The sequence below is a fragment of the uncultured Chitinophaga sp. genome, assembly GCF_937898475.1.
Taxonomy (GTDB): Bacteria; Bacteroidota; Bacteroidia; order Chitinophagales; family Chitinophagaceae; genus Chitinophaga.
In genome coordinates this window covers 1-57182 of sequence record NZ_CALEJS010000002.1, presented here as the reverse complement: position 1 = coordinate 57182, position 57182 = coordinate 1, and the positions used below count along the sequence as shown (strand labels likewise).

Here is a 57182-nt window from a genome sequence, read left to right as displayed (position 1 = left end):
ACAAAAGTAACACCTACCTCAACAAAATCATAGGTGCTGTCTACCGCGACCTTACTTTGTCCTTTCCTCAGGGCGCCGCAGGATCAGCCGCCCATTCCTTTATCAGCTCAAAAGCAACATCATGCGCTTTCATTTCTTCATACTCTCTCAATTCGTGGTTACCCGTAGTTTTATCAAAAATCAGCAACAACCCGGTTTCGCTATAAGTTAATGTATTGCCTTCGAGCTTTAACAGCCAGGGGCCAGGTAAATTTCGTTTATTTTGTTGTTCCGGCAAAGCCATGCAGGATCTCAGTCAATAACCGCTGGAATGTTATCAGCTAATCTTCTACTTCACTTCCAACACTATTTGTGCCTGTTCCATTCCTTGTACCAGCGCTTTCAACATCACCCTCCCCTTCTCACCCGTAGTCCTCACCACTACCATACAACGGCCCTGCCAGGTTTTGCGCCGGGGTAATGTATAGCTCTCCACACTCCTGGGGTTTGCATTGCCTGCTGCTTCGATCACTGCGGGGCCGCTTATTTCGAACTGTACCAGCTGCTCTGCAAGCGGATGACGGACACCATTGGCATCCTGCAACTCCACTGTTACATAACTTAAGTCCTGTGTGCTGGCTTGTAAAACCGTACGGTCAGCACTCAGGTTAAGTTTTGCTACTGTTCCGGCAGTGCGTAAAATTGCAGTATTCACCACTTTGTTCTTTCTATATCCTATTGCCTTTAATGTTCCTTCCTGGTAGGGCACCTGCCATACTGCTGTAAACCTGTTGGCACGGCTGACAGGCTTTCTGCCCAGGGAACGGCCTTCCAGGAAAAGTTCTACTTCTTCGCAGGATGAATACACATTTACTTCCAGCCGCTTGCCTTCATTTCCCTGCCAGTTCCAGTGTGCTGCCACATCATGCCATTCCCAATGGCTCCAGTCTACTTTATGAGGATTGAGCGCAAAAGACGGTTGCGGGGGTTTTACAAAAACAGACAGCTGGTCTTTCTTCCACAGCACATCGCGGTAATAAGACTGAGGCCGTTTCCATCCGCAGATATCGATATCGCCGCAATAAGCCAGGTTCCAGGGATAGAAGCTCTGCTGCTGCCAGAAACCTAACCAACCGATACTGGCTTCTCCTATATAGTCAAATGCAGTCCAGACAAAATCACCTAATACCCATGGATGATCCTCCACCTCCATCCAATAGTCAAATGCTTCCAATGGAAAAGATTCTGTAGCAATGATCGTTCTTTGCGGCACACGCTGATGATCCGGCACATATTTATCCCTGGCATAGTTATACCCTGCAATATCAAGCGTAGACAGAAAAGCGTCTTTGTCCTCCGCAATACCATTTACCCCGCAGGTAATGAAGCGGGTGCTATCAATACTGCGTACATAATCACGCAGCATTTTAGCTACCCGCGCTACTTCCGGCCGCTGACGGTTCGGTATTTCATTACCGGTGCTCCACATAATAACGGAGGGATGATTTCTGTCGCGGTACACCATACTCTCCACATCCCGCTGCCACCATTTATCGAAGTACAGGTGATAGTCTTCCGGGTTCTTCTGATCCTGCCAGGTATCAAAAGCTTCATCTATCACCAGCATACCTAAACGGTCGCAGGCATCGAGGAAGGCGGGTGAAGGCGGATTGTGCGCACAGCGGATGGCATTGTATCCCGCAGCTTTCAGCAGCTCCACTTTACGCTCTTCCGCACGATCATAGGCCTTAGCGCCCAGCGGACCATTATCATGATGTACGCAGCCGCCCTTCAGTTTGATGGTTTGTCCATTGAGGCGAAAACCGTGTACGGCATCCGCTGTGATGGTACGTATACCAAATGGCGTCTCCACGCGGTCGGTTAACTGCACGTTACGATACACTTCTGTTACAGCGGTATACATTGCTGGTTTTTGTACAGACCACAACATGGGTTTTGATACTGTCATATCCTGTTCCCACCGCATGGTATCGCGGGCAGACATGTTACGGTTATCTGAAGTAACAGCCACCTCCCTGCCCTGTGCATTGAGGATGCGGCTCACTACTTTTACAGCGGCCGTTTCCTTTGTTGTATTCAGCACGGTGGTTTGCAGGTGCACTTTTGCAGCTGTTGCATTTACTTCGGGCGTGGTAACATACGTACCCCATTGCCCTACATGAACAGGCCCCATCAACTTCAGCCACACGTGACGGTAGATCCCTGAACCTGCATACCAGCGGCTGTTTTCTCCCTCATTTCTTACCTTAACCGACAGCACATTGATGGTATCCCATTTCAAACGTTCTGTGATATCATAAGAGAAAGAAGTATAACCATACGGATGTTTGCCCAGGCGTTTTCCATTGAGCCATACCTCCGCATTCATATAAATGCCGTCAAACTGCAGGTGTATCCGTTTATCCTGGTAAGTTGCAGGCAGTGCAAAGGATTTGCGATACCAACCAGTACCGCCTGTGGTGAAGCCGCCACCCGGCTGACTGATCGCATCCGGACTAAAAGGAGACTGGGTACCAGGCAGGTCTTCTATGCTCCAGTCATGCGGCAGATCGACCTGCCGCCACTGCGCATCATTAAAAGCGGGTTTGTCCGCACCCAGGGCGCCGCCGCGATGGAACCGCCAGCCCGCATCAAATAATTGTTCCCTTGTTGTATCCTGTGCAGCTGCATGAATAGCCAGCAGTAATAACAGACCGGTTAATATCCTCATTGCAATTGTGCTTTCCTTAATGTTTGAATTCTACAGTGCTTTTACCCATGTCTCGCGAAGTAGCAACAGCAATACCGCGCTGGTCTGCCTTATTCACCGCGCAATAGAAATGATAGACCACCCCGTTGTGGTATACTACACAGGACTTATGCGCAAAGCGGTCATCATAGGGCTCGGAAGAGCTGATGAGATCATCGCCACTCCAGTCTGTCCAGTGTACCAGGTCATACGAGCAGGCAAAGCGGTTAAAAGCGCCGGGGCGATCTTTCCAGAAAGCGCCGAAGTAGAACATCACCCACACGCCGTTCATTTGCTGGATATACGGATCACCGGTAATACCGGCGTGGTGGTTCAGCACCGGGTCTTTTGCATAACGCTTCCAGTGGACCATATCATCGGAAACGGCCATTCCTATACGTTCTTTCCCGCGTTTGGGTTGTAGGCTGTCTCCTTTGGCATTATAATACATCACAAAGGGATAGCCGGTTGTTTTGTTGCAATCCCAGATAACAGAACTCTTATATAGTGTATTATTCTCCCACCAGCCGGCATCGGGGTCTGTAGCTTTCAGCACCGGTGCGGGTAGCCGCTGCCATTCCCGCGGCTTCGAGGGATCCTGGGTGCTATGCGCCATACCGATGGATAGCAGTCCCTGCTCATAACCCCGGCTGCTGCCGCCAATGTAGGTCATCCAGTATTTTCCTTTATAGGCCTGCCACTGGTACGAACCGCCCCATTTATAGTCCTGCAGGGCAATGTAACCGGCTTTCTGGTTGTTATCCCAGTCAGTGGTGTCAGAGAAAGACATGATCCTGCCAAGTGTTTTCCAGTGCAGCAGGTCCTCACTGCCGGATAGCCAGGTTTCATATCCGCGGCCATCATAAACGATGTAGGTCATGTACCACTGGTCTCCTTTCCTGAATACGGTAGGGCAATCCAGCTTTTTTGAATCGTCTGCAGGAGTTAATACCAGGCCGTATTTGTAAGGTGTTTTTACCTGCTGGTAGATGCTGCTCATTATGGAATCAGGTACCTGCTGTGCGTAAGCGGCAGGTAGCATGAGCAGCAGCATGTAGGTTAATATCGTTTTCATGATGATAGTTTTGTTTGTGTGATTTGCTGCGTTTGTTAGTTGGTGTCATCATGGTTCGTCATGGCGAGGTGATGGTCTTCATTCCATAGCCTTCGCTATAACAAACCTTCAATCCCCCTACTCCCCGTTCATTACCCTCACAGGTCCCTGCAAACCTGCCGGCAGCAACGGCTTTCCTTCCAAACGGTAAGGCGCTGTAGTCCGCGTGATCCTTTGCGCTTCCGGCAGATCATGATCGCCTATCAGGCGGTTAGCCCAGGTATTGGTTACCTCAATATGCAGCTCATTGACGCCGCTGCGCAAAGCCGGTGTGATCTCCACCCGGTACGGCGGTGTCCAGGCAATGCCGCAGGATTGACCGTTCAGCGTAACAGCAGCAATATTTGCTACCGCTCCCAGGTCAAGCCAGACCTTTTTCTGCTGAGCAGCCTGCGGCTGCCAGTTAAATGTTTTTGTATAGACCGCTGTGCCTGAATAATAACGTATACCCGGATCCGTATGCCTGCTCCAATCCTGTAATGCCGTGAAAGTCTGAACTGCCGCAGGACCACCATTCGTTGTATCAAACGTCACCTGCCAGGGTCCTTCCAATGTTTGCAAGGCCTGGAATGAACGCCAGTTATTACCGCGGTGCTGTACTTCCTTCGTACTGCGTTGCAGTACAATGAACACAGCACCGCTGGGGGACAATTGCAGCGGCAGCAACGTCCTGCCTTTTTCCATCTTCCATTTTTGCGCATCGCGGATCTCCCCACTCAGCGGATCCCATAGTTCAGGCACCTTACCGCTTACACGAAGAGAAAGCTGCACAATGCGGGAAGTATCTTCCTGGTTAGAGATAAAATAAATGTCCGCACCCGGCGTACGGCGGTGGGCCCATACAATTCCCGCGGGCGCTATTACATCAGGCATTACATTGAATGATTGCCCTTTTGTCAGTATAGTAGCCCCGGCCTTTTTCAGGGCCTGTAAACGAGCTGCCACTTCAGCTGAGAACCCAGCGCTGTCAGGAGACAAAGGATGGGTACCCGGCAAAACCAGTGCTGCATAACTGGCGCCACCAGGCAACTCGATACGGCCATTATGCACACGCGCCAGGCGTAACAATGCATCCCGGTTTATCGCATCATAAGCATATCTGTTAATCCCCGGCATAATCGCTTCCAGCCGTTCGGGCAGTATAGCGCGGCGCGGTATCTCTTCACCGGTAAACACCGCCAGGTCTGCCACGGGAACACCCTGCTGCAGCAAAGCCTGGCAACGCTGTGCGTAGCTCACCCATGCGCGGCCGGGTTTCCACCAGGTCTGGTCGCGCTGAAAATATAACCCCACACCATCCAGTGTCATACCCGGACGGCGGTCCATCCACGGATTGTGCGTAAACACATGATACACCAGGCGGTTAACACCTGCCGCATAATTTTTATCGCCCAGTGCTTTCAACATCCCGGGATGTTCATCCCAACCCATGCGTAAGGTGGTGAACGCTTCTGCCTGGATCAACTGCTTACCGTAGATATGTGCGCCGGAGATAGCGTCCAGCATGTCATTGGGTTTATCATGCGTAGGTGAGCGAAACCAGAACTCGCCCATCGGTATATCCACTGCGCTGAAATGCGCCATACCATCGCTTGTCATGGTAGGCGCCACATTTTCAGCGCTGAAGCTGCAGCCTTTTTCCTTTGCCAGCTGCGCCATGGTACCGTAGAATTTATCTGTTACCAGTTCAGCAATGGTTTGCCGTACATCGTGCAGAAAACGTTCTGACGCGGCGGCGCTTTTCAAAGGCACACCTGTCATCACAGGCAGCCAGGGCAGCAGGTCATAACCGCGGCGGCGGCGGAATTCTTCCCTGAATACAGGCGACCAGTTCTGGCTGCCGCATTCCCAGCTGTCCACATGAAAGATCTTCAGTACCCGTGCTACAAGTGCAGGGTCCAGCTCGCGATAGGCTGCCCCGAACCAGCGGTCAAATTGTAAACGGATAGCGGCCGGGTTGAACTTATCACATTCAAGACCTGCCGCCGCACCGCCCGTGGCATTGGTATGCCCGGTAGAAGTATGCCCTATACGCAGGAGGGTCCACCTGCCCGGTGGAACGTGCCATTGCAAACGGCCAGAAGCATCCATCTTTGCCGTGAGATCAATGACCTTGTTCATCGGCACGCAAAGTGAATCAGGCAGCTGGCCCGCAGTAGTGCCGCGGCTCACACGCCACACCTCGCCCGTCTTACCTTCAAACTGGTGGATCCTCGGCGCTGATGACAGCCTGATGCCACATACTTTCAGTACCGGCTTCCATTTGGCGGCATCCAGGTCTTCTGCACCAGGATCAGATCCCGTGGTGTCATACACCAGTCTGAAATAACGTGCAGTGGTAGGCGTTATAGCATGCGTTACACCGGCATCACTATCCTGCCATCCGTGCCGGGGCGCTTCCAGCCTGGTGATCGTACGGAATACTTTTCCGTCATCGCTGGCGCTCACTATCAGGCGCTGCGCCTGGTAATTGGGACCATTGGTACGGATTTGGATGGTGCGGCAGGTAAAAGGTTGTTCGTAGGAAAACTGTATCCAGCCGCCGGCATCGCTCCGGAAATTTTTCCGGTTATCATCGTTCAGCAGAAAAGAAGCATCCACCCCCGGAAGGCTGGTGCTTACACGCGGCTTTGCCATCACACCTTCACCTTCGGGCGAAGGAAAGGCCATCACCGCAATATCGCGGTAATAGCCCTGGTATGCTGCCGGACGCGCCAGTGTATCATTGAACTGCCGGCTACCCGGCACTTGTGTGGTGGTATACACCACCTTCTGCATAGACAGCTCAGGCGTGATCCATGGACCGCCTGCCAGTGCAAAGCCATCGGAAGCATGCATGGCTAATTGTATACCCAAACGGTCTGCTTCCTGCATGGCATGTCGCAGCATCTCCCACCATTGCGGTGATAGCTGTGCCACCGTCGGCTCCATCAAAGGAGGATTCGCAACGCCTTTGATAGGCATGAGATATGCGCCGCCGATACCTGCTTCCCGCATGGCTTCCAGGTCTGCCGTAATACCGGCCCTGGAAACACTGGCCTGCATCCAGTACCAGAATACCCATGGTTTAGCTGCAGCAGGTGGATGGCGGAAAGCGGCTTCAAGACCTCTATCCTGGGCAACAGCCGGTAACACGCTCATCCACCCCAGGAAAAAGAAGAATATAATTGCTTTCATCATGCCTTTTGAAAAACTGATTTCAGGTAAGCGGTATTGGCGCCGAAGTTCCATTTTACATTACGCGGATCTTTTGCATCGCGGGAACGTTCTATGACCAGCCATCCGCGCCAGCCCATCTTATCCAGCGTTCTCTTTACTTTGGGTAAATGAATGCGGGTATTATCCTTCAGCCATACGCCATCTTTATCCGTACAATGTATCTGGCAGATACGGTCCCTGCCCAGTATGCGTAATTCCTGCTGCAGGTCGCGGCCTCCCTCCAGTGCATTGGCGAAATTGAAATAGCTCTGGATGGCGGAAGACCCGATATCGTCCAGCAGCTTTACTTCGCCGGTGGCATCCAGTGCGGTCTCAATGCCAATGATCACACCGGCTTTCTCTGCCTGCACGGCTACTGCTTTTAATCGCTCCACTATCACCGGTCGCAGGTGGGGGAATTTTACCAGGTCGCCCTGTATACCTAAAGGCAGGAAAGCTACTTTCACCTGCAGCTGCTGCATCGTATTGATACAATCCTGCACCATACGGTCCACGCCTTCACGTTCTGCAAATGATTGCGCATAGAAACCAGACATGGCCACAGAGCTGATCTGTACCTGCTGCTTACGCGCTTCATCCAGGAACTGCTGGCGAATAGCCGGGTCTCCCAGTTTGCTGTCAAATGTTTCGCGGTTGCCTAAGCCACCCATATCCAGTTCAACACCATCTGCGCCAATCTCCCGGGTCAGCTTGAATGCACCCAGCTTCTGCCGCTTCAGGATCATCCAGTCGCATACCGCTATGCGGTACCGCTGGGCTGCAGGTGTTGCACCCCAGGCAAAGTGCTGGTGAAAGAGCGTTGCCGTGGCGGCAAGCGTTGAGTTAATAATAAATCTACGACGATCCATAAGTGAATATTATAAAGGCCACTGGCCGTTTTCAATCTTTGTCAGCTGCAGTTTCGCAGGGTCTATCTTTACATACTTAATACGTTCACGCCGCCAGGTGTACACGATATGAATAAAGCCATCGGCGCCAACGATCACTGAAGGATAAGAATACTGGCTGACCGGCGAATCTTCCAGTACCAGGGCGGCATTCCATATTTTACCATCATCGGATACCGATACATTCAACGGCGTACGCGGACCTTTCACCTTGCCATCGGGCGGCAGCACATGATTATACACCAGCAGCTGGCGGCCATCCTGCAGGGTCACTGCATCGGTACCGGAATTGTTATTAGGCAAGGTAGTGGTATCCAACGGTGACCAGCTACGCCCATTGTCTGTACTCCATGATTGCAGCACAGCCCTGTTCTTACTCCTGCACAGGATCTGCAGGCGGCCATCTTTATAAAAGAGTACGCTGGGCTGTATGGCATTGAAGCTGGCGCCACCGTCTACCGGGCCTATCTTCTCCCAGGTTTTGCCCTGGTCTTTTGTCAGCTCAAAGTGGATGCGCCAGCGGTCGCCTTCCGTACTGGAAGGGCAAAGCAGTGTACCATCACTTAAGCGCACCGGCTTATTCTTTACAGGGCCCAGGTATCCCTCCGGTAAAGCAGCGGGGGTTGACCAGCTGGCGCCGCCGTCTCTGGACCGGATCATCCAGCCTTTCCAGGCGGCTACTTTAGGCCCGACCTTGTAGAATAACAGCAGGTCGCCGCCCGGTACCTGGTACAATACGGGGTTCCAGCAGGCAAAGCGGCTGCCGTCTGCCTGCACGCCATTGGCTACTTCCACGGGGGCCGTCCAGCTATTGTTGCCTTTATCCTTCCGGCTAACCCAGATGCCAACATCGGGATGACGTTCCTTGGTACCGCCAAACCAGGCAGCTATCAAACCTTTGTTTGTCTCGGCAATAGTGGCGGCATGACAGGAAGGAAAAGGCGCCTTTTCGAAAATGAATTCATCCGTCAGGATACCTTCTTTCCAGGTTCGTTCCCGGGCTGCCTGCCCATTGGCAAATAAAGCGGCCATTAATAAAAGACAGGTGCTGAAAATACGTGTATACATCATGGTTGTTTCCGTTTTTATGGTGCTTCACTTTCAAATGCATATTCTCCTGAGCCAACTTCAAACACGGCACGGCCTTCTTCCATCCGCAGGAAGCGTACACCTGCGGATAATGTTGCGGCCCTGCCGCCTTCCTGTACCTGTGCGGCATTGTGCGCAGGCATATAGATCAATGCTGTTGTATTGGCGGGGATGTTTATCTTCCAGCAAAAGCGGCCATTCTCCCTTTTCCACTTACTACCAATAAGTCCATACATGGAATGAAAGGAAGCATCAACTTCGTTTAGTCCCTGCGGTAGTGCAGGCTGCATGACGATCTGTTTAAACGCAGGATGATCTGCTGCCGTACGGATACCTGCCAGGTCTTCGTAATACCAGATCAGCAGGTCGCCCAGCAGCATTACGTGGTTGTGGGAGTTCATACCGGGATTGGCGGTATTACCGTTCCACAGTTCCCAGATGGTAGTAGCGCCCTGTTCCACCATGTATCCCCAGGAGGGATAGTCGCGGTTGGCTGCCATACGGTAAGCCAGATCGGGGCGGCCCATTCTTGTGAGGCTCCGCATCAGCCATTGTGTGCCGATCACACCGGTACTGATATGGGTATTATACCTGTACTGAATGGCCGCAGCCATACTGTCAAACACGGCTTTGCGCGCATCAGCGGGAACCATATCGAAATACAGGGGCAGCAGGTTGGCGGTAACCGTGTTGTTACTGTACCGGGCAAGGTCTTTATGAAAGAACTGCTTATTGAAGGCCGTTTTTATACTATCTGACAGCGCAGCGAAAGCCTTTACATCTGCCTGATTATCCAGTAAAGCGGCAAAGCGCTGCATCAGTGTAAGCAGCTTGTAGTAATATGCTGTGGCTAACAGCGTGCCGTCTGTTTTGCGGCCCGGATCCTGCGAGTGTATGAGCTGCAATGATTCAGGCGGCACACACCAATCGCCATATTTATCTTTTGTAAGGAGGTAATTTTTCATGTATTTGCCCTGCATATATGCCAGCCATTTTTTCATGGAGCCATAATGCCTTTCGATGGAACGCTCGTCGCCAAACTGCTCATACAACATATTTGCCACCAGAATATAAACACCGGGCCAGGTAACATTATCACTGTAGTAACGCCAATAGGCTGGCGCCACATCCGGGATAGCGCCTTCGGGGGTTTGTGCGTCCGCAATATCATCCAGCCATTTGGCATAGAGGCTGGCATTGCCAAAGAGGAAGCTCTCACCATGCGCCCCTGTTGCGCGGTCGCCCAGCCAGGGCATACGTTCATTACGCTGCGGGCAGTCCAGCGGCATGCCTTTATAATTACCGCGAATACCGCGGTACGCATTGTGATATACCTGGTTCAGTGTGCTATCTGATGAATGAAAGGATCCCGTAGTTGGGATCGCATCATAGATCACATGACCTTCTGCTTCCGGTAATGCTGTTGCGGTAACTTCCACATAACGAAAACCATGGTATACAAATACCGGGTGCCAGGTTTCCAGTCCTTCTCCTTTGAAAGTATATTCATCCGTTACCCTGGCGTCCCGCAGATTGGCAACAAACAAGGTGCTGTCAGGCTGCAGGGTTTCTGCAAAGCGCAGCTTTACCTTTTCACCGCGCCGGCCTTTTGCTTTTATCTGCAGCCAGCCCACCATATTCTGGCCCATATCCAGGATATATTTGGACCGGGCTTTAAAAATTCGTACCGGCTTCACGGTATCCATGATACGCATGGGTTCATTCAGCTGGGCTTCCAGCCGGCCGCCGGGAGCTTGTACCAGTTCCGGTTGTAGCCAGTGACTGTCATCAAAACCGGTGGTATGCCAGCCGGGCATCTCTTTGGTGGCATCGTACTCTTCCCCATCATACAGGTTGTTGCTGCGGATGGGGCCATCCGTGGTCAGCTTCCAGCTTTGATCGCTTACAATGGTTTGACGATGGCCGTCTGCATAATCTATTTCCAGCTGCAGCAACAGCTTGGGATACCCAAAAGTGCGGATCTTATGCGGCTTATAGGCCTGTCGCATAGTGAAGAAAAGGCCGTTGCCCAATACCATGCCGATTGTGTTGCCGCCTTTTTTCAGCGCTGCTGTTACATCGAATGTATTGTACTTTACCGCTTTGGTAAAATCAGTGGCCGCCGGTGCCAATACCTGGTTGCCGATGCGTTGACCGTTCAGGTAAAGTTCATATAACCCGGGTCCCGCAATATAAACAGTCGCTCTTTTAACGGCAGGTTTTGCATCAAAGGTCTTCCTGAGATAACGGGCAGAGAGCCGGGAAAACTTACTTTGCGCGCTATCCCATGGAAAGGCGCGGTCCATCCCTATCCAGGAGGCTTTCCATGCGTTGGGCGAAAGCAGTCCCATACTCCATTGGGCGGGCGCGCTCCAGTTACTTTCTCCCTTATTGGTCCATACTTTTACTTTCCAGTAGTATACATGGCGGCTTTGTAATGCCTTTCCCGCATATGGAATATGAATGGACTGCCCGGAGCTTACCTTACCTGAATTCCAGCACCCGCCTTCATTAGCTGCCAGCTGCTCAGGAGAATCCGCCACTATCACCTGGTAGGCGGTTTGCATGATATGCCGTTGCGAACCTGTTATTTCCCAGCTTAAGCGCGGAGCCTCTATATCAATGCCCATTGGATCATTACGCATTTCGCAACGCAGGTGCTGCAGCTGTATACCATGCTGCGCAGCTGCGGCAAATGCCCACAGTTGCATGATAATCGTGTATATGAAAAACATCCGGCCCTGCACAGCTATTCAGTTTTTAGCGATCCGATATAAAAGGCGGCCTCTTCTTCCGGTGTACCCGCATCGGGCAGATCATCCGGCTGAATAGCCGGTGTGTCTGCATTTGGAAAATGGCGTGGCATTCCTGTGCGGAACACGATCTTGTTCAGGCCATCTACCGGCGCGAAGGTCAGCTGGGTAAGCACATCCTTTCCGTTGATGTTCACCGTATAGAAGCGGTTAGCGGTATTGAAAGTGATACGGATGGTATAATTAACACCTGCTTCATATTGCAGGATGTTCTTAAACTTGGCGCCCGACTTTGCACGTAAGGTGCCATCCGTATCAAAGGTCAGCCTGATGGCAGGGTTATTTTTTGCATTCTGCAGTTCTACCTGCAGCATGCCCTTTCCCCGCTGCTGCAGCGTAACGCTGAACTCCACGGTGCCGGTTTGTGTTGCGGGGAACAAACGTTCTGCTTTAGCGTAGTCGTAAGGATCTTTATCTCTCAGCACCAGGGCCGGGCCTGCGGGTGTCTCTTCCATTTTCACGGGGGCCCAGCAGGGACTGTAGATGTTCCATTTATCCAGGGCCCTTGCTGGCGGCATCTGTTTAAAGACTTCATTCACGGGACCATCCGCCTTATCCTGAACAGGCACCGGAACAGCAGCCACCCAGATATCCTCTTTGCTCATGCTGTAGCTTACCCACAGCTTGCCATCCGGCGGTGTGCCATTACCTTCGGTAATCCCTCTGACATACTGCGGACCGTAATCCTTGAAATGACCTGCGTAGCGCAGGGGAGAGATCTCTCCATGCACCAGCAGTAAATTCGTATAGTCCAGGCCGTTCTCACTTACTGAAATAGCCAGGGGCCAGCGGTAATCAGAAGGATTATACACGGTGGCGTAACGGCCGTCTGAAGTACGTTGCCCCCAGATCTTTGCATTGGCATTCACAAAGCCCGGCGCACGTACGGCAGATGACGGCCAGCTTTTCCCACCATCTGTACTGATGGCGGTGAGTGCATTTTTCCACAGCCCTACCACCCTCCCATCCGGGAGATGGTAATAACTCAGCGCCTTATACTGCTTCTTAAGCGGGATCAGCGGATCATTCCTGTCTGCTTCTTCATTCCATTGCTGGGTAACCAGCGGGTTATCCAGCAACTCTTTACAGGCTGCCACAAATGCTTTATCCGTGCTGGAAGTATAAAAAGGATAATCCGTATTCTGCTCATTCCAGCCCGCATTATAACGGATGAAATAAATAGGGCCGAAACTGCCATCAGGTAATATTTCTCTTACCACGCGGCCTATACCGTGACCATCATTGGGATCGTCGTTTATGTCCAGGCAGATACCATAGAAAGCCAGCGCCAGGAGGCGGTTATTCTTTGTTGTGTAGAAACCCATACGCTGATGCATGACCGCATACAGGTCTTTTGCCACACCGGGCTGCCCTTCTTTCCGGGTACCGTCCGGTACTTTGTAAGGAGGAAACAGCACAATGGGTTTTGACCACCGATAACCATCCTTTGAGGTGGTCAGCAGTGTCTGCCCCGGCGGAATATGCTCCCCTATTTTATCGCTCAGGTATTCCAGGTAAAACATATTATTCCAGTATGCCAGCATGGGAGCATGGTTGTAGGTCCAGCCCATTCCTTCCGCCAATTCCGGGTGTTCGCGGTTGGCGCGCAATACCTGTATGTTGTGCACTCCCATAGCGGGCGATAACTGCCCATGATGGTAGTCGATATTCACCCTCGTAGCACCGGCGTAACGAACGGTGTCATGCCGTGCAGCTAACAATCCGTCCAGGATGGATTCCTTCACCTGAACGATGGTTCCGTGCTTATGTCCAACGGGCACATATACCTCGTCTGAAATATCAGTGAACGTCTTAAAGTCTTTTGTGCTGGCTGCGCCATAATACTTATCGCGGTAGGCATCAAAATAGATCAGCCACGCTTTGTTCACTTTGGTAACAGTGGGCCCTTCAGTAAAATGAGGTGTAAAGGCGCGGGAAACATTGGTATACGGTCCTGTTGCGTGCGGTCCGGAAGCTACCTTAATATTACGTTCAGGGCGCGTATTATCTTTCAGCACCAGCGTATATTTCCCCGCAGCGGTTGGTACCACTACAGCGTCGATCACACTGAAGCCGGGGTCCATGAATAGTTTTGCAGGGCTGAATGTCCGGAAGTCTTTGGTAGTGGTAAAGTACAGGCGATGATTATTGTCTTCATCCTCCTGCCCTTTTGGAAAACGTTGTGGAATGGTGGAAGCCCAGATAATAATGTATTGTTTGCTGTCGCTGTCGTAATACAATTCCGGCGCCCATACATTTACCGTAGCAGGTTCATGCGCCATTACATCGATGGTGCGTTGTTCTGTCCAGTGTACCAGGTCTTTTGAGCTGGCGTAGCCAAAGCCTTTATCGCCTTTCCAGCCGCTGGTCCACACCAGGTGAAAAGTGCCGTCGGGGCCCTGCACCATGGAAGGATCACGCATTACCGGCTTATCACCGACTGCCGGCCGCAATAAAGAACGGCCCAGGTCTGACCAGTGATAGCCATCGTAACTGTACAACAGGTGCAACCCGTCAGTAGCCGGTTCACGAAAAGAAGTAAAGAGATAAACCTCACGGCCCGGCACATAAGTATCGAGGATCAGTACCCAGTCGTTACCGTTCTGCTGCACACCGGGAGGATCAAAAGTAGCTACGCCTTTATTAGGATATTTACCGATCAATGTAACCTGCCCGTTACGGGGGTTGAACCAGTAAGCTTTTACCGTATCGCCGGCTATCTTACCCATATTCACCTGTATTGTACGGCCGGTGTAGGTATAAATGAAAGCATATTGCTTACCACGGGTAGCGACAAGGTGTTCGTATTTTTCACCGGCATCACCGGCAATCAGCGACTGATCAGGCACGCGATCAAAGTAGGGGCGCGACATCATCAGATCTTTCAGGTATTTCATCTGGCGGGCGCCTTCATCATCAATGGCGTGATACCAGTAATCTTTTACGCCGTAGTTGGCATCTGTATCGCCGGGCTTATGCATTTGCATCACGGCATTGTTACCATAGGTGTACCCGGCGCCACCTGCAAATACACACCAGTAACCATAACGCCGCACATCAGCGGCCGACCAGAAAGGCTGCAAAGTATCATGCAGGCCCTGTGGAATACCTTCATAGGAAGGTTCTCCATCCAGGGTAGGTTTTACAGGCCTACGCTGATAGTCTGCCTGGATATATCGCCAGTTGTCTTCCCCGTAATGCAGCTCTCCTGCCGAGGTATCCTGTGCATAATTGCGGTGCCCGGATTGGAACATGTTGAACTGCAGCCAGGGCTCGTTATGGAACCATTGGGACGACTGAAAGCGGCCACGCGGGTGATAGGTGGCAATGTGCCCTGGATCATATTTATGCAGGGTAGCACCGATGGTGTTCCATACCGCCAGTGAATCGCTGCCTTTAATATCGCCGCCATTGAGCCAGATAATATTAGGCTTGCTTTTATACCTGTTGGCCAGCCATGCAGTATAAACACGTGCCTGTTCCTGTGTAACCAGCCCGGCTTTCACATTGGAGCCCCACACCGGCACCAGGGCCATATACAGGCCTTTCTCCGCTGCCTTATCAATAATATAATCCACGTGATCCCAGTAATCATATTGCAGGGTATCATTAAAAGCATTGCCGGGCGTAGTGCGTGGACGCGCAATATTTTTATTCTCCAATGCGGCATCGCCGTAGGCGTTCACCTGCCGCGCGCTGTGAATCACCATTACCTGTATAACGTTGAAGCCCTTACTGCGGCGATCTTCCAGGTACTTTTCCGCTTCTTCACGGGTAAGTTTATTAAAGAGGAGCCAGCCGGTATCGCCCAGCCAGAAGAAAGGCGCACCGGAGGCAGTGGTAAAATACCTGCCATTGGCGGAGATTTTCAGTGGTTGCACACGGGGGGACTGGGCAAATGCGCTGATCTTTGCCGTTAGTAAAATCAATAAAAATATCGCGGTTCTAGGCATACTTCTTTTTCCGGTTACTGGTTTTTCGGATAGTAATCGTCTGGCTTTGGGCAAAGGGTTTACTCTTCATTATTGGCAGAAGGGTCTTCCTCCCCCGTCTGCCCCTTCCTCCATACCTCCACTCAAAACGCCTTCCTGATCCACGCCACCACCGGGCCTGTACCCGGGTTATCCAGTGCTACCTGGTTCCCACCACTCACCTTGGCTGTTTTGATCAGACGGCCATCCTTTGGATCTATCCATGTTACTGTACAGGATCCTTTCATATTACGGAGGTCTGCCTTTGCAATACCCGTGCTGTAGATAATATATTCCTTCCCTTTATTGCCAAGCACATATTCCCCTGCAGGTCCATTTACCGGCTGCATCGCTGCTGCCGCCTGCAGGAAAGCCGTATCTGCTATCGCAGGTAAACCTGCAAGCGAGCCTCCCGCCATAAACACCGCCCAGGCCTGTTCATCATAGGCGCTGGCTGTATAGGTAACCGCCTTAGCGGGATAACGATCCCGGTACTCACGTACTGCCCGGTATACCTGTGCAAAATTGCTGCGTTTGGGTTTGAGCAAACGGGCATGCTGGCGCGGAGCCAGGTTTTGCCCGCCCTGCGGCGCATACAGGCTGCTATCCGGCTGGTAATGCCACTGGCGTATATCTATTACCGATATAGCGCGCGAGCGCACCGGGTCAGCGAGGATCGCATCCTGCACATCCTTTGTTACGCTGAGCCCCACTGTTACGGGTTTGCCGGTCTCTTTTTCCCATTCAAGGATGGTATCGATCCAGAACTGCACAAAAGACAAAGGACCTGTAAACTCCTGCCCTATCAGCTGGATAACGCCATTGTTGCCGCCGAAGTTCTCCAGGCACTGGCGGATGTAAGCCCGGTGCAATTTGCGACGCACCGGGTTGTTTACATCGTAGAACTGAGCGGCCATAAAAATGCGTTTATCGCCCGCATAGGGAGGCGGTTCGGGAAAGCCGGTATGGTTGATATTGTTGGCAGAACGCCAGGGAAAATCCGCCCAGTGCGCCCCTGCTTCAATAATGTTGTGCTGGAAATAGTGCTGATGCACCAGTACCAATCCTTCCTGGTCTGCCAGGTCGGCAAACTGCTTCAGGCGCAGCCAGTACCAGTGATTATATTTTGTAAGGTCATAACGGCTAAGCCCATCCCAGGCGGCATCCTGTCCGCTGCGGGCAAAAGGCTGTTCATAAAAAGGCGGCCATACTTCACCGTCCATACGGCGCACACGCTCATGATCATCACGGCGGCGCTCATACCAGAGCCCGTAATTGTGTTCCAGTGCTACAATATGATGTTCCTTCATCCACCTGCTTACGTCGGGCAGATCATCTGTGAGCCCCGTACCAGTGCGTCCCGGTACAAAACGGGTGATGTGGGGCGATGCTTCCTTTATACCGTCAGGATGTACGTTGCCACGCCACCAGGACACTTCATGCCGCGAGCCGGTGAGCACAGCTTTACCACGCAGCAGCCAGCCGTTGGACAAATGCATGGGGGCAGCGCCGTTTGAAGGTTGAAGGGTTTGAGAGTTTGACGGTTTGAAGGTTTGAGCGCCCGCGGTTTGTGTGGGGATCGGATTACGTGTGGCGCTATTAGCGATCCAGTCTTTCAGTTGTACCAGTGGTTGGGCGGCAGCGGTGGTCAGGGCTGCGGCTACCTGTACAGAAGGACTACTGGATGCTTCCGATCCAACAGGTAGCAATTGTGCGCGCTGCAATACCTCCTTCCCTACTCTTTCTGCCAGCTGCGCATAGTATAAACTGCGCGGTTGAATATGTTCGTTAGATGCTTCCCAGTAGCCGTCTCCCTGGAATTGCGCCCAGGCGCCGAAACACCAGTTATTGGCGCCGGGAGGACGGTAACAATCTATGCGGGCGGCGCTGCATTGCCACAGTACACTATTGGCAGCGCACCATCCGGCGCCCTGGCCATCCTGTCCGCGGTTGCCAAAGCGCAGGGCTTGTCCGTCGATATTAACAATATCAAACAATACACCGGAGGCCCAGCTGTCAATAGTGCCGCTGAAGTTAAATGGTAAGTGTGCTTCGCATTGTACAAATGCATTTGGTCCGGCGGCACAGAAGCCTGCGGCAAAATCGTGATAGCCATGTTCTGCATACAGGCGTTGAAAAAGGCATTGCTGGCCGCTGGTAAAGAAAGTATAACGGCGCTGCCCGCCAATTTCAGACACAGGTGCAAGCGAGATACAATCCTCCACCGTTACCCGTCTGGCAGTTTCAAGCACCGCTACTGCCGAACCGGCAAAATGCTCAAAGGTAACCTGCCGCACCCATGCATCAGCGATGTTTTCCAAAGTGATGGCCATCCAGCGGTGATCTTCATCTTTGGGTTGGTGCTGATCATAGGAGGAACGGCAACGCAGGTGTTCTACCCCGCTGTTCATGATACGGCCCGGCCACTGGTATGTTGCTATTGTTGCACCGCCATAGGCAGTGTCCAGCGCAGTGGTCAGCGGCGCATCCAGGGTAATGGTGCTGCCATTTACGGCAGTGATGGTACGGTCCCAGTCAATATCACGCTCACCGGGTTTCCAGCCCAGGGCGGTAATGCCCCCGCCAAAATGGTCCATTCCCAGTAATTTGATCCAGGCTATGGTAGAAGGCCGGTGCACGATCACCTTATCACCGGCTTTGAACTGCTGCGGATGATCTACGTGCAGGGTTTGTGCATTCACTGGTACATAGGTATCGGTGATCCTGGCAGGCGCTGAAAGGGAACGGTTGTTAATACCTGTGATCCGTATCAGCGTTTGCCTGTCAAATCCTGTACCGTTCAGTATCGTACCTGATCCGCCCATACCGCTGCCCCGCAGTATTACACCGGACGCGCGGATACGAAGACTGCCTGCAATATCATACTGCCCTTTCTGCAGCAACACCGCTCCGCGGATGCCCTGCTTATCAGCCGGCAGTGCAGACACCTGGTCCAGCGCGGCCTGTATGGTTGCCGTGGCATCCCCTTTTACCAGGGGCACTACCACGCGCACGGGAACATCCGGGATGGCCTGTTCTCCGGCCATGTAACCGCAATAAGAAAAATCGGGTATACGGTTGCCCTGCGGATCAGGCGTATACACCAGTGTGCCGCCGGTATTCAGACTTACCGGCGGCAGTGGCTTGGGCTGTTTTGGCGATTGGGCATATGCGTTAACAGCCAGTAGAACAGTAAATAAGCTAGTCGTTAATTTCATTTCGATCCTGCCTCCCGCCTTTTCTTCCAGTCCTGCTCCGCCTGTTTCATGTTAATACCGGCGGCAGCAAGATAATTGTTGATCCGGCCTTTATATTTTCCAAACCATTGATGTTTCTTTTCAGAGGAGCCTGCATCCATAGCATGTTCCCTTGCTTCCACCAGCCAGGCCATGATCTGCGCCCGTTGCTGCTCCGTAAGATCGGGCAGCATGTCCGTATACACCCTGTAAGTAAGCGGCAGCACACCATAGGTCATGCCATCCTTTACCTGGTTCACCTGTTGTGCATTCAGCCTGGCAGAGAGCTTCGCGAGATAATCGTTATGCAGCTGCTGCAGCCGCTTCGCCTTGCCGGTGGTATCCGATACAGCATCCAGCTCATTGAGCCGCAGGTACTGCCCTGCTATAATATCCCGTACTTCAGCGGCTCTGGCTGCGTCAGTAAGGCCAAGGGTAGTTACGATCTTCTCCGCACGTTGTGTAACCACACGCACGTAGGCAGTATCCTGCGCCTTCGGCGTCTGAGCCATGGCCGGGATCGCTGCGAACAGGCATCCCGCTAAAAGTAAAAAGCATATCTTTTGCATACCAGCAGATTGTTATCAGCGGCCAGACTGACCGCTTATTTTTCCTGAAAGGGTGTTAAAATTATTCTTCGGATCTTTCCAGTTCACCTTCTTCTGCGGGTTGATCCCGTTGATGAACTTTTCAATATTCGTGTACCCATCTCCGTTCATATCCTTTACCGCATCGGCCGCATCATGGGGATCCAGTCCGTGCTTCCGCTCCCATTCATCGGGCATACCGTCGTTATCGGTGTCCTTATAGGGTGTTCCTTTATACTCCGGATAGCCACCCACCTGGCTGATATCGGATATAATACCATCCTTATATGAGTCTTTCGGCATGCGGCGTTTTATGAATTCGCTGCCAATGCTGTTATCTGTTCCTTCCTTGTAGCGGATCTCACCTGTACGCACCTGTTCTATCACACGGGTATCTACCGCATCGCGTTTAGGAAGTGTGGCGCCTGCATTATCCAGCACGTATTCGTAGGCTTCCTTTGCCGTCATCACAGTGATAGCCGGCATGGGAAAGGGTTTCTCTACGCGCATATCATCACGGTTCGGACCTGCATCCTGCAGGTTCTCCACCTGTACGCCACCTTCCCAGTTATTCCTTGTTATCTTATCATATCCTTCCATGATATTGCCATTCACATAGGCCCTGCCATATACCTTGAAAGGATATTTGCTGCGGCCTGATTCCGGCTTTATAATACGGTGTCCTACCGGCTCATCCTTCGGTGTAACTGGTCCGGGCTTGTAGTAGTTGTTGATCACGTTATACATGGCGCGGTAATCGCCGCCGTCCATGGTGCGGTGCTGCCAGTTGAACACAATGTTGTTCACAAAATTGAAGCAGCCGTACCAGCCAACAGAGGGGTTACGCCCGGTATTGCAGGCCCAGAGGTTCCGCATGAAGGTGCAGTGCTCTCCGCCCAGGGTGCTGCCAAAAGAATGGTTATAGGTATCCAGCGCCTCTGAAGAGATACAGTTCTGGATGGTAACATTCACCGTGGGCAATTTCTGTTCCTTTGATCCATCGCCGGGATCGTACATATGACGGTAGATGGAGATGTTCTCGTCCAGGCCCCAGCTGGCAGAGCAATGGTCGATGATAATATTGCCGATCGGGTTACCGCCAAGCGCATCATCCCTGCGCGCTACAAACGTTTCACCACGACGGAAGCGCAGGTAACGGAGTATCACATCGTGGGTATTGATCCATACGGATTCGCCGGCTATGCATACGCCATCTCCGGGCGCCGTCTGCCCTGCAATGGTGATGTAAGGCGCCCGGATGATCAGCGGACTTTTCAAACGGATAATACCCGCTACATTGAAAACAATAATACGGGCGCCGCCCTGTTCGCAGGCCTCGCGTAAGGTACCCGGGCCACGGTCTTCCAGACTGGTCACCACGTATACCTTACCGCCACGGCCGCCTGCTGTAAAAGCCCCGCCGCCTTCCGCACCGGGAAAGGCGGGAATGTCTGCCTGCGGCAGGTCTATGGGCCGGGATGCCCAGGGCACATAAGGCTTGCCGTGTTTGGCGTCTTCCCGGATGATGGGCAGTGCCTTTTTCCAGGCCTCGTCAGACAGGCGCAGGGCTTCTTTCAGCGCGGCATCACTGGAATCCTGTATCCGCGCTGGTATGGTGGGATATTGCGCCATTAGCGGCTGTACCAATCCCATTGTGATCAAGCAGGCTACTGCCACTGCAAAAAACTTCCGCATGTTGTTGTCCTTTTTAAGCATGGGTTCCAATTTCTTATCATTATTGTGCCGGTTCGAAATTACCGCCCCATCCTATGTTCTGAACCAGCAGCGGGTTGTTATCCAACGCTGATTTAGGTATAGGGAAATAATAGTATTCAGGTTTCCAGCCGATAGCGTATTTAGTATCCATTTCTTTAGGCTTGAGCTCAAAGTATTCCCTGTAGGCCCTGTCCAGAGTAACGGTATCGCGTTGTGCTTCAAAATCAGCTGCACTGATGATAGCTGTTTTCAGGTTAATGGTCAGGCCGGTTCGTCTCTTACCATTCAGTTTGGTTTCAAACAGTTTCCAGCGGCGAAGATCCCAGAAACGTTTACCTTCAAAAGCAAATTCGTACAGTCTTTCATCGAGGATCGCGTCAAACATTTCTGCACGGGTCATTGCGGGTTTCAAACCATATAGTCCGTCATCCCCTGCCAGGATGCCGGCGCGCTGGCGGATGGCGATCAGCTCATCATAGGCCTCAGATGGTTTGTTAATGCCGTTAGCCGCTTCTGCCAGGTTTAGCAGCACTTCTGCATAACGGATTTCCATCCAGTCTGTACCGGAGTACTGTACTTCACCCGTAGCCGGTTTCGGGTCGATCGCCTTACGGCAATAAAAAGCGGTATTGGATGCCTTTCCTTTTTCAGTGGTTTTTCCATCTGCCGTATACGTCCATAGCTTATAGCCGGATACACCGTTGAGCGGCCAGTTCACCCCGTTGAATGCGATAGTGGCATCAAAACGGGGATCACGGTTCCTGTAAAACAGCTGTGGATCATAGGGATAATCTGCAGAAGCTTCAGCGGGCTTCTTCCCGTCTTTCATCGGGAAAGCATCTACCAGTTCTTTTGAAGGCTGGTTAGATCCGCCGCCGGTACCGTTAATGGAAGGCCGTGTGCTGTTATCGTAACCGTTGTTCTTTCTTGCCTGATCGCCGGTGGCATTGTTGAAACAGGTAACGAATACGGCTTCAGGATTATTCACCTCTGTAAACCACATCTGGCTGAAAGAAGTGTGCAGTCCATACCCATTGGCAGACAGCAATGTTTTGGCCGCCTTACATGCATCATAGGCAGCCTGCCACCTGTCTGCCAGACCAGCGGGGTTAAATTCCGGGCTGGCCCAGTATAAAAGCACCCTGCCTTTCAAAGCTGCCGCTGCTGCACTGGTGATACGGCCCCAGTCAGCAGCCCCATTGGGCCACCTGGCAGGCAGCACAGCCATAGCAGCGTCCAGGTCTTTCAGGATCTGTGCGATACATTCTGATGTCTTACTACGTGGCACATAAGCATTATCTTTTGCCTCCTCCCCTACGGCTTCCTGTTGTACCAGGATCAGGGGCACACCGCCATAAAGCTTTACCAGCTCAAAATACCGCCATGCACGCAGAAAATACGCCTGTCCTTTCAGTGTAGCCTTCCAGGTTGGTGAGATGGTGCCTTTGTCTATTTCCTGCAGGAAAAGGTTCAGCGCCCTTATTTTCCCGTAGTTATTATTGGCATCCAGCTTGGTGCCGAAATCGGCTACATCATTCACCAGCAAACTTCCTTCAAAATATTTGCTTTCACCATAAGATTCATCAGAGAGATTACTGCTGGAACCCCAGGTACCACCCCAGGAAGGTAAATTCTGATCATAAAGATAATCCAGGTAGGTGCGCGCAAGCACCGAGTCATTAAACACAAGGTTGGCCTGCAGGGAGCCCAGGTCTCTTTTATCCAGCACCTTGCTGCAGGAAGCAGTTAACAAAAGCAGCCCTGCGAATATGAATATATGAATACGTTTGTACATGATCATTGATTTTGGCAGAGTTATAAACTAACGTTCAGGCCGAATGCCATCGTTCTCATCAGCGGATATACAGCGTAAGACCCCAGCGCATTATCTTTATAATCGTAAGGATTATAGAAGTTAAAAGGATTGGTACACGCCAGGTATACTTTAAACGACTGGAAGCCGATGCTCTTCGCGAGAGAAGGCGAGAAAGTATACGACAGGTTAAGTGTTCTCATTCTGAAAGAGAAGGAGTTCCTGAACCAGAAAGCAGACGTGCGGTCGTACTGATCGTCGAAATAAGGAGAAGGATATTTTGCATCCGGGTTTTCCGGCGTCCAGTGATCGTTCCAGAAGGCGGGACGATTAGAGGTGACAGTAGCCTGTTTACGTGCATCGCTTTCAACCACATTCTGTCCGCCGAATGCGCCCGACATCACCATATCAATACGGAACCCTTTGTAACCTGCGCCGATGGAAAGACCGAAACCATAATGGTTATTGGCCTTTTTAGAAATCCAGTCTTCATCATTCTCATCCACTACACCATCAGGACCAGCATATTGATTGGTCAGCGGATCTTTTGGTCCACGGATATCTTTATAGTAAAGCATTCCGGGCTCGGGCGTTTTCCCGAATACCTTGTAGTCCGGGTTCTTAGACAGGAAAGCATCTACTTCTTCCTGTGTGCGGAACATGCCGAGGTAGTGATACCCTCTCACGCCCCTGTCCATTGAATAGCCATTAGGGTCTTCCCATGTACCACGAATACCTTTGTCTACATCCACTTTTATTGCTTTGGCATCGCTCCAGCTAAGGAAACCGTTTACATAATAATTGATGTCCCTGCCGATACGATCGCTCCAGCCCAGCGACAGCTCATAACCGTAGGCATTCACCGTGTTGTAATTCTCTGCCGCGATGTTGGAACCTACCGTCAGCGGCACACTGGCCGTGAGGCTGGTCAGCATATTATAGCGATGATCAAAGAAGGCGTCCACGGTGGCAGAGAGGCGGCTGTTCAAGGCCTTGACGTCAATACCAAAGTTGAATTTCAGATCATCGTCCCAGCGTGCTGCAGGGTTGGGCAATGATTCCGGTTTGGTACCTACGGACTTGTTACTGTTGCCGCCAAAGACGGCGCCGGAAGTCTGGCTGGGGGTAAACCGCTGCAAATATCCCCAGGGTTTGGTTGCATCGCCACCCAGGTGACCGGCAGAAGCCCTCAGCTTCAGGTAATCAAACGCGCGAACGTTTCGCTGGAAGAAGCCTTCCTGCGACACCACCCATCCCAGTGACAGGGAGGGAAAGAAGCCCCAACGGTATTGCGGTGCGAAGTTGGTGGAGGCATCATAGCGGAAGGCAAATTCCAGCAGGTATTTATTGTCGTACGCGTAGTTGGCGCGGCCGATATAGGATAGGTTGCCGGTTTCGTTGGCGGTTTCCCACACATTCATATTACCGAAAGCAAACCTGGAGATATCAGGTGCGCCATCGGTAGGATCTTCTGTATAGGCCTGCACATCGTCATATGAATATTCGCGTTGCTCTGCTACCGCCAGCAGTGAAATATCATGTTTACCAAATTTGCGGGCGTAGTTAAGATAGGCATTGAGCTGATAACGGTCTGCATACGATGGTTTAAAGTATACACGTCCGCCGTTCTTTACGCGCACCGTCTTAATAGGATCTCCTGCATAAATGTGATTATGGCCGCCTTCCATATCAAAGGCATATACATAATAGTAGGTACCGAACTGTTTGGGAAAGACATTATCCATCAGTTTAGCATACTGCACCTTTGCAGTCAGCCCTTTGATAAATGTGGGCTGGTACTCCAGGTTGGCCACTACATTGAGGCCATTGCCCCGGGTTTGAGAATAGTTGCTCAGATTCTGTACCTCGAAGAAGTGAAAAGCGTCAATGGTATTGCTGCTGCTGCTCAGCTGCGTAGGATAGCCGTTCACGTAAGGCGGTGTGAACTGCGGTGTGTACAGCAGGCCTCTCATATCATTCTCCACATTCTCAGATCCTACCTTCATGAGGTATAATTTGGTATTGGAAAGATCCCCACTCACAGACAAGCCCATTTTCAGTCCGGTAGCCAGTTTCACATCGCCGCTGGCCCTGAAGGTCCATTTATCGTTCTTGATATTATCGAAGTTGCCATTCTGGTAGAAGTAAGAGGCACCGGCAAAAAAGGTAGCCTTCTCCGTACCACCGCTTACATTAAATGCATGGCGGGTTACCAGGGAAGATTTCCATGCCTGGCGCAGCCAGTCGTAATTATTATTCCTGAAATGTTCCAGTTCATCCGGTGTATATACCTGGTTATCGTCTGCGGTTTTCCCGTCTGCGAAGTAAATATCGTTCATGTACCGGGCATGCTCGTAGCCATTCATCATGGTTGGCAACGAGGTTGCCTGGTTAAGGGCAACGGAAGAATTATAGTTGATCACCAGCTTACCGGCTTTTCCTCTTTTGGTTCTTACCACGATAGCGCCCTGTGATGAGTTAACCCCATACACCGCTGCCGCGGCATCTTTCAATACGGAAATGCTTTCCACCTCTGTCGCATCCAGCAGGTTGAAATCTTCCTGCGTTCTGATCACATCATCGATCACGTATATCGGGCTGGTAGTGCCACCGTCTTTAGAGAAGATCACCGGGTTGCGGATAGTGATCACCCCTGCATCGCCCGGGCGGCCGTTACCACCGCTCACGCTCACGCCCGGCAGTTTGCCCTGGAGCGTAGCGCCCAGGTTTCCCAGGGGAAGATCTTCAATTTCCTTTACATTCACCGTAGCCACCGCACCGGTTAAATGTGTCTTCTGCTGGGTGCCGTAACCTACTACCACCGTTTCATTTAAGGATGTTACACTGCTCTTCAGGGTAACATTTACCGCAGAGCGGTCGTTCACCGGCACCTCCAGCGGGGCATGGCTGATAAATGAAAATACCAGTGTTGCTTTTCCGTCGGGCACCTGTATAGTGTAGTTGCCATCTGCATCGGTAACGGTTCCTTTCTGTACACCTTTTACCCGTACGGTAACACCCGGTACTTCCTCTCCTTCTTCTGATAATACTTTTCCTTTTACGGTAACAGGCATAGGCTTTCCCTGTGTGGCGACAGGATCAGGTGTCTGGGCAAGCGTCAAACGTGGACAGGCGCCGGTAATGATCAGCATCAGCCACAGCATAATCCCCCCTGTGGTAATGCGCTTACCTGAAAGTAGTTTTGTAATCATTTTTCTAATGATTTAGTGGAACTTGGAATAATAGAATAGGTTGATACTTGTTGTGTCTTTCAGACAATTAAAGAAATGCTGACACTCATTGGCGATAATTTCTTCATAACTCATGGAATTTTTTATGACCTTCCCCTTACAACCGGAGATGCTGTCTTTTGCTCCGGTTTACTTCCGTATACGCAGAAGTATTAATCCCGGGATCAAGCTACAGCAATTTTCATTTACATCCGGCACGAAGTCACCGTTTTTTTTACGCAATCGTTGCCGGCAACGTTGGCATTGACAAATTATCCAAAAAACAGGTATCATAGTATAGTATACTTGGAAATTATGATGTACCTTTCTGCAATTAACCTGGATCTTCTCATTACGTTATGATCCCGCTGCTGTCCCAAGCCAGGTTATGATGAATGCTTTGCTGTACACCTGCCGGCATGTTTTACTATGTCTGCTGCTGGCGGGTACTTACTACCAGGATATTTCCGCACAAAAGAAGATTGTTTACCAACCCGACTGGAGCTCGTTGCAACAGCATACCGAAGTGCCGGAGTGGATACGTGACGCTAAATTTGGCATTTACTGCCATTGGGGCGTGTATACCGTGCCAGCCTATAATAATGAACATTATTATTCTCACATGCACGCAGATTCCGGCTATTCAAAACTAGGCACCTATCAGCGGCACCAGGCGTTGTATGGGCCGCTCAGTAAGTTTGGATACCATGATTTCATCCCGATGTTCAAAGGCGAACATTTTAATGCTGATGAATGGGCCGATCTTTTTGTAAAAAGCGGGGCGCGTTTTGCCGGACCGGTAGGCGAACATCACGATGGATTTTCCATGTGGGACAGTCAGCTCACACCTTTCAATGCCAAACAAATGGGGCCTCACCGCGATGTGGTAGGCGAGCTGGAAAAAGCCATCCGCAAAAGGGGTATGAAATTTTTTGTATCCCTGCACCATGAACTGAACTACGGCTATGTAAAGCCCAAACCCGGATGGGCTGCGGCCAATCCTAAATATGCCAAACTATATGGCACCCCCATGCCCCATGAACAATGGCTCAACATGTGGATGGGCAAGTGCAATGAAGTGGCAGACAAATACCATCCGGACATCATGTACTTTGACTCCTGGCTGGAGCAGATACCGGAACAATACATCAAACAATACCTAGCGCATTATTTCAACAGCGCGGAACAACGCGGACAGGAAGTGATCATGACCTACAAAGGCAATGATATACCTGATGGCATTGGTATGCTGGACCATGAGAATACCAATCCCGATCGTATTATAGAAAAACCCTGGCTCTGCGATTACTCCATCGGCAGTGGCAAAGCACTCTCCTGGGGTTATACAGAAGGAATGGACATTCGCACACCGCGCGAAATCATCCACAAGATCATTGAAGTCGTAAGCAAGAACGGACAGCTGTTGCTCAACCTTTCACCTAAGGCAGACGGCAGCATTCCACAAGACCAGCAGGAAGTAATGTTCAGGGTAGGCAAATGGATGTGGGCATTTGGAGAAGGCATTTATAACACACGCCCCTTTAACGTATATGGTGAAACCACCTCCAGCGGACAGAAAGTGCACTATACGCGGAAAGGAGATACACTCTATGCCATCTTCCTGGACTGGCCGGGAGATGGAAAAACAGTGCAGCTAACAGCACTTAACAGCAACACCATCGGGGAAGTGCAATCCCTGCAACTGCTCGGACTGAAAGCCCTGGAGGCTTGTCCCTACCAGCTGGATGAACAGGGGCTTTCCATCACCATCCCCGCAAAAACAAGGATACCATCCGACTTTGCCTACGTATTCAGAATTATAACGAAGCATTCCATTCATAACGTGAACGGCATTGGGCAGCAGACGCCCGGGCCGCAGGGGAACCATGCACAGGCAGGTTCCCCTTTACCTTCTGATGAGTTACCACTGTTTGACATCATCGGCGGACCAGCAACACCTGTAATACAGGAAGGTATGCCCGGCACCGAAGGCATACAGGGAGGGTTTGAAGGAGGCGCCTGTGTAAAGATCAACGGTGTATATCATATGTTCCCGACAGAAAGAGCCGGGGAAGCCGGCATACCACCTTACTATGACCGTGTGAAAACCCGCATAGGGCACTGGAGCAGTAAAGACGCCATCCACTGGAAACGGGAATCTACCATTTACCAGGCCAGCGGCCAGTACGCGCTTACAGCAGATGATAACCCGCTGAACGATCGCCGCGCCGCGCTCTGGTCTTTCATGCCTGTTTACGATACCGTACATCAGCGCTGGTATGGCTACTACCTGGCCTATACCGTTCATAAGGACATAGAACCTAATCACTGCTTTGGCAGGATATGGAGAAGCGAATCTGTAAAAGCAGGTATTAACGGCATTGGCGGTCCGTATACTGATAAAGACATTATCCTGGAACCGGGGATGGACAGCCAGCTGTGGGAAGGACGCCAGGGCGTAGCCTCCTTCTTCCCCTACCCTGTTGGCAATGGGTGGCTGGGCTTTTACGCAGGCGCGTACCCTTACGCCAAAGCAGCAGATTATCCGGAGAAAACAGGCAAAGGCTGGTTCATCGGCCTGGCCCGTGCGGCCTCCCTTGAAGGGCCCTGGACCCGCCTGGATACTACGGTGAACCCGGTAACATCCATACATCCCTATTTTGTGGAAAACCCCATTGTAAGCAAATTACCAAATGGCATATACATCGCTGTATTTGACGGAGGGCCCGAAGGCTTCGGGCTGCACCTGCCTAACATGATGGGGTATACGCTTTCCAGAGACGGGCTGCATTGGAGCCCCGCACGCTACATTCCCATTCACACCAGGGTAAAGAAATGGTGGGATATTATGCGTACACCGCTTTGCCTGATACCGGAAGGTAATGACCGCTACACCATCCTCTACGCAGCCATCAACAACCAGCAGCGTTTTCACCCGATAGGAATGGTACAGGTAAAACTCAACCGGCAGGCATTAGCCGCGATCACCAGCACTCTGAAATAAAAAGAAAAAGAGAACATGCGAACAGGAAAGATATACAGCTACATACGGCAATCTGTCATCTTACTATCCGCTTTGCTGCTGCACAGCTACTGCATGCAAGCGGCAGCCGACAGCAGCATTGTACTGCTGACCGCTGAAAAAACCCATCCACGTATACAATACGGCGTGTCGCAATTAAGCAAAGCGCTTGCAACAGCAGGTTATAAAGTACAACTTGGCAGCGGCAGGACCACAGCCGGTAAAGGAGCAGTCATCATCATAGGATTACTGGAAGAGGAAAGGATACAAGCAGCTATCCGGCAATACCACCTGCCGGTAAAAAGCCAGCCGGGTAAGGAAGGCTTCACCATCAGCACCACGCAGGGCTATACGCTTATTGGCGGGGCAGACGCCAGCGGCACACTTTATGGCTGCCTTGAACTGGCAGAACAGGTACGCCTGAACGGTAAGCTGCCCGGCAGCCTTCAGTTCAGTGATCAGCCGGAAATGGTACTGCGCGGCACCTGTGTTGGCATTCAGAAAACCACATACCTGCCCGGAAGAACCGTATATGAGTATCCGTATACCCCGGAGGAATTTCCCTGGTTCTACGATAAAACCCTGTGGATACAGTACCTGGACATGCTGGCTGCCAACCGCATGAATTCACTCTACCTTTGGAACGGCCATCCCTTTGCATCGCTGGTAAGACTGGAAGACTATCCCTACGCCGTAGAAGTAGACAGCGCCACTTTCCGCCGCAACGAAGAGATGTACCGTTTTCTCACCACAGAGGCAGACCGCCGCGGTATATGGGTGATACAGATGTTCTACAACATCATCCTCTCCAAACCTTTTGCAGAAAAACACGGGCTTGCCACGCAGGACCGTAAACGCCCTATCACCCCGCTGATAGCAGATTACACCCGCAAATCCATCGCCGCCTTTGTAGCCAGATATCCTAACGTGGGGTTACTGGTCACACTGGGCGAAGCAATGGAAGGTGATGAGATGGACGTGGAATGGTTTACAAAAACGATCATACCAGGCGTTAAAGACGGGCTGAAACAGCTGGGACAAAACAACCTTCCGCCGATTGTGCTGCGCAGTCATGACAGCAACCCGCAACTGGTGATGGAGGCGGCCCGCCCGCTTTACCCCAACCTGTATACCATGGGCAAATACAATGGCGAAGCATTGACCACCTATACGCCCAGAGGTCCCTGGGCGGCTATGCACCAGGATATGAGCCGCCTGGCCGCCGCCCATATTGACAATGTACATATACTGGCCAACCTGGAACCTTTCCGCTACGGCGCCACCAGCTTTATACAAAAGAGCGTACAGGCCATGCATAATATACATGGCGCCAACGGCCTTCACCTGTACCCGGAGTCAGCTTACTGGGACTGGCCCTATACGGCAGACAAAGCATCGCCACGCTTACTGCAGACTGCACGCGACTGGCTCTGGTACGAAGCCTGGGCGCGCTACGCCTGGAACTGTCATCGTGACCGCAGCAAGGAAGACCAGTACTGGAGCACCCGGCTCGACAGCATATTTGGCACCGGCGCCGGGAAACATATACTGGAAGCTTATGAACAATCAGGCGAAATAGCGCCTAAACTGTTACGCCGCTTCGGCATCACTAACGGTAACCGCCAAACGCTTACACTTGGCATGCTTATGAGCCAGCTCATTAACCCGTCCAGGTGGCGGGTATGGCCAGACCTCTATAACTCTGACGGCCCTGAAGGCGAAACGCTCACCGAATATGCCGTCAAAGAATGGAAACGCGAAACACATACAGGAGAAACACCTGTACAGATCATACAGGAAGTAACCCGGCATGGCGACCTCGCAGTAGCTGCTATAGAGCGGGCCGCCGGCAGCGTACAGGATGCTGGGGATGAATTTGCACGTATCAGGAATGATATGTATTGTTACCAGGCCCTGGCCCATCACTTTGCCGCCAAAGTGCAGGCAGCCCTGCTGGTATTACGGTACCAGTACTCTCACGATATCCACGACCTGGAAAAAGCATTACCCTGGCTGGAACAAAGCCTGCATCATTTCAGGGAGCTGGAACGCCTTACCAGGAACACCTACCTGTATGCCAACAGCATGCAAACCCAGCAAAGAAAAGTGCCGGTTAGCGGCGCCGACGGCAAGAACAAAACCTGGACAGAACTGCTACCCTTTTATGAAGCAGAGCTGCGCCATTTTAAAGCCCACCTGGCTTCACTACGCCACGGTAATAACAAAGGGACTGGAAGCCCCCAGGTATTAAGCCCCGCAACCGTTACCCTTCTGCATCCCGTGCCCGGTTACTATCAACCGCAAACAGGATCAAGGGTATACGCCGATGAGCCACTGAAAATCACCTCCCTGGTTCCGGCGCTGCGCCAACTGAGGGGCATACAGCTCTCCCGGCAGCAACAGCTGGAAAAAGGCACCACCCTCCGGTTCCGCAGCGAGACGCCCGTAAAGGTAGTAGTTGGCTTCTTTCAATCTAAAGACCCCGCCTACCTGAAAGCACCCGATCTTGAAACAGACGCCAGCGCCGACAACCATGGACAGTCAGCTGTACGCCTCACCAATGCCATACAGCTGCACGGCCAGCCATCCGTGAACATACACACCTACTACTTCCCCGCTGGCCAGCACACCCTTGTTTTAGGCAAAGGCGCTTGCCTCATTCTTGGCTTTATGGACGGCCAGCAGCAGGAGGAGGGTACAACGAGTGGCACACTGGAGCAGCTCTTCAATTAATAATTATACAGGCCGTAGCTATCCTGTCTGACCTCACCCTATGATTATTCATTATTAATTATTAATTTTTAGTACAGTACAATGGAATCACTCATCTCACTAGACCACACGTCCGGTTCGCCGAAATACCAGCAGGTCATACAGTCTATTATCAACGCGATAGACAGCAAAAGGCTGAAGATCGGCGACAAGCTTCCCTCTGTGAACGAGGTCAGCGATAGCACCGGTATTGCCAAGAAAACCGTGGTGCAGGCCTTCGAACACCTGAAACAGACCGGCGTTATTACTGCCGTTAAATACAAGGGCTACTTTGTAGCCAGCGCCAACACGCAGTCCAAACACAACGTCTTCCTGCTGTTCAATAACCTCAACGCGTACAAGGAAGACATATATGAGGGCATTAAGGAAACAATTGACGGTAAAGGCGTGGTAGACATTTTCTTTCACCACAACAACGTGGAAGTGTTTAACACCCTGATCGCGCAAAGTGCCGGCAAGTATACCGCCTATGTGATCATGCCCATTCAGCACAAAGGGATTGAGCCCGCGCTAAGAAAGCTGCCGCAGGAAAAGATCTATATACTTGACCTGGGCTATACCGACTGGGGCGCCCGCTACCCTTCCGTTTGCCAGTACTTTGAAGAGGACATCTACAAAATGCTGCAGCAGTGCATCAGGAAAATACGGCGCAAATACCAGAAACTGGTGCTGGTACAGGGACCCGACTTTTACAACCTGAAGCAGATTGAAAAAGGTTTCCGACAGTTCTGCAAGGATGCTGAACTCGAATGCTCTATTATTACCCACACCAGGAACAGGAAGCCGGAACGCGGTGAATTATACGTGCTGGTACATGACCAGGACCTGGTAGTGCTGGTGAAGAAGATCGCACAGTCGTCGTTGAAACTGGGCAGGGACATCGGTATTATCTCCTATAATGAAACCCCCATCAAAGAGATCGTTGCCAATGGCATTGCCACCATCTCCACTGATTTTGCGAAAATGGGAACTGACCTGATCCATATGATCGTGAAAAGAAAAAAAGCACATCTGAAGAATCCCTGCAGGCTGGTAGAAAGAGCATCATTCTGAGTGCGGCAGGCTGCTATATTTCCTGGTTGTATGAATTACCGCCAGGAATGGCTGGTGCTGGACATTAATATTCCGGGCGGAAACAACCTGCAGATGATAGACGCGGTACGCTTACGGCAGCCCAGAATAAAAATACTGATCTTCTCAGGGTACGAAGAACAACTGTTTGCCCTCAACTACATACAGGCGGGTGCAGACGGCTACCTGGTGAAGCACTCTTCAGAAGAAGATATAAAGAGTGCATTGAAAGCAGTCAGGGGAATTCAATCTTTACCACAGCGCCGCAATACGGTTTATTCTCTGCGGTCAGGCGTCCCTTCATCTGTTCCAGCAATTCCATCACAATGATCAGGCCCAGGCCGTTGTGAGCGGGCATGGTGTCTTCCACCTTTCTCATGGGATGCCAGTACGCATTGATCCAGTGCAGCAGCGCTGGCGGCAGACCGGTTCCCGTATCTTCAATACTTACCTGTATCATACCCTCGCCATGCATGGCGGAGATCATAATCTCTCCCTCCCTGATGTTTTTCACGGCATTGTCCAGCAGGTTATGCAATACCACAGCCAGCGACTGATAGTTGGCGCAGAACTGCAGCTCCGGCGGCACGTTATTGAGAATGACGGTATTATTTGTTTCGGCAATACTACTGAAGATATCGATCTTTTCTTCTACCAGTTCGCGGAGGTCGATCTCTTCGGGAACTGCATACCCATTCTTCACATGGGTGCGGTAAAATCCCTCGTCGTAGGGGTTTTAGGACTCTATTGGTAAAAATACATAATGAAATTTAAAGTGTCTGTAAAACAATAGTTGTAATTACAGCGGTGTTTACCAGCATCATATATAAGAGGCTGGCAATATTACCTGGAAAGTTGCACCTGCTTTCAGTACACTCGTAACAGTAAGATGACCTCCGTTCAGTTCTACCAGCTCTTTCACGAGCAGCAGGCCAAGTCCTGCGCCGGGTTCATTTTCTGTTCCGGAAGAGTGTGTACGCTGTTCGGGGTTGAACAATTGCTCCAGCAGGTCTTCATTCATACCGATACCCGTATCCGTTACACTGATCTCCACCAGTCCATTGGCATTGCTTACAGTGATCCGTATGCTGCCGCCTTTGGGCGTAAATTTCACCGCATTGGATACAAGGTTCCTGATGATCAGCTGCAGGTGTGTAGGATCTGCATATACCAGGATGTCGCGATCACATCTACGAATAAACCTGAGCCGCTTTTCCGACAACTGCGCTTTAAACTGACTGGCCACCTGTTCCAGGGTATCGTACACGTTACAGTAACGTGGCGCAGGGATCAGGCCTTTCAGGCGTGTATGCGACCAGCGCAGGGTATTTTCAAGGCTTAGCAGTACATTATCGAGATTACTTTTGAACCGGCCGGTGAAATCGCTGATCCTGGCGGGAGACAGCTCCTCTTCCTTCTGGAGCACGTTGCGCAAGGCTGATAGTGGCTGTAGCAGGTTATGAGACAGGGACGACAGGATCTGTTCTTTGGATCTGTTCAGGTTTTCGAGGCGGAGCGCCTTCTCCTCGTTCTGGCGGTTGAGTGTTTCCAGCTGGCGGCGGTCGCGCTGCTGTTCGTATTTATAGTACAGCAGCACCATGGTCATCAGCACAAAAAGGTTGGTAGCGCTGATCACATCCCGGGAGGCAGGCAGCGCCTCGATCAGCGGCTGGTGGTTACCGTTATAGATGCGGATAAAGATAAAGGCGAACATGTTCAGCAGGGAGAGCGCTATAATCATCCACCAGGAATTCAGCAGCAGCACAATCACTGCAATGTCGAGCAGGAGGAACAGTTCGGTATTATTCTGGTAGCAGAGTGAGATATAGCTGAAGAAACCGGGTATCAGCGCTACGGTAAAATAACGCGCAGCCGGGAAAAAACCGAGATGCTGTAACTGGAAAATGAGCAGCATACACCCAATAAGGAAGGCATAGGAAAAAGCCAGGTGATAGTGGGCGCCCAGGATATTCCACACGCAGAGGATCGTCACCATGGTCATACCTATAAGATTACCGACATTCAGTGACCTGATCTTTTTTTGCTCTTCTGACGGGAGGCCGGGCCTGAGGCCGACCTTAACGATTTGACTGATAGAAAGTTTCATCGGATATACGAAACTATATCTTTTTCGTATTATTTTCCAGTTGGTTAACGATTGGTTAACTATCGCTTAGCCAGAGATCAGTAATTTTAGTACGAATTTATAAGGAATAGAGCAAGGCATTCCTGCCTGGCTGTCATTTTCACCTAAAAAACGTAATAAGGATCCCGGGCAAAGCGGGGTCCTTATTACTATACAACCCCTTCTACACTTCCCCACTTTTTGTTCCTCCAATTGTGCAAACAGGCCCATCTGCCGGCAATACCGGCCACTCAGCTTAATACACTGGCAATGTATGCATTGCGGCCACTCCCTCCTGTGCACGCTACAGTGAAGCACATATTTTGCGATGGTTCCTGCAAACAATAAAACCATATCATATGAGCGCAAGAAAATTGCTTTTGGCCGGATGCCTTGTTACGAATGCCCTTTTCTTTGTGGCCTGTTCAGATGATGATGACGACATCAGCAACCCTGCTATTTCTGACCGGGACAAAAACTTTATGATCACCGCATCCTATGGTAATCATTCGGAAATAGACATGGGGGCCACTGCTGATTCTGTTTCTGCCAATGGCGGCGTTAGCCTGTATGGCCAGATGATGGTGGCAGATCATACCACCGCCCAGGCAGAACTGGATGATATCGGTAATGCATGGATCGTGGATCTGCCAGACAACCCTGACACCGTACATCTGCGGCTGAAACAGCAACTGCTGACCCTTAGCGGCTATTCATTTGATACGGCCTATATCAACGCGCAGATCAGGGATCACAACGTAAACATCGCCTTATTCGAAGATGCCGCCGCGAACAGCGATCAGCAACGGCTGAAAGATTACGCCAACAAATATCTTCCAAAATTACGCATGCACTTACAGATGGCGGACAGTATAGCGGCAACATTGAATCCGTAGCGGCAGTTAAACGTTTGAAAGTTTGAGGGTCTGAAAGTTTGAACATTATTGATAGCCATCTGAAAAAGTAATATGCTTACGATGCAGGCACCGCGAAACAGGCCTGACACCAGCAGAAACCTTTAACTTTCAACGAACCTCAAACTTAAAACTTCAAACCTTCAAATGTTTGTTTATGAGTTGTATAATCTCCATCCTTCCGAAATGTTCTGCCCAGCCAAGGGGTGTGCTGTGATAGATCTTGTCGCGGATGTTGAGGTTGGGGTTTGCGGAGAGGGCAAGTTGAGCAAGGTCAAGGTCGTTCTTTTCAGCGGCGATGTGGAGAATGGTATAATCCAGGTAGCTATAACGGCGGTTCACCTCTTCGGGGTGAGCGGCCAGCAGGGCCTTTGCGCGATCTTTCCAGCCAAGGTTCCAGGCATCAAGAACGGTACAGGTGGCGCCATGTTCGGCCAGCCAGGCGGCGGCGCGGGATTGGTGAAAATACACTGCCAGCTCCATGAGTGTCATGCCGTTGGCCAGGGGTATGTTGAGTTCCTGGGGAGCGTAATCCTTTCCAATTTCTTCGAGCACGCGGATATCACCCAGTCCGATGGCCTCGGCCAGCTGGATGCGGGCAGGAAGAGGCGCGTCTGTGAAACAATCCTGGTTGTTGATCCACCAGGTATGGCCATTACTGATCCACTTAAAACCAGCCTGCTGATACATGCGGAGACCAGTAGCATTGAGTACGGCGTAATGCCAGCCTTTGACAGCGGCGTGCTGACAGGCGGCGTACAGTATGGCCTTGCCTATGCCTTGTTGCCGTGCCGAGGGCACTACTCCCACGTTATAGATGCCCGCGGCGCCATAAGTGCCGCTTGTTAAGAACACACAACTCTGGCCCACTATCCTTCCATCCAGGAAAGCCAGGAATCGCTGGGCGCGGTCAGGAAAAGCCTCCATGAGAGCGGGTGGCACGGCGCCATCTTTCCCGGCATAGGGCAAAGCACTTACCAGCGATGTATCCGAATGATTATCGGGACGAACCTCCAGTCCCGCCGGAACGGGGTATTGCCGGAGATTGTCCAGCCGCAGCGCCATCCAGCACGGGTTCCATCCTGGCTGAAAACCCCGGGCCAGGAGCCGCACGCCCAGGTCTGCCGGCTGCGGAGGATCCAGCGACCAGCAGCCTGCGCCCCTGGGAGGATGGCTGCGAAACCAGGCCATCATCTCATCCAGCAAAGGGCCCGCCTCTTCTTTAGACATCGCAGGAAAAGGAACGGAAGCGTTATTATGCGGACCGGCATACGCCCAGGTCAGGCCGCCGGCAGATTGCACGGCTCCTTTTACCGACATGGCTTCGAGGATGAACAGCTGCCGGTGATTGTCCGCAGCAGCCAGCTCCAGCTGTGCAGGCGTTGCATGCTGGAGCACGGAAAGCGCTGATAATGGAGGGACGCTCATGGTATGTAAGTTACGGAATAATCAGGCAGGATAAACTTAACCCAAACTTCATCTTCCTGCTCATAAAAAAGCCTGCTTAATTATCAAATTTCGCCCGCCTTCCTGAACATGGTGCACCTGCGCCAAGGCATGAGGCAAGGCGTGGTTACCTATCCCTCCCACACCACCATCATCACCGGCGCAAAGCCGCTGAAACACGGCATTTACTACAATACGCCGTCTGAGCCCCTGGGCATTACCGGTAAATGGATCTGGCAGTATGAGCACATTAAAGTGCCAAATGGGATTAGTGGATATTGCACCACTGATCAGTAAACTGCTGGGGCTTGAGCTGCCTGCAGGAGATGGAATGCTTTACAGCGGAGTACTGGCAAAATAGATTATTCAATCCCTACCCTTGTTCTCTCATTGGTAGAAAGCAGCGGGTAACGGTCATTGAAATAATGATAGCCGCGTCGTTCGCCATTCAGGAAGAGAATGCCTGAATTGCCTTCTATATCCGTCATTCTTGCCACCTGATCGTCCAGGATCTTTTCCAGGGCAACTTCTGCGCCCACGACCTGCCGGTTGATCCGTTGTCCGGCTGGCAGGCTCACTACTTCCAGCCAGGTAGTTTTTGTACTGTCTGTCCGGAGGTAGGCCAGCCGGGTTTCGGTATCATCAAAGGAGAAAGCTGCATCCGCTGTCAGGCGGCGGAACAGCTCCTTTCCGCTCCTGGTATCGAACACACGCATCAGGCCTGTTGCATCGGCATAGGCATAATACCTGGCCCCAGCTGAAAACAGGGTGGCATTGGAAATGCCTTGTATATACCTGTGTTCCGCCAATGAATAATATAGCGTTTTACCCTGCCCGTTAGTGTACCTTACAATACCGCTGCTCATGCAGGAAAATGACCTGGGTCTGTCTGCTGCGCTGGCCGCGTTCAGGGAGCTGCCCGCAGAACGGCGGGCATAATCTGCTATCGTGGTATCTATAGTTTCAGTCAGAAGATTGTAGATCGTAAGTGCTCCCGGCCTGCTGTTAAATATCAGCCTGTTGGTATCCTGTGCGGGCAGCCAGAAGGAGCAGTCCATGCGCTTGGCGGCTGCGTGGCGCCAGCCGTTCCGGGCAGAAGAGGTATAGAGGTCCAGTGATGTTCCATACACCAGCCAGTCTTTGTGTTTCTTTACATCCAGCCAGGTAATGCCGCTGATACTGTCCTGCAGCAAGGGCATTCCTGCATCTGGCAGGCTGTAGATCCGCAGGAGGCCTTTTTTGAAAACGGCCAGCAATTTCCCATCCGGAGACATTTTCATAGTATAGAGAATACCCCTGCTGCTGCCCGCTGAATCTGCAGCAGGTTCTCCTGTTGTGAAAGAATAGTTGATCTTTTTCCGCTTTTTAAGGTCAAACAGGTAGGTATCGCCCGCCTCCGTAAGATACCAGATAAAATCCGATCCCGGCAGGAAACCGGCTTTAAAGTCGGACCCATAGGTGAAGTCTGAATTCCTGTCTGCAGTATTGATGTTCTTCAGCTGCGCATGCGGAATGGAAAATGCATTGCGGGTATTTACATCATACACCACCAGACGGCCGCCTTTATCCCGGCAGATGAAATACCCGCGGCTGTCTGCCACTTCCAGGCTCATTGCATCCGCGATGGCCTTCAGCAGCAGTCTTTGGGCGCCGTCTTCCGGTAATCTCCAGATGTTGATCCGGTTCTCCGCCTCGAGGGTAACATAGGTAGCGGGGTTCAGTACATGCAGCTGCGTCCCCCCGGAGATATCGAAGAAGAAGCGGCTATCCAGCAGCTTACGCACGGAGTCTCTTGCTTTTGTATCAAAGAGCCCTACCCGCTGGTAGCTGCTCCAGAGGCGGAAGGCCATGTAATGGTTATTCTCCGTGTAATATTTCTCCGCAAGCCATCCCTTGCTTTTATTCAGGATGCGCTCATTCTTTGCAGACATTTGCAACACCAGTATCATGCATGCCAGCGAAACCAGTGCCAGGGCCAGGAACAGCAGCTTATAGCGAACCTGCCTGTCTTTGTCTTTCCGCAGCCGCGCTTCGCGGTGCTGTTCAGCATATTTTGTTACCGCCTTAACAAGAGTGTCGTGGCTCAATTCGTAGGTACGTCCCAGGTGGGTAAACTCTTCGCGCACCAGGCGTACATCCATCATTTTATCCAGGAGGTCCTGCCGGTCTTTCAGCAGTTGTTTCATCTGGTTATCGGTCAGGCTGGTGCGCCCGCCACCGGCTACCAGGTTGTCTTCTATGATCCTGCGGCAGATATCAATATCCTTTTCGTTGCCTATTTTTTTGAGCTGGTCTTCATAAAAGCGATCGAGAATATGTTCGGCCTCCTCCTGTTTGATGAGGGTTTCATCCACTACTATGCTGGTGTAAGGCCTGAGCCGATGCCTTTCAATTACCTTGTGTTCAATATAGGTGCAGATCTTTTGCAGCTGTGAGCCATCTACCCCCGTACGCAGGCTGTTATCCTCCGGAGGCTGGCTGATCAGCGGAGACAGCTCAGGCGCCCTGCCACACAGTTTGCGCAGAATAGCATCCAGCAGCTGTTCATCGAACGAGAATTTGGGCGCCACGAAATCCCCTTCAACCTTAGCGGGTTCTGTCATCGCTTCCCTGGCATCGTAATAGTCGAGCGGGAAAAGGCGGTAGCGGTTGCGCAGGATCAGGGGAATATATTTGCGGATGCCATCCAGCTCTGCCAGCTTATCATCCCGGATGGCGAAGATGCATTTGATCAGGGGTTGTTTGGACCATTCCACCATTTCAGGCGTGCGGATCTCGGGCGCCTGGCTGCGCAGCCACTCCAGTATGCGGTTGGGACACATCTCGTGCAGCAGTTCAGATAACTGCACCAGGAAATCATGCCGTTCGCAGGTAGAGAAGTTAAAGAACTCTTCAAACTGGTCAAAGATCAGTACGGGCGTCATCATGTGAGGGGCCTCCGCGGGAAGACGTTGCGCCGGAGTACCGGTTATGGCAGACTGCTCTTCGCGGAAGGCCTGCAATATCTGTTCCCTGCCTGTGCTTTTAGGCTGGTAGGAAGGAAATTTAAGCCGCTTAAAAAGTTCCCATAACCTGGGCTGCCTGTTGTCAAACAGCACCTTCATTTCCTCACGCAGGGCGATCCCGCTGGGCTGGCCCATTTTGAGGTGAATAACTTCGTCCAGTATTTTAAGCGGTGTTTTGCGGATAGTGTCTTTATCCGGATTATCGCCGGTATACTGGAACCTTACTTTTATGGGATAAAATCCTTCTGCCTGCATATAAGGGATCAGGCCTGCATTAAGCAGGGAAGATTTACCGATACCTGATTTTGCGAACAATACGATGGTACGCTCCGCTTTCAGCAGCTGTATCAGTTCTTTTGTTTCGGTTTTCCTGCCGAAAAAAAGCTGGTGTTGATTTTCTTCAAAAGCAACTACACCGGGATACCGGCTTTTACGGATGGCATTATCTGACATTCATATCAATTTAGCACTATAGTTAGCAAGCAAAGCATTGAGGTCGGTAATAAAGCTCTGCAGATCGTCGCTTACAAAGAACATTTTGAATTCCTCTTCAAAGAATTCCCTGGTACGCACACTGATCCTTCCATTGGCAGGAAGCGGATTGGCAGCGCCTATGCCGGGTGCATCAAAGCTGCAGGAAACAGCATTGAACTGATCTTTCTTCAGTTTGAAGAGGTGAAAGAGCACTTTAAAATACCACTGTTCAAAATCAAAACCCAGGAACAGGTAGCTGTCCTTTTCATTGAATTCAGCCAGCAGGTTACTATCCAGGCGGGGATTCCCCATGGTTACCCGGCTGATGAAATCCAGGAATTCCCCTTCTGTATGCAGGATGGAACTTTCGTTCCGGAAAGATCCGAAGATGTTATACACCACTGTCTGGCCGCCCGTCAGGAGTTCGCTGCCGGCTACCTGTAAACCGGCGCTGCTGGTTGTTTGCGGGCGTTCTTCCTCTTTGCTGGAAATATCGTAGTAACTCAGGCGGCAGCTGTCTGCCTTGCGCTGATTGATATAGTTGCAAAGCAGATCGTCCGGGTTGGCGTTAATAACGATCCTGAGCGGCAGCATGGCCATCTGTTCGTATATCTCGCGTCCTATGCGCTGCTGCGCCAGCAGTGATTTAAATTCAGTGTTGGAAAGTGCGGCCACATCACCAAACATATAATTAGGCGTTTCCTTATAGCAGTTAGCCATGTAGCTCAGGTTCGTATTCAGGTCTTTGTCGAAGTAAACATTATCGTTGACCATCCGTTCTTCCAGCTTGCGGGCAATCCATTCGTTAAAGGAGATCTGTGCGCCCCCCTCCCGCACCTTCAAAACTTCCGGCCCCAGGAAGAGCACGCACCTGCCCATGATCAGGGCTTCTGCCAGGCTTACCAGCCTCATACGGCGGCTGGATTCCAGTTCTGTATAGAAATACTGTAGTTCGGGCACATCGTTCTTATCCAGCATGGCCTTTAACAGCTGGATCATTTTCTCTTTATTCGTTTTCAGCGCATCCAGCACATCGCCCCAAACCATCCAAGCGTTTCTATTGGTGTCTACAAATACGTTCTGAATGTTGGCAGTTGTGAGATAGAAATGGGCTTCCTGGCCGTTGGGAAAAAGCCGGTACAGCACTTTTCTCAGCTTATGCAGCTGTTTGGCAGAAAGTATCATTATTTGTGGTGGTTTAGCTGATCAATAAATGCTTTCACCCGCTGGATGTTGGTGCCCTGGTTGCGCCGGACGGTCTCTTTGGTGGCAGGATCTTCCACCCAGCCGCCACTGTGATGAATGGCCACTACTTCCCAGTCGCTGTTCACCACAGGCGAGCCGGAAGAACCGGTGTTGGTATCCGTCATATATTGTACGATGGCGTCATCGGCATACATCACCATATTCTGGTAGATACCTATCTGTTTGGGGCCGCCCAGGGGGTGTTGAATGATGTTGACAAAATCGCCGGGTTTCAGTCCGGGTGCGGCCATGGTAAAGAAACCGAAAGGGTCTATCTGCGGGTCATCTATTTTTACCAGTGTCCAGTCTTCCGCTTCATTCGTGTAAAACAGGGGCTTATCTGCCGTGCCCGGTGTAAGGCGGGTGGCATATTCTGCTTTCAGATCGGCCGGCTGTTTGGTAGAAACTTTAATGCCTTTGGGAAACTGGTAGTTAAACTCTATACTGGCGGCAGCAGCGGTTTCCAGGTTGGGCAGCACATGGTTGTTGGTGAGCAGCCAGCGCTGTGCCAGGAGGAAACCGGTGCCCAGCTCATTTTCCGTAACTATCCTGACCACTGCCCTGGCGGCATCCGTGCCTTGTTCCAGGAAGCCAATGGGCAGCAGGGTACTTTTCTTTCCGAGTATCTTTTCTTTGGTGGCAGCAATATCGTTGCCGCCTTTCCATTCATCATCGGGCAGAGAAATATTCCTGATGGCTTTGCCGGACTGCATAGCCACAATGGCCCCTTTCAGGAATTCGTCACCGGCATTGCCCATTTCAGGAGCGGTAATGACTTCCAGCAGGCGAACCACCTGGTTGCGTGCAGCAGCGAATTGCAGGATATTGAACCAGGCGAGCAACTGTTGCTGGGGAATCTCGATCATATAGACTGGCATCCCGGCTTTTTCGACCAGTGAAGCCTTCTCCTTGTTGGTGATATCGTGGGCAAAAAGTCTGGCCAGGTAATAATTGAGTTCCGTCAATGTGTTATTCCAGTCCATAGGCTAGTTGGGTGTTAACATTCCTTACGTTGATAAATTTAACTAAAAAAAGCTATTCAGCCATGCGTATCTTCACACATATGCTGAATAATATTGCACCAGACAAGTGGAGACATTTTTGGGTAGGTATCCTGATGGGCGCTTTATTACAGAGCGTTGCATGGCTGTTGCTGCCGCAGCATCCCCTTGGCGGAACGCTGATCGTACTGGCCATCGTGGTGATGATCAGTTACGGCTTTGAGCTCTTTTCACTGATCAGCGGGCACGGCCACTATGATATCATGGATGCTGTCGCCAGCATTATTGGGGGCGTGCTGGGCATGGCCCTGAACTGGGGAGCTTTGTGGGTATTGCTATAGCGCAGCGCCTTTTATCGCATCTTTAAATGCATGGAACAGCTCATTATTATCCCGGTGTAAGACAGATACATTCAATGAAAAAATAGTTTGCCCGGCGCTGATACCCTGTGCGGCCAGCGCTTTCTGAAAAGCTTTCTTATCAATCCCGCTCAGCTCCATACGATAAGTATTCGTAGCATCAGGCCAGCTATTGATCTTCATTTGCGGCAGGGTATTGAGCATAGCGATCAGCGCCTCCCCTTTTTTACGGGCATTTATAAGCCGTTCCATATAACCATCTGCTTCATGCAGTGCCATTGCAGCATTGGTCCAGTTGCGGTACTGTGAACCGCCGTGTCTTTTGATCAGCAGGGGCATCTGCCCGATCACTTCTTTCTTACCACACAAAATTGCGCCGGCGGAAGCGCCCAGGTATTTATAGAGCGAGATGTAAACCGTATCTGCCAGGGCAGCATATTCGCTGATAGGCACCCCCGACCAGGCAGCCGCCTGGTAGATGCGTGCGCCGTCGAGGTGAACGGGTATGTTGTTTTCCCGGCAATAGGTGCACACTTTTTTGTATTCATCGAATGGCATCATCGTATTATCGCTGCGGCGGGTGGGTATCTCTATGACCACTGCGCCGGTGAGCGAAGGAATGTATTCCTGTTCATGATGATAGCCGATAGCCGCTTTCAGGTCATCAAGGCTAAACCAGGGTTTCTCCTTGCCGATGGGAATGAGGCGGCGGGCATGCAAACTTTGTGCGGCATCTGCTTCATCGCGGTACATATGGCTGCTTTCATGGACGAAGATCTTTGTATTTTGTCCGCTGAGCACTTTAGCGGCCAGTTGATTGGCCATGGTGCCACTGGGCATGAAAATAGCTTTCTCTTTTCCCGTGACTGCTTCAAAATGCGATTCCAGCGCCGCAACGCAGCCGCCTTCTCCATAGCGGTCTGGTTCAATGGCTTCCCTGCGGCAGATCTCAGCCAGTTTGTCTGCATACTGTTGGACCGTGCGTATCTCTCCTTCCAATAAGAAATTGACCGGTTGCTTTTCTGCGGATGTTCTTTCTTTTGCCGGCGGCGCAGGCAATGGAGCAATAAAAGGCAGTAAAGTGAAGGCGGAGGACTTGAGGAATGTTCTCCGCCGTATGGGATCTTTCATATGCAGCGGGTTATGTGCCCGCTAAAATAATCATTAATCCGGTTGGGAGTAATGATACTCAAATTCATCCCGCGAATACTCATACGACACCGGACCACCTTCAGGGCCTCCATGTTTGACGGTAGTTTCAATCTTTGTAGGCAGCCAGCCCAGGGCAGGAGGTTGAGGAGATTCGGGTTTGGGATCTTTTACACAAGCACTTACTGATAAAAGTAATACCGCTGCCAGGCAGCCGGTTAGGTTAACAATGTTTTTCATAAAGACGGGTTTTATGGGTTATTCGAACATAACAATTGTCATACTTTCAGAAAGTATGGTACAGTACAATTGACATAAATTTAAGCACTTTTTTTTGTGAAAGGCATCATAACAGGCGCTGGTATTGGTGAGCGCTCAATTGTTACAAATAAAAAAGCAGGTAACTGAAGAGAAACCTGCGAAGGAGTTTTCAAACAAAATCTAAACCTATTATGGATTGGTTGGCAATAAATCAACGGAAATGAAGCACCCCATCTTTGAAGTAATAATCAAGATCAGTTGCGTTTTTGAAGAGCTCCAATTGTTTCTCCAGTGATTTGTTTCTGTCCAGCTCACCGGAGAAGCGCTTACCGGCCGTTTGCCGGCTATCCATTACCACGGCTATACCAAACCACCTGGGAAGTACGCGGCAGATCTCATCCAGGGAAATATCCTGGAATTTGAAGATGCCTTTTCTCCAGGAGAGCAGATAATCTTCATCAAAGGGATGTGTTTTTATAGTAGCACCATCAGTATAAACGGCTTCGTAACCAGGCTTTATCACGCGAGATTGTTCGGCAGCCTGCAGCTTAACGGAGCCTGCTACGAGGGCGATCTTTACAAGGCCTGAATCGTAGGTATTTACATTAAATTCTGTACCCAGCACCTGTATGCTGGTATTACCCAGATGCACCAGGAAAGGTTTATCTGCATTGGCTGCGACTTTAACATACGCCTCTCCGTTAATAGTGATCTCCCTGCTATCGCCAAAGGCAAAAGGGAATTGAACAGAGGTAGCTGAGTTAAGCCATATTTCAGAACCATCGGCCAATTGCAGTTTATAATCTTTGCCGATGGGCACTGTAAGCGTGGCAAAGGCGCCCGCATTTTTGCCTTCATCGGGCGTATAGCGCAATACCTTATTATTATGCTGCAGTGTGGCGCCTGCAACGGCCACTTGTCCCTGTTCTGTAGAGAGGTCTATTGTGCTCCCTCCGGGCAGGGTAAGCCGGATACCGTTTGCGGCCGTACTCACGGCTGCGGTTTCAGGTTTCGTTCTGGCGGAAGGAACCAATATATAAGTGAGTGTACTGACCGCCAGGAGGCCGATGGCAGCAATACTTAGTATCCTGCGAATGTTGTGGGAACGCCGCGACTTTTCAATGCGATCCCAGGTGTTCATCAATGCTACATGTTCATCAAATGCCTGCTGAACATCGGGTGCATTCATGGATTCGTAGTACAGCCGCATCGATTTCCAGTACTCCAAAGCTTCACTGTCCCGGGAAAGGAGTTCATTCAGATAGTCCTCATCTTCCCGGGAAATAATGCCAGCAACCTGCTGACTTGTTAATTGGTCAATTATAACTGGATTAAACTTCATTGAACACGACTATGATATTATACGGGCGAGAAATTAAAACATACTGCCGTTAATATTGATTTTTTACATTTTTTCTCAAAATGGCGAGACCTTCGCTAACATAGTTACGGACGGTCTGGAGCTTCATGCCGGTAATGTGGATGATCTCTTTATAGCTGAGGCCGTCCATGTAGTACATCTTAATTACCTGGCGTGTTTTGGGGGCAGTGATCTGATCGATGGCTTTGTGGACTTTTTCGGCGAGTTCATTGTTTCCGTTGCTGTCTGCTGGTAAGGACGTTTGTTCTTCCTTTTCCAGGTACTTTATATTGAGTTTGAGAGAGGTTTGTCTTTTTTCATTGCGGTCTTTACAGGTGTTGCTCATCATGGTAAAGAGCAGGGATTTAACGGAAAGCTCCGGCTTGAGGGTTTCCCGTATTTTCCACAGTTTGAAGAACACTTCCTGCACAACGTCTTTCGCCTCGGGGACGTTGCCGTTGCAGCGGGATATAGCTGCGAGGAATATCCAGCGGCTGTATTTATGAAACAGCTCATTAAAGGCGGATTCATCACCTTTCACGAGTGCTTTAACCAGCAATATGTCATCACTTACATGCTGCATGTGACTGTAGGTCTACCTGTAAAATCTTGCAGAGGGAAAAGAAACCGGTTGGTGGTTGGTGTTATGGTGTGTAGTGGTAATAATTTCTTGATATTACCGATGCAAAACACGCAATAATTTGTTATATTCTTTTTGCATTCTAAATATAATACATTTAGATGGGAAATCAAAAAATTAGATAGGCTCAATAGCTGCACAGCAGGCCATCTCAGCCAAATTATAGTTAATCCGTTGTTAACCGGAAAGTATCCCTTGTTCGTGCTATTTCCTGTGCACAAAAAATTTAAAAAAAACTTCATTTAGGTAGTATGGATCGAAAAAGCTATCCGTATATATATAAACTATGGGCTTTAGGTATTTTACCGTAAGCCGGGTTAAAAATAGTCATGTGATTTTAAAAAACATAGCAAGACGTACTCTTTTGTTATCAGAATGTTCGATTAATCAACCAACATAAGATCATTGTATGAGTTTGCCTGAGATCTAAACGGGTTTTTCTGCCCGTATGATCAGAAACGACCATGCACAAACGAAATCTATACGCATACATTAAAAATTAGCATCGCTATGGGACAATCATGGACCTACAAGGTGCGCAGAATGGGGATTCTGTGTGCCGTCAATTTATCCTTATATCTGAATTGTTTTGCGGGTGTTGATCAGGGAGAGAAGAAAGTTACATTGAATGTAGTGGAAGAGAGTTGTGTGAAAGTTTTCAAACAGATTGAGAAGCAAACGAAGATGAGTTTTTTTTACTCGACAAGTGACATCAGGTTGCCGGTGAAGGTGAGCATTAAAGTGGTGGATGCGGCGCTGGATGAGGTGATGGGGAGGATATTGGAGGGAACGGGACTAGAGTGGATATATACGGATAATGTGATAACGATTAGAAAAAAAAAGGGATTGTCAGGAGGAGGAAATGGTATGGGTACAGCAGTGGATTCGAATATCAATATGATAACGGTGACGGGAAAGGTGGTGCAGGCGGATGGGTCGCCAATACCGGGGGCGACGGTGAGGGTGAAGAGGACGGGTGATGGGGTGACGACGGATGGGGAGGGGGAATTCACATTGGCTAAAACAAAAAAAAATGATTTACTAATTATTAGTTCAATCGGGTATGAAACTCGTGAAATACCGACAAGTGGGAATAGCGTCCTCATAAAGCTAAATCTTGCCATTAACAATTTGGATGAAACGGTTGTTATTGCTTATGGTACAACTACTCAACGATATAACACTGGCAATATAAGTTCTATAAAGGCTCAAGATATAGAGAAGCAGCCTGTCAGCAACCCTCTTTTGGCATTACAGGGAAGAGTTCCAGGCTTATATATAACCCAAGCTAATGGACTGCCCGGAGGTGGAGTAACAGTTCGTATACAAGGTCAAAACAGTATTGGTCGAGGGAATGACCCCCTTTATGTCATTGACGGAGTGCCATACACTTCTCAACTATTGCCAAGTTTAGGAGCTATACTAGGTAGATCAGGAAACACATTTGGAAGCGAAAATGGAAATCCATTAAGCTACATTAATCCAGCTGACATTGAAAGTATTGAGGTGCTAAAAGATGCAGACGCCACCGCTATATATGGTTCAAGAGCGGCAAACGGAGCAATTCTAATTACAACTAAGAAAGGAAAGCCAGGAGAAATGAAAGCAACCATTAGTGCACAAACAGGTTGGGGATTCATTACAAGAAAATTAAAACTTCTAGATACTAAACAATATCTAGAGATGCGTCAGGAGGCCTTTAAAAACGATGGATTAACACCGGGAGAATTTGACTTTGACATTAATGGCACCTGGGACACCACCCGATATACAGACTGGCAAAAAACACTTATAGGAAACAACGCAAAGTATAATGACATTCAAACTAACATTTTAGGAGGAAACACTCTCACGCAATATCTACTTGGAATCGGATACCATAGAGAAACCACAGTTTTTCCAGGAGAAAATTTCGATCAAAAATGGTCATTGCACTTTAACGTAAATAGTACTTCCAGTAATCAAAGGTTTAAAGCACAATTGTCCGGCAACTACATTAACGACGACAGTAGACTACCAAATAACGACCTCACATCAGCTGCGATAACCACCCCTCCAAATGCACCCGAGCTGTACCATGAAGATGGCAGTTTGAACTGGGCACGCGATTCCGCCGGAAACTATACATGGATAAATCCTGTTTCTTACTTAAATAACAGGTATAAAAGAGTGACAAATAATCTAGTTGGCAATGCCATATTAAGTTTTCAGCTATTTCAGTCCCTGGAGATCAGGAGCAGCTTCGGATTCACAAACCAACAATTTAGAGAAACAGTTACAGTACCGCTCTCATCAACTAGGCCAGACTACAGGCCATCAACTCTTAGAGTTGGCAACTACGGAACTAGCTCATCCACATCATGGATAATCGAACCACAAGCTATTTTTCATAAAGCAATTGGAAAGTCGGATTTGCAGCTTCTTATTGGGACAACCATACAAAAAAATATTAACGATGGTCAATCTGTAGTTGGTGTAGGCTACAACAGTGATCTAGTACTAGAAGACATAAGATCTGCGAGCAATATATATCCAATATCAACCCTTGCAAGCACCTATAAATATCGAGCGATGTTTGGCCGGATTAATTATAAATTATCCGATAAATACATACTAAACATCTCCACTCGTAGGGATGGAAGCAGCAGGTTCGGATCAGAAAATCTATACCACAGCTTTGCATCCGTCGGAACCGGTTGGATATTTTCAAATGAAACCTTCTTCGAAAAAAAAGTACCTTTTGTATCCTTTGGTAAACTTAGAATTAGCTATGGTACGACAGGGAGCGACCAAATCGGTGACTATCAACACTTGGATTTGTACTTTCCACCACCTGGCGTCGGAATCGCTTATCAAGGAGCTACTGGGCTGTTACCTGACAAACTAACCAATCCTTATTTGCAGTGGGAAGAAACCAAAAAATTACAGTTTGGTTTAGATTTAGGATTTTTAAAAGATCACATTCTCTTTACAGCGAACTTTATACGTAATATATCATCAAACCAACTACTTCCCTATACGCTTCCAATACAATCCGGTTTCTCATCTATACTGGCAAATTTTCCCGCTAAAGTTCATAATACAAGCATTGAATTATCCATAACTAGTTATAACTTAAAACAAAGTTCGTTCTCATGGACAACCAATTTCAATCTAACTCTTCCCAAAAATAAACTAGCGTCCTTTCCAAATCTAGAGAATTCTAGCTACGCCGACCTGTTAACAATAGGTCAACCAATAACAATTAACAAGACATTTAGATTTGCCGGTGTAAACGACTCCACTGGGATTTATCAATTCACGGATAACAAAGGCACCTCGACATCTAATCCAGATTTTCAAAATGATCGAGTATCTTTGGTAAATACACTGCCGAAATTCTATGGTGGCCTCCAGAACATCATTTCATTCAAGCGAATACAATTTGATTTCCTATTTCAATTCGTAAAGCAAATAGGAAAAAACTATATGTTCGGAAATGTACCAGGATCAAGAAACTACAATCAGCCTACCTGGGTACTTAGCAGATGGAAAAAGGTCGGTGATAATACTGAAATCCAAAAATTCAATCAGGATTTCAGCACAATATCACAGTATTTCTTTGCCGATATAAGTGATGCTGGCTATACAGATGCTTCCTACATCAGATTGAAGAACATATCACTTTCCTATTCTCTACCCTCCAACATTGAAAAAAAACTACATCTTCAAAATTGCCGAATGTTTCTACTTGCTCAAAATTTACTAACCTTTACCAAGTATAAGGGGCTAGATCCAGAATCACAAAGCATCAGTTCTATACCACCATTAAAAACAATTACGGTTGGTTTGCAAATAACCCTGTGATCTGGAAATATATAAATGAATGACAAAAAAATAACGACTATGTTATACCAAAGCTCTAAATGCCGTTATTATTCGATCTTTTTAGCAGTTCTTTTCACAACATCTTGCACGAAACAGTTAGAAGTACCGCCGCCAAAAACCGGTATTTCAGGCGAAAATGTATTCACGTCAGATGAAACTGCAGCAGCCACTTTGACTGGAATTTATGGTAAAATGAGTGCTAACTACTTCCCGGACGGCGGAATAACTAGTGTCCCATTACTTACAGGTTTGTCTTCTGACGAATTCGGGCTATTTACTGGCACAAGTAACACAACATACATCCAATATTATAAAAACTCACTCTCAAGTAATACTATACCTTACACCGCTGATTTCTGGAGCAGCTTCTATCCTTACATATATTTCGCCAATTCAGCTATAGAGAGGCTAAATAAATCAACATACTTAACCCCCGCAGTGAAGGCTCAACTACTTGGAGAGGCAAAGTTCTTTAGGGCGTTCTGCTACTTCTATCTGCTGAATCTGTACGGAGATGTACCGCTTGTAACAATTACAGACTATAAACAAACGTCCGTCATTGGACGGACTTCCGTAGCAGATGTATACAAATTCATGATATCAGAACTGAAAGATGCACAATCTCTATTATCCGAAGACTACGTTGATGCAAGTGCGACTAATCTAACAAATGAAAGGACAAGACCCAACAAATGGTCTGCAACTGCTCTGTTAGCTAGAATGTACCTATTCACCGGAAAGTGGAATGAGGCCATTTCAGAATGCAATAGTATAATTGATAACAAAAGATTATTTGAATTACTTTCAGATGTCAATAGTGTTTTCCATGCAAATAGCAGAGAAGCTATATGGCAATTACAACCAGTCCTTGCAGGATACAACACACAAGAAGCCCGGATATATATAATTCCACCAACCGGCCCAAGCGACCTAAATCCAATAGTTATAAGTAGGTCTTTACTTAAAAGCTTTGAATCGGGCGATCTACGAAGAATAAACTGGATTGATAGCATTAAGATTAATTCCACAACATACCATTACTTATATAAATATAAAGTAAATACACCAGGATCGCCCGTTTCCGAATACTCAACCATCCTAAGGTTATCAGAAGTATACTTAATCAGAGCTGAGGCAAAAGCACAAATTGGGGATCTTACAGGATCTTCGGTTGATCTAAATACTATCAGAAACAGATCTGGTCTGCAAAATACGACAATAACAACCAAATCAGGATTACTAACGGCCATCTTCAATGAACGGAGAGTTGAACTATTTGGCGAATGGGGCCATCGGTGGTTTGATTTAAAAAGATCTGGCGAAATAGACCAAGCAATGGATTTCGCGGCAGAAGAAAAAGGTAGTAAATGGGTATCCACACAACAACTATATCCAATTACATCAAAAGAATTACTCAATAATTCAAAACTAGTCCAAAATCCCGGATACTAAAATCTTTAACTGAAAATAACAATGAACAAATTTCTCCTTTTGGGAATACTCATCCCATTTACGCTCATCGCACAACAAAAAGAAGGTATAAAGTTCAGCCAGGAAACCAGCTGGGATTTGGTGGTAAATAAAGCAAGAAAAGAAAACAAATACATATTTGTTGACCTTTTCGCAACTTGGTGTGGACCATGTAAGTGGATGGATAAAGAAGTATTTTCCAAAGAAAATGTAGGTAACCTGATAAATACAAATTTTGTATCAATAAAACTACAGTGTGACACAACCAAGAACGATAATGACTTCATTAAAAACTGGCATAATGACGTTAAGTCTATATGTTTGAAGTATAATATTAATACCTTTCCAACGTATTTGTTCTTCTCTCCCAATGGTGAACCAGTTCACAGACAAAATGGCGCTATGACCGACTCACTTTTCATAGAAGTTGTAAACTCAGCTTTAAACCCTCAAACACAATACTATACTCTTCTTAATAAATATAAAAAGGGAGACCATACTAAAAAAACAATTATGCACTTAGCAAGAAATGCAAGATTATTAGGTGATATTCTGTTAGCCAATTCCATCTCAAGGAAATTCATTCAAATTATGGATAGCTGTAACAATAAAATACTACTAAAAAAAGATAACCTACAGTTTCTTTATGAGTTTTCAGGACAACTAAATTCCAAAGACAACTATTTCAAATTGTGTTATAACGAATCAAAAATAATTGATAGCATACTCGGAAGGAGAGAAATATCAATTTCGATCCTAGACAATGTCATTACCAAAGAAGAAATTTCTAAATACTTAGCTAAAGAAAACCGATCATCTGAACCCGATTGGAACAAAATAAAAATGAACATTTCAAAGAAATATAATGACAAATTTGCGGAAAGAAATGTTCTTAATGCACAATTAAAATGGTACACAGATAACCAAATGTGGGAGAAGGTGATTAAGTATTATATTATTAAGGCGGAGCGCTATGGACTTGACACAGCCGGACTCGGGAAAACGTTCCTTAATAATTTTGTATTTGAGATAATATTCATGCACAGCAACGATACCTATCAAATCAACAAAGGTATTCAATGGATGGAGATGTTGCTAAAGGAACAGCCAAATGACCCGGCAGGACTAGACACGTATGCGAACCTACTATATAAAACCGGAAGAGTTACTGCCGCGATCGCCCTCGAAGAAAAGGCAGAAAAGATAGAAATTGAGAGTGCCAAAACTCAACGTAGAGATCCGGATCCAATATACTCAGAAACGATATCAAAAATGAAAAAAGGTGAGCCAACATGGGCAAAAAACAATGATTAAAGTCGGCTCCTTGCTATTATGTTAGGTAAGTGATGAACTGAATATTATATGGATTGAAATATATTACGCCGTCATTTAAGCCACACAAACAACAAATAATAACACTATTCACTGCAATGTGATTGCATCGCTTATTCGTACATTATAAAAACGAAATCATATTTAATGAAATTACCTATTATCTGTTACATCATATTGCTACAAACCCAAATTGTGCTGGGGCAGAATAATCATGCTTTCAAAGATAAACCAACCATTGATACGGGCACATTTTTTAACTGGCCGTTCGTTAATGGACCGGCGATTAGTAATAATGGGAAGTTCGCATATTACTCGATTATCAACCAGCCTACTGGCAGTACTACGCTCTGTCTGCGTGGCCTAGACAACAATCTGAGTATCGACTTTCCATTCACTCAATCAAACTGTAAATTCACAAGCGACAGCAAATATTTTTTATTTATCAAAAACGATACACTATACATACTAAATACATTATCCTCTAAAATTTTGAAATTCCCTAATACACTCTCGTATGATTTACCAGCAGAATTCGATAACGGTTGGATAGCATATCTCCAAAATCCCAAAGAGAAGAGACTTGTGCTTTATAATCTCATATCGGGAACCACCCAATATTTCTCGGGTGTAGAGAAATACATATTTAGTAAACATGGTATCGCTTTATTAATACTATGTAAAGAAAATAAGACAATTAAAGATGAAGTTGTTTTGAAGATTGTCAGACTCAATAAAAACACAACATCAACAGTATGGAATGGCATTGATGCTGACCATCTTACCTTTGATACAAAAGAAGAACAGGTATGCTTTACTGGCTCTAACAACGAGTCAAACAAAATTTATGGTTTATGGCATTATAGCTTGACGACAGAAAAAGTCACTCGATTATTCAGTGATAGCACAGCATTAAAATACGGTGAGTTTAAGATTGACAAAAGTAGTAACATCTCCTTTAGTGTTGATGGAAGTAAAATATTCTTTAACGTTACAAAAAAGCTTGATAAAAACCCAGCGAACACAAGCGTAAATGTTAACATATGGAGCTATACAGACAAAACACTACAATCAGAACAGATTAAATCTACAAATAACCAAACATTTAGATCAACAATACATATTAGAGATAAAACTTTCATACAACTTGAACATAAGTTTGAAAGAATAAGACCTTCTTTCTTTCGACAGCATAACGAAACATATAATGATGACAATCTCATTGTTATACAGAGAGAAGGCGCATTACATGAATGGAACTGGAATAAGTCGTCCCTTGCTAACATATACGTCGTTTCGACGAACACCGGAGAGAGGCGATTATTAAAAGAAGGTGTCCCTTCGGTGAGTGAAATGACATTTATTATGTCTCCTTCAGGAAAATACATCATATATTTTAACCTTGATGACAACAACTACTACTGCTACGACACCAAAAATGGTGTAACGAAAAATATTACAGAAACAATTACAACAGATTGGGCGGAATATGATTACAGGGACAGTCCAGTTAAAAGATATTATAGCACCAGCGGCGTGGTTGGCTGGCTTAAAAATGACGTGGGTGTATTAATATATGATCAACATGACATTTGGCTACTAGATCCCACAGCAGCTAGACCGCCCCTGAATATCACTAATGGATATGGCCGTCGTCATAACATAGAATTTCGTTTAGCTTTTGAAGCACATTCCAAGTGGATAGACAAATCCGAAGAGATTCTGTTAAACGCGTTTAATAGAAAAAACAAGGATAATGGATACTTCATTGCAAATTTTTCAGGAAGTAAAGACCCAAAAATGTTATATATGGGTCCGTATACTTTTAATGGCGCTTATAGGACTGAAGTTTCACAGTTTACTCCCACTAAAGCCACTTATGCCCGGAAATATATTGTCCGTAGAATGAGCTCTACCGAATCCGCAAACTACTTTTCCACCAAGGACTTTAAAACTTTCCATCAATTGAGTTTTGTAAATCCTGAACGCAATTATAACTGGCTTACTACCGAATTGGTATCATGGCAAACTTTCGATGGCAAAACAAGTGATGGAATTCTATTTAAGCCTGAAAACTTCGACTCGACAAAGAAATATCCTCTAATATTACACTATTATGAAAGGTTTTCAGAAACGTTGCATAGCTTTATAAAACCAGGACCTAGCGAAGGACCAATGAACATTCCTTACTATGTAAGCGATGGCTACCTTGTTTTTGTTCCGGACATTCACTATACCGTAGGAAAACCAGGAGAAAGTGCGTTCAATTCCGTTGTGTCAGTTGCAAAACTACTCTCCCAAAGACAATATGTTGACAAAAATAAAATAGGTATTCAAGGTCATAGTTTTGGAGGTTTTCAAACAAATTATATAATCACAAAAACAAATATGTTTGCTGCTGCTATGTCATCTGCCGGAATGTCCGATTTCATAAGTTGTTATGGAAGTATCGTTGGGGACGGAAGCAGTCGGCAACGCCAATATGAATTATATAGAGATCGAATCGGAGTTTCTTTGTGGGAGGGAACGAATTTATACATTGAGAATTCGCCTGTTCTATATGCAAATCGAGTTACCACCCCACTTTTAATGATGAACAACATTGATGATGGAGATGTTCCCTTTGGACAAGGGATTGAACTTTTCACTTCTCTACGACGATTGGGAAAAAAGGCCTGGATGTTACAATATGATGGACAAGATCATTTGGTCTTTGGAATTGCCAGTATTGACTACACTATTCGCATGAAGCAATTTTTTGACCACTTCTTAAAAAATGCGCCTCCACCGCTGTGGATGACAAAAGGAATACCGGCAATGGAAAAGGGAATATCAAATGGATTTGATTTAGATCTGAGGGTAAAAGCACTTAGCCCGGGATTACTTTACAAGAAATCAACAACCCTAAATTCCGACAATATGACTTCTATTCACTAAATAAAGCTTCCATATAATTAACAACTTTACAAACTGCTTAGAAGTGTACATGATTAATAATTCAATAGAGTAAACAAATTTCTGTCTAAAACGGAGGCCATTGGGCCATCGATTTCGGTGATGTTGGGCCACACATTTCAGGAATTAATGGGCCAAACTTAGCGCCGGCGTTTCGGAGGTCATTGGGCCAAATAAAGGAGCTGTAAAACGGAGGTCATTGTGCCACTGTCCATGATTTATAAATAGCCTTGTATCTGAATTCAACAACAGATACATGTAAGCTAACGACGAAGTACATCTTTTAGCGGTACAGTGGTTCTTCTAACTTT

34 protein-coding genes are annotated in these 57182 nt (G+C 48.7%); 11 read left to right on the top strand and 23 right to left on the bottom strand.

What is annotated here, in order from left to right; all coding sequences use genetic code 11:
• Positions 1-67 precede the first annotated feature (67 nt).
• The 13 genes from Q0577_RS00170 to Q0577_RS00110 form a co-directional block, all read right to left on the bottom strand.
• Positions 68-283 (bottom strand): hypothetical protein, encoded by a 216-nt coding sequence (locus tag Q0577_RS00170; protein WP_298731590.1) that lies wholly within the window; start codon positions 281-283, stop codon positions 68-70.
• Between the two features lie 45 nt (positions 284-328).
• A complete protein-coding gene (locus Q0577_RS00165) occupies positions 329-2710 on the bottom strand; it encodes a glycoside hydrolase family 2 TIM barrel-domain containing protein (RefSeq protein ID WP_298731589.1) in 2382 nt (793 codons plus the stop codon).
• Between the two features lie 16 nt (positions 2711-2726).
• The gene (locus Q0577_RS00160) at positions 2727-3803 is read right to left on the bottom strand and encodes a glycosylase (protein WP_298731588.1); all 1077 of its coding nucleotides are present in this window, start codon (positions 3801-3803) and stop codon (positions 2727-2729) included.
• Positions 3804-3920: 117 nt separating this feature from the next.
• Entirely contained in the window at positions 3921-7022 is a 3102-nt protein-coding gene (locus Q0577_RS00155; protein ID WP_298731587.1) for a glycosyl hydrolase, read from the bottom strand.
• The gene (locus Q0577_RS00150; protein ID WP_298731586.1) at positions 7019-7909 is read right to left on the bottom strand and encodes a TIM barrel protein; all 891 of its coding nucleotides are present in this window, start codon (positions 7907-7909) and stop codon (positions 7019-7021) included. Before Q0577_RS00150 ends, Q0577_RS00155 begins: the two co-directional genes overlap by 4 nt.
• Positions 7910-7918: 9 nt before the next feature.
• On the bottom strand, positions 7919-9019 hold the full coding sequence (locus Q0577_RS00145) for a sialidase family protein (RefSeq protein WP_298731585.1): 1101 nt from the start codon (positions 9017-9019) through the stop codon (positions 7919-7921).
• 14 nt (positions 9020-9033) lie between these two features.
• Complete coding sequence (locus tag Q0577_RS00140; protein WP_298731584.1) at positions 9034-11748, bottom strand: alpha-L-rhamnosidase; 2715 nt, start codon at positions 11746-11748, stop codon at positions 9034-9036.
• Between the two features lie 38 nt (positions 11749-11786).
• Entirely contained in the window at positions 11787-15731 is a 3945-nt protein-coding gene (locus Q0577_RS00135; RefSeq protein WP_298731583.1) for a DUF4038 domain-containing protein, read from the bottom strand.
• Between the two features lie 194 nt (positions 15732-15925).
• Complete coding sequence (locus Q0577_RS00130; RefSeq protein ID WP_298731582.1) at positions 15926-19039, bottom strand: DUF6298 domain-containing protein; 3114 nt, start codon at positions 19037-19039, stop codon at positions 15926-15928.
• Positions 19036-19626, bottom strand: a complete 591-nt coding sequence (locus tag Q0577_RS00125; RefSeq protein ID WP_298731581.1) for a DUF3826 domain-containing protein — start codon at positions 19624-19626, stop codon at positions 19036-19038. The genes Q0577_RS00130 and Q0577_RS00125 overlap by 4 nt, the downstream gene beginning before the upstream one ends.
• 15 nt (positions 19627-19641) lie before the next feature.
• Positions 19642-21339: a polysaccharide lyase gene (locus Q0577_RS00120; protein ID WP_298731580.1), complete on the bottom strand. Its 1698-nt coding sequence runs from the start codon at positions 21337-21339 to the stop codon at positions 19642-19644.
• A 40-nt stretch (positions 21340-21379) separates the two neighbouring features.
• Positions 21380-23155, bottom strand: a complete 1776-nt coding sequence (locus Q0577_RS00115) for a RagB/SusD family nutrient uptake outer membrane protein (RefSeq protein ID WP_298731579.1) — start codon at positions 23153-23155, stop codon at positions 21380-21382.
• A gap of 20 nt (positions 23156-23175) precedes the next feature.
• Complete coding sequence (locus Q0577_RS00110; RefSeq protein WP_298731578.1) at positions 23176-26385, bottom strand: TonB-dependent receptor; 3210 nt, start codon at positions 26383-26385, stop codon at positions 23176-23178.
• A 406-nt stretch (positions 26386-26791) separates the two neighbouring features.
• Here Q0577_RS00110 and Q0577_RS00105 point away from each other — a divergent pair, with 406 nt between their 5' ends.
• The 4 genes from Q0577_RS00105 (at position 26792) to Q0577_RS27170 (ending at position 33598) form a co-directional block, all read left to right on the top strand.
• Positions 26792-29407 (top strand): alpha-L-fucosidase, encoded by a 2616-nt coding sequence (locus Q0577_RS00105; RefSeq protein WP_298731577.1) that lies wholly within the window; start codon positions 26792-26794, stop codon positions 29405-29407.
• Between the two features lie 15 nt (positions 29408-29422).
• Positions 29423-32158, top strand: coding sequence for a hypothetical protein (locus tag Q0577_RS00100; protein WP_298731576.1), 2736 nt, complete (start codon positions 29423-29425; stop codon positions 32156-32158).
• Positions 32159-32239: 81 nt separating this feature from the next.
• Positions 32240-33250 (top strand): GntR family transcriptional regulator, encoded by a 1011-nt coding sequence (locus Q0577_RS00095; RefSeq protein ID WP_298731575.1) that lies wholly within the window; start codon positions 32240-32242, stop codon positions 33248-33250.
• Positions 33251-33280: 30 nt separating this feature from the next.
• A complete protein-coding gene (locus tag Q0577_RS27170; RefSeq protein WP_366883596.1) occupies positions 33281-33598 on the top strand; it encodes a response regulator transcription factor in 318 nt (105 codons plus the stop codon).
• On the opposite strand, the gene Q0577_RS00090 is transcribed toward Q0577_RS27170, so the two are convergent.
• Positions 33504-33971: a HAMP domain-containing sensor histidine kinase gene (locus Q0577_RS00090; RefSeq protein WP_298731574.1), complete on the bottom strand. Its 468-nt coding sequence runs from the start codon at positions 33969-33971 to the stop codon at positions 33504-33506. The genes Q0577_RS27170 and Q0577_RS00090 overlap by 95 nt on opposite strands.
• 117 nt (positions 33972-34088) lie before the next feature.
• Entirely contained in the window at positions 34089-35270 is a 1182-nt protein-coding gene (locus Q0577_RS00085) for a HAMP domain-containing sensor histidine kinase (protein WP_298731573.1), read from the bottom strand.
• A gap of 482 nt (positions 35271-35752) precedes the next feature.
• On the opposite strand from Q0577_RS00085, the gene Q0577_RS00080 reads away from it, so the two are divergent.
• Complete coding sequence (locus tag Q0577_RS00080; RefSeq protein ID WP_298731572.1) at positions 35753-36289, top strand: DUF4142 domain-containing protein; 537 nt, start codon at positions 35753-35755, stop codon at positions 36287-36289.
• 153 nt (positions 36290-36442) lie between these two features.
• On the opposite strand, the gene Q0577_RS00075 is transcribed toward Q0577_RS00080, so the two are convergent.
• Positions 36443-37735: a GNAT family N-acetyltransferase gene (locus Q0577_RS00075; RefSeq protein ID WP_298731571.1), complete on the bottom strand. Its 1293-nt coding sequence runs from the start codon at positions 37733-37735 to the stop codon at positions 36443-36445.
• A gap of 129 nt (positions 37736-37864) precedes the next feature.
• Here Q0577_RS00075 and Q0577_RS00070 point away from each other — a divergent pair, with 129 nt between their 5' ends.
• On the top strand, positions 37865-38050 hold the full coding sequence (locus tag Q0577_RS00070) for an alkaline phosphatase family protein (protein ID WP_298731570.1): 186 nt from the start codon (positions 37865-37867) through the stop codon (positions 38048-38050).
• A 65-nt stretch (positions 38051-38115) separates the two neighbouring features.
• Here Q0577_RS00070 and Q0577_RS00065 read toward each other — a convergent pair whose 3' ends face one another.
• From Q0577_RS00065 to Q0577_RS00055, 3 genes are read right to left on the bottom strand one after another with little or no spacing between them, the layout of a single operon-like run.
• Entirely contained in the window at positions 38116-41211 is a 3096-nt protein-coding gene (locus Q0577_RS00065; protein ID WP_298731569.1) for a hypothetical protein, read from the bottom strand.
• Positions 41212-42417 (bottom strand): SIR2 family protein, encoded by a 1206-nt coding sequence (locus Q0577_RS00060; protein ID WP_298731568.1) that lies wholly within the window; start codon positions 42415-42417, stop codon positions 41212-41214.
• The gene (locus Q0577_RS00055; protein WP_298731567.1) at positions 42417-43460 is read right to left on the bottom strand and encodes a serine protease; all 1044 of its coding nucleotides are present in this window, start codon (positions 43458-43460) and stop codon (positions 42417-42419) included. The genes Q0577_RS00060 and Q0577_RS00055 overlap by 1 nt, the downstream gene beginning before the upstream one ends.
• A gap of 62 nt (positions 43461-43522) precedes the next feature.
• On the opposite strand from Q0577_RS00055, the gene Q0577_RS00050 reads away from it, so the two are divergent.
• Positions 43523-43819 carry a hypothetical protein gene (locus tag Q0577_RS00050; protein WP_298731566.1) on the top strand — a complete coding sequence of 99 codons (297 nt, stop codon included), beginning with the start codon at positions 43523-43525 and terminating at the stop codon, positions 43817-43819.
• Here Q0577_RS00050 and Q0577_RS00045 read toward each other — a convergent pair.
• From Q0577_RS00045 to Q0577_RS00030, 4 genes are all read right to left on the bottom strand, one after another.
• Entirely contained in the window at positions 43814-44968 is a 1155-nt protein-coding gene (locus Q0577_RS00045; RefSeq protein WP_298731565.1) for a beta-eliminating lyase-related protein, read from the bottom strand. The two genes, Q0577_RS00050 and Q0577_RS00045, sit on opposite strands and share 6 nt — an antisense overlap.
• A 33-nt stretch (positions 44969-45001) precedes the next feature.
• On the bottom strand, positions 45002-45226 hold the full coding sequence (locus Q0577_RS00040) for a hypothetical protein (protein ID WP_298731564.1): 225 nt from the start codon (positions 45224-45226) through the stop codon (positions 45002-45004).
• A gap of 232 nt (positions 45227-45458) precedes the next feature.
• A complete protein-coding gene (locus tag Q0577_RS00035) occupies positions 45459-46589 on the bottom strand; it encodes a FecR domain-containing protein (RefSeq protein WP_298731562.1) in 1131 nt (376 codons plus the stop codon).
• A gap of 49 nt (positions 46590-46638) precedes the next feature.
• A complete protein-coding gene (locus Q0577_RS00030; RefSeq protein ID WP_298731561.1) occupies positions 46639-47190 on the bottom strand; it encodes an RNA polymerase sigma factor in 552 nt (183 codons plus the stop codon).
• Between the two features lie 567 nt (positions 47191-47757).
• On the opposite strand from Q0577_RS00030, the gene Q0577_RS00025 reads away from it, so the two are divergent.
• From Q0577_RS00025 to Q0577_RS00010, 4 genes are all read left to right on the top strand, one after another.
• Entirely contained in the window at positions 47758-51093 is a 3336-nt protein-coding gene (locus Q0577_RS00025; RefSeq protein WP_298731559.1) for a SusC/RagA family TonB-linked outer membrane protein, read from the top strand.
• A 39-nt stretch (positions 51094-51132) separates the two neighbouring features.
• On the top strand, positions 51133-52566 hold the full coding sequence (locus Q0577_RS00020) for a RagB/SusD family nutrient uptake outer membrane protein (RefSeq protein WP_298731557.1): 1434 nt from the start codon (positions 51133-51135) through the stop codon (positions 52564-52566).
• 21 nt (positions 52567-52587) lie between these two features.
• On the top strand, positions 52588-53898 hold the full coding sequence (locus tag Q0577_RS00015; RefSeq protein ID WP_298731555.1) for a thioredoxin fold domain-containing protein: 1311 nt from the start codon (positions 52588-52590) through the stop codon (positions 53896-53898).
• 165 nt (positions 53899-54063) lie between these two features.
• Positions 54064-56853 (top strand): prolyl oligopeptidase family serine peptidase, encoded by a 2790-nt coding sequence (locus tag Q0577_RS00010; protein ID WP_298731553.1) that lies wholly within the window; start codon positions 54064-54066, stop codon positions 56851-56853.
• The last annotated feature ends 329 nt before the right edge of the window (positions 56854-57182 follow it).

Bases quoted from the DNA above. Each gene is read 5' to 3' on its own strand.
- Q0577_RS00125 (WP_298731581.1), bottom strand. From the start codon at position 19,626: ATGCAAAAGATATGCTTTTTACTTTTAGCGGGATGCCTGTTCGCAGCG.
- Q0577_RS00155 (WP_298731587.1), bottom strand. From the start codon at position 7,022: ATGATGAAAGCAATTATATTCTTCTTTTTCCTGGGGTGGATGAGCGTG.
- Q0577_RS00035 (WP_298731562.1), bottom strand. From the start codon at position 46,589: ATGAAGTTTAATCCAGTTATAATTGACCAATTAACAAGTCAGCAGGTT.
- Q0577_RS00170 (WP_298731590.1), bottom strand. From the start codon at position 283: ATGGCTTTGCCGGAACAACAAAATAAACGAAATTTACCTGGCCCCTGG.
- Q0577_RS00120 (WP_298731580.1), bottom strand. From the start codon at position 21,339: ATGCGGAAGTTTTTTGCAGTGGCAGTAGCCTGCTTGATCACAATGGGA.
- Q0577_RS00025 (WP_298731559.1), top strand. From the start codon at position 47,758: ATGGGACAATCATGGACCTACAAGGTGCGCAGAATGGGGATTCTGTGT.
- Q0577_RS00105 (WP_298731577.1), top strand. From the start codon at position 26,792: ATGATGAATGCTTTGCTGTACACCTGCCGGCATGTTTTACTATGTCTG.
- Q0577_RS00050 (WP_298731566.1), top strand. From the start codon at position 43,523: ATGCGTATCTTCACACATATGCTGAATAATATTGCACCAGACAAGTGG.
- Q0577_RS00055 (WP_298731567.1), bottom strand. From the start codon at position 43,460: ATGGACTGGAATAACACATTGACGGAACTCAATTATTACCTGGCCAGA.
- Q0577_RS00115 (WP_298731579.1), bottom strand. From the start codon at position 23,155: ATGTACAAACGTATTCATATATTCATATTCGCAGGGCTGCTTTTGTTA.
- Q0577_RS00010 (WP_298731553.1), top strand. From the start codon at position 54,064: ATGAAATTACCTATTATCTGTTACATCATATTGCTACAAACCCAAATT.
- Q0577_RS00070 (WP_298731570.1), top strand. From the start codon at position 37,865: ATGAGGCAAGGCGTGGTTACCTATCCCTCCCACACCACCATCATCACC.
- Q0577_RS00015 (WP_298731555.1), top strand. From the start codon at position 52,588: ATGAACAAATTTCTCCTTTTGGGAATACTCATCCCATTTACGCTCATC.
- Q0577_RS00040 (WP_298731564.1), bottom strand. From the start codon at position 45,226: ATGAAAAACATTGTTAACCTAACCGGCTGCCTGGCAGCGGTATTACTT.
- Q0577_RS00085 (WP_298731573.1), bottom strand. From the start codon at position 35,270: ATGACCATGGTGACGATCCTCTGCGTGTGGAATATCCTGGGCGCCCAC.
- Q0577_RS00065 (WP_298731569.1), bottom strand. From the start codon at position 41,211: ATGTCAGATAATGCCATCCGTAAAAGCCGGTATCCCGGTGTAGTTGCT.
- Q0577_RS00110 (WP_298731578.1), bottom strand. From the start codon at position 26,385: ATGATTACAAAACTACTTTCAGGTAAGCGCATTACCACAGGGGGGATT.
- Q0577_RS00045 (WP_298731565.1), bottom strand. From the start codon at position 44,968: ATGAAAGATCCCATACGGCGGAGAACATTCCTCAAGTCCTCCGCCTTC.
- Q0577_RS00130 (WP_298731582.1), bottom strand. From the start codon at position 19,039: ATGAAATTAACGACTAGCTTATTTACTGTTCTACTGGCTGTTAACGCA.
- Q0577_RS00140 (WP_298731584.1), bottom strand. From the start codon at position 11,748: ATGCAACTGTGGGCATTTGCCGCAGCTGCGCAGCATGGTATACAGCTG.
- Q0577_RS00160 (WP_298731588.1), bottom strand. From the start codon at position 3,803: ATGAAAACGATATTAACCTACATGCTGCTGCTCATGCTACCTGCCGCT.
- Q0577_RS00080 (WP_298731572.1), top strand. From the start codon at position 35,753: ATGAGCGCAAGAAAATTGCTTTTGGCCGGATGCCTTGTTACGAATGCC.
- Q0577_RS00075 (WP_298731571.1), bottom strand. From the start codon at position 37,735: ATGAGCGTCCCTCCATTATCAGCGCTTTCCGTGCTCCAGCATGCAACG.
- Q0577_RS00030 (WP_298731561.1), bottom strand. From the start codon at position 47,190: ATGCAGCATGTAAGTGATGACATATTGCTGGTTAAAGCACTCGTGAAA.
- Q0577_RS27170 (WP_366883596.1), top strand. From the start codon at position 33,281: ATGAATTACCGCCAGGAATGGCTGGTGCTGGACATTAATATTCCGGGC.
- Q0577_RS00095 (WP_298731575.1), top strand. From the start codon at position 32,240: ATGGAATCACTCATCTCACTAGACCACACGTCCGGTTCGCCGAAATAC.
- Q0577_RS00145 (WP_298731585.1), bottom strand. From the start codon at position 9,019: ATGATGTATACACGTATTTTCAGCACCTGTCTTTTATTAATGGCCGCT.
- Q0577_RS00020 (WP_298731557.1), top strand. From the start codon at position 51,133: ATGTTATACCAAAGCTCTAAATGCCGTTATTATTCGATCTTTTTAGCA.
- Q0577_RS00165 (WP_298731589.1), bottom strand. From the start codon at position 2,710: ATGAGGATATTAACCGGTCTGTTATTACTGCTGGCTATTCATGCAGCT.
- Q0577_RS00100 (WP_298731576.1), top strand. From the start codon at position 29,423: ATGCGAACAGGAAAGATATACAGCTACATACGGCAATCTGTCATCTTA.
- Q0577_RS00150 (WP_298731586.1), bottom strand. From the start codon at position 7,909: ATGGATCGTCGTAGATTTATTATTAACTCAACGCTTGCCGCCACGGCA.
- Q0577_RS00060 (WP_298731568.1), bottom strand. From the start codon at position 42,417: ATGATACTTTCTGCCAAACAGCTGCATAAGCTGAGAAAAGTGCTGTAC.